The organism is Olsenella sp. SW781 (assembly GCF_012027725.1).
Lineage (GTDB): Bacteria > Actinomycetota > Coriobacteriia > Coriobacteriales > Atopobiaceae > Thermophilibacter.
Genome location: NZ_SJOU01000001.1, coordinates 170847 through 226899 on the forward strand (window position 1 = coordinate 170847; position 56053 = coordinate 226899).

Annotated in this window: 53 protein-coding genes and 4 tRNA genes (2 of these 57 only partly in view); 6 read left to right on the top strand and 51 right to left on the bottom strand. The window is 70.6% G+C overall.

Annotated features, from left to right (window positions below):
* From E0L17_RS00735 to E0L17_RS00745, 3 genes are all read right to left on the bottom strand, one after another.
* Positions 1-1969, bottom strand: partial view of an ABC-F family ATP-binding cassette domain-containing protein gene (locus tag E0L17_RS00735; protein ID WP_167929381.1) — the 5' portion only. It extends 20 nt beyond the left edge of the window; only the first 1969 of its 1989 coding nucleotides appear in the window; its start codon is at positions 1967-1969; the stop codon falls past the left edge of the window.
* A gap of 14 nt (positions 1970-1983) precedes the next feature.
* Positions 1984-2370 (bottom strand): VOC family protein, encoded by a 387-nt coding sequence (locus E0L17_RS00740; protein ID WP_167929382.1) that lies wholly within the window; start codon positions 2368-2370, stop codon positions 1984-1986.
* A 118-nt stretch (positions 2371-2488) separates the two neighbouring features.
* The gene (locus tag E0L17_RS00745) at positions 2489-3751 is read right to left on the bottom strand and encodes a glycoside hydrolase family 3 protein (RefSeq protein WP_167929383.1); all 1263 of its coding nucleotides are present in this window, start codon (positions 3749-3751) and stop codon (positions 2489-2491) included.
* Positions 3752-3925: 174 nt separating this feature from the next.
* Between E0L17_RS00745 and E0L17_RS00750 the strand changes: the two genes are divergently transcribed.
* The gene (locus E0L17_RS00750) at positions 3926-5749 is read left to right on the top strand and encodes an acyltransferase family protein (protein WP_167929384.1); all 1824 of its coding nucleotides are present in this window, start codon (positions 3926-3928) and stop codon (positions 5747-5749) included.
* A gap of 324 nt (positions 5750-6073) precedes the next feature.
* On the opposite strand, the gene E0L17_RS00755 is transcribed toward E0L17_RS00750, so the two are convergent.
* The 3 genes from E0L17_RS00755 to E0L17_RS00765 form a co-directional block, all read right to left on the bottom strand.
* Positions 6074-6149: transfer RNA gene (locus E0L17_RS00755), tRNA-Ala, on the bottom strand.
* A 2-nt stretch (positions 6150-6151) separates the two neighbouring features.
* Positions 6152-6226 (bottom strand) — tRNA-Val (locus E0L17_RS00760).
* A gap of 116 nt (positions 6227-6342) precedes the next feature.
* Positions 6343-7029 carry a biosynthetic peptidoglycan transglycosylase gene (locus tag E0L17_RS00765; protein ID WP_167929385.1) on the bottom strand — a complete coding sequence of 229 codons (687 nt, stop codon included), beginning with the start codon at positions 7027-7029 and terminating at the stop codon, positions 6343-6345.
* 206 nt (positions 7030-7235) lie between these two features.
* Here E0L17_RS00765 and E0L17_RS00770 point away from each other — a divergent pair.
* From E0L17_RS00770 to E0L17_RS00780, 3 genes are all read left to right on the top strand, one after another.
* Positions 7236-7311, top strand: a tRNA-Ala gene (locus tag E0L17_RS00770).
* A gap of 44 nt (positions 7312-7355) precedes the next feature.
* Positions 7356-7431, top strand: a tRNA-Ile gene (locus E0L17_RS00775).
* A 97-nt stretch (positions 7432-7528) separates the two neighbouring features.
* Positions 7529-8161: a class I SAM-dependent methyltransferase gene (locus E0L17_RS00780; protein WP_167929386.1), complete on the top strand. Its 633-nt coding sequence runs from the start codon at positions 7529-7531 to the stop codon at positions 8159-8161.
* Positions 8162-8343: 182 nt separating this feature from the next.
* Here E0L17_RS00780 and E0L17_RS00785 read toward each other — a convergent pair whose 3' ends face one another.
* The 29 genes from E0L17_RS00785 to rpsP form a co-directional block, all read right to left on the bottom strand.
* Positions 8344-9369: an alpha-hydroxy-acid oxidizing protein gene (locus tag E0L17_RS00785; RefSeq protein ID WP_167929387.1), complete on the bottom strand. Its 1026-nt coding sequence runs from the start codon at positions 9367-9369 to the stop codon at positions 8344-8346.
* A gap of 78 nt (positions 9370-9447) precedes the next feature.
* The gene (locus E0L17_RS00790; RefSeq protein ID WP_502706244.1) at positions 9448-11163 is read right to left on the bottom strand and encodes a proline--tRNA ligase; all 1716 of its coding nucleotides are present in this window, start codon (positions 11161-11163) and stop codon (positions 9448-9450) included.
* Positions 11164-11501: 338 nt separating this feature from the next.
* Complete coding sequence (gene ispG / locus E0L17_RS00795) at positions 11502-12578, bottom strand: flavodoxin-dependent (E)-4-hydroxy-3-methylbut-2-enyl-diphosphate synthase (RefSeq protein ID WP_167929388.1); 1077 nt, start codon at positions 12576-12578, stop codon at positions 11502-11504.
* A 10-nt stretch (positions 12579-12588) separates the two neighbouring features.
* Positions 12589-13965: a site-2 protease family protein gene (locus E0L17_RS00800; RefSeq protein ID WP_353652925.1), complete on the bottom strand. Its 1377-nt coding sequence runs from the start codon at positions 13963-13965 to the stop codon at positions 12589-12591.
* A gap of 5 nt (positions 13966-13970) precedes the next feature.
* On the bottom strand, positions 13971-15170 hold the full coding sequence (gene dxr, locus E0L17_RS00805; protein WP_167929390.1) for a 1-deoxy-D-xylulose-5-phosphate reductoisomerase: 1200 nt from the start codon (positions 15168-15170) through the stop codon (positions 13971-13973).
* Positions 15167-16111 (bottom strand): phosphatidate cytidylyltransferase, encoded by a 945-nt coding sequence (locus E0L17_RS00810; RefSeq protein ID WP_167929391.1) that lies wholly within the window; start codon positions 16109-16111, stop codon positions 15167-15169. Before E0L17_RS00810 ends, dxr begins: the two co-directional genes overlap by 4 nt.
* Positions 16108-16893, bottom strand: coding sequence for an undecaprenyl pyrophosphate synthase (gene uppS, locus E0L17_RS00815; protein WP_167929392.1), 786 nt, complete (start codon positions 16891-16893; stop codon positions 16108-16110). The genes E0L17_RS00810 and uppS overlap by 4 nt, the downstream gene beginning before the upstream one ends.
* On the bottom strand, positions 16894-17439 hold the full coding sequence (gene frr / locus E0L17_RS00820; RefSeq protein ID WP_075280188.1) for a ribosome recycling factor: 546 nt from the start codon (positions 17437-17439) through the stop codon (positions 16894-16896).
* Between the two features lie 2 nt (positions 17440-17441).
* Positions 17442-18164, bottom strand: coding sequence for a UMP kinase (gene pyrH, locus E0L17_RS00825; protein ID WP_167929393.1), 723 nt, complete (start codon positions 18162-18164; stop codon positions 17442-17444).
* A 171-nt stretch (positions 18165-18335) separates the two neighbouring features.
* Positions 18336-19211 carry a translation elongation factor Ts gene (gene tsf / locus E0L17_RS00830; RefSeq protein ID WP_167929394.1) on the bottom strand — a complete coding sequence of 292 codons (876 nt, stop codon included), beginning with the start codon at positions 19209-19211 and terminating at the stop codon, positions 18336-18338.
* A 30-nt stretch (positions 19212-19241) separates the two neighbouring features.
* On the bottom strand, positions 19242-20003 hold the full coding sequence (gene rpsB, locus E0L17_RS00835; protein WP_167929460.1) for a 30S ribosomal protein S2: 762 nt from the start codon (positions 20001-20003) through the stop codon (positions 19242-19244).
* A 221-nt stretch (positions 20004-20224) separates the two neighbouring features.
* Positions 20225-21130, bottom strand: coding sequence for a tyrosine recombinase (locus tag E0L17_RS00840; RefSeq protein ID WP_167929395.1), 906 nt, complete (start codon positions 21128-21130; stop codon positions 20225-20227).
* On the bottom strand, positions 21127-22458 hold the full coding sequence (trmFO, locus tag E0L17_RS00845; RefSeq protein ID WP_167929396.1) for a methylenetetrahydrofolate--tRNA-(uracil(54)-C(5))-methyltransferase (FADH(2)-oxidizing) TrmFO: 1332 nt from the start codon (positions 22456-22458) through the stop codon (positions 21127-21129). The genes E0L17_RS00840 and trmFO overlap by 4 nt, the downstream gene beginning before the upstream one ends.
* A gap of 17 nt (positions 22459-22475) precedes the next feature.
* A complete protein-coding gene (locus tag E0L17_RS00850; RefSeq protein WP_167929397.1) occupies positions 22476-23390 on the bottom strand; it encodes a DNA-processing protein DprA in 915 nt (304 codons plus the stop codon).
* A gap of 10 nt (positions 23391-23400) precedes the next feature.
* Positions 23401-24891 carry a YifB family Mg chelatase-like AAA ATPase gene (locus E0L17_RS00855; RefSeq protein WP_167929398.1) on the bottom strand — a complete coding sequence of 497 codons (1491 nt, stop codon included), beginning with the start codon at positions 24889-24891 and terminating at the stop codon, positions 23401-23403.
* Positions 24891-25418: a YraN family protein gene (locus tag E0L17_RS00860; RefSeq protein ID WP_286163185.1), complete on the bottom strand. Its 528-nt coding sequence runs from the start codon at positions 25416-25418 to the stop codon at positions 24891-24893. Before E0L17_RS00860 ends, E0L17_RS00855 begins: the two co-directional genes overlap by 1 nt.
* A gap of 156 nt (positions 25419-25574) precedes the next feature.
* Complete coding sequence (gene rnhB, locus E0L17_RS00865; protein ID WP_167929399.1) at positions 25575-26363, bottom strand: ribonuclease HII; 789 nt, start codon at positions 26361-26363, stop codon at positions 25575-25577.
* Between the two features lie 67 nt (positions 26364-26430).
* Positions 26431-26775 (bottom strand): 50S ribosomal protein L19, encoded by a 345-nt coding sequence (gene rplS, locus E0L17_RS00870; protein WP_075280197.1) that lies wholly within the window; start codon positions 26773-26775, stop codon positions 26431-26433.
* Between the two features lie 109 nt (positions 26776-26884).
* Positions 26885-27895 (bottom strand): DUF6273 domain-containing protein, encoded by a 1011-nt coding sequence (locus E0L17_RS00875; RefSeq protein WP_167929400.1) that lies wholly within the window; start codon positions 27893-27895, stop codon positions 26885-26887.
* Positions 27896-27940: 45 nt separating this feature from the next.
* Entirely contained in the window at positions 27941-28975 is a 1035-nt protein-coding gene (locus E0L17_RS00880) for a deoxyguanosinetriphosphate triphosphohydrolase (RefSeq protein ID WP_167929401.1), read from the bottom strand.
* A 210-nt stretch (positions 28976-29185) separates the two neighbouring features.
* Positions 29186-31945, bottom strand: coding sequence for a pyruvate, phosphate dikinase (gene ppdK, locus E0L17_RS00885; protein WP_167929402.1), 2760 nt, complete (start codon positions 31943-31945; stop codon positions 29186-29188).
* Positions 31946-32182: 237 nt separating this feature from the next.
* Positions 32183-32584 carry a kinase/pyrophosphorylase gene (locus E0L17_RS00890; protein ID WP_167929403.1) on the bottom strand — a complete coding sequence of 134 codons (402 nt, stop codon included), beginning with the start codon at positions 32582-32584 and terminating at the stop codon, positions 32183-32185.
* A 56-nt stretch (positions 32585-32640) separates the two neighbouring features.
* The gene (glyS, locus tag E0L17_RS00895; RefSeq protein WP_167929404.1) at positions 32641-34737 is read right to left on the bottom strand and encodes a glycine--tRNA ligase subunit beta; all 2097 of its coding nucleotides are present in this window, start codon (positions 34735-34737) and stop codon (positions 32641-32643) included.
* On the bottom strand, positions 34738-35649 hold the full coding sequence (locus tag E0L17_RS00900) for a glycine--tRNA ligase subunit alpha (protein ID WP_075280202.1): 912 nt from the start codon (positions 35647-35649) through the stop codon (positions 34738-34740).
* Between the two features lie 24 nt (positions 35650-35673).
* Positions 35674-36237 (bottom strand): signal peptidase I, encoded by a 564-nt coding sequence (gene lepB / locus E0L17_RS00905; RefSeq protein ID WP_167929405.1) that lies wholly within the window; start codon positions 36235-36237, stop codon positions 35674-35676.
* Positions 36224-36982 (bottom strand): tRNA (guanosine(37)-N1)-methyltransferase TrmD, encoded by a 759-nt coding sequence (gene trmD / locus E0L17_RS00910; RefSeq protein WP_167929406.1) that lies wholly within the window; start codon positions 36980-36982, stop codon positions 36224-36226. Before trmD ends, lepB begins: the two co-directional genes overlap by 14 nt.
* Positions 36979-37515, bottom strand: coding sequence for a ribosome maturation factor RimM (locus tag E0L17_RS00915; protein WP_167929407.1), 537 nt, complete (start codon positions 37513-37515; stop codon positions 36979-36981). Before E0L17_RS00915 ends, trmD begins: the two co-directional genes overlap by 4 nt.
* Positions 37516-37521: 6 nt before the next feature.
* Positions 37522-37812, bottom strand: a complete 291-nt coding sequence (locus tag E0L17_RS00920; RefSeq protein ID WP_167929408.1) for a KH domain-containing protein — start codon at positions 37810-37812, stop codon at positions 37522-37524.
* Positions 37813-37821: 9 nt separating this feature from the next.
* Positions 37822-38157 (bottom strand): 30S ribosomal protein S16, encoded by a 336-nt coding sequence (gene rpsP / locus E0L17_RS00925; protein ID WP_075280206.1) that lies wholly within the window; start codon positions 38155-38157, stop codon positions 37822-37824.
* Positions 38158-38382: 225 nt separating this feature from the next.
* Between rpsP and E0L17_RS00930 the strand changes: the two genes are divergently transcribed.
* Positions 38383-39060, top strand: a complete 678-nt coding sequence (locus E0L17_RS00930; protein ID WP_167929409.1) for a response regulator transcription factor — start codon at positions 38383-38385, stop codon at positions 39058-39060.
* Complete coding sequence (locus tag E0L17_RS00935; protein WP_167929410.1) at positions 39041-40306, top strand: sensor histidine kinase; 1266 nt, start codon at positions 39041-39043, stop codon at positions 40304-40306. Before E0L17_RS00930 ends, E0L17_RS00935 begins: the two co-directional genes overlap by 20 nt.
* 36 nt (positions 40307-40342) lie before the next feature.
* Here E0L17_RS00935 and dinB read toward each other — a convergent pair whose 3' ends face one another.
* The 16 genes from dinB to mreD form a co-directional block, all read right to left on the bottom strand.
* The gene (dinB, locus tag E0L17_RS00940) at positions 40343-41611 is read right to left on the bottom strand and encodes a DNA polymerase IV (RefSeq protein WP_167929411.1); all 1269 of its coding nucleotides are present in this window, start codon (positions 41609-41611) and stop codon (positions 40343-40345) included.
* Positions 41612-41650: 39 nt separating this feature from the next.
* A complete protein-coding gene (locus E0L17_RS00945) occupies positions 41651-42412 on the bottom strand; it encodes a transposase (protein WP_167929412.1) in 762 nt (253 codons plus the stop codon).
* A gap of 78 nt (positions 42413-42490) precedes the next feature.
* Complete coding sequence (gene rsfS, locus E0L17_RS00950; RefSeq protein WP_167929413.1) at positions 42491-42841, bottom strand: ribosome silencing factor; 351 nt, start codon at positions 42839-42841, stop codon at positions 42491-42493.
* A gap of 10 nt (positions 42842-42851) precedes the next feature.
* Positions 42852-43493: a bis(5'-nucleosyl)-tetraphosphatase (symmetrical) YqeK gene (yqeK, locus tag E0L17_RS00955; protein WP_167929414.1), complete on the bottom strand. Its 642-nt coding sequence runs from the start codon at positions 43491-43493 to the stop codon at positions 42852-42854.
* Complete coding sequence (gene nadD, locus E0L17_RS00960) at positions 43493-44200, bottom strand: nicotinate-nucleotide adenylyltransferase (RefSeq protein ID WP_167929415.1); 708 nt, start codon at positions 44198-44200, stop codon at positions 43493-43495. The genes yqeK and nadD overlap by 1 nt, the downstream gene beginning before the upstream one ends.
* Positions 44197-45456 carry a glutamate-5-semialdehyde dehydrogenase gene (locus E0L17_RS00965; protein WP_167929416.1) on the bottom strand — a complete coding sequence of 420 codons (1260 nt, stop codon included), beginning with the start codon at positions 45454-45456 and terminating at the stop codon, positions 44197-44199. The genes nadD and E0L17_RS00965 overlap by 4 nt, the downstream gene beginning before the upstream one ends.
* Positions 45457-45528: 72 nt before the next feature.
* Complete coding sequence (gene proB / locus E0L17_RS00970) at positions 45529-46641, bottom strand: glutamate 5-kinase (RefSeq protein ID WP_167929417.1); 1113 nt, start codon at positions 46639-46641, stop codon at positions 45529-45531.
* The gene (gene obgE, locus E0L17_RS00975) at positions 46642-48033 is read right to left on the bottom strand and encodes a GTPase ObgE (RefSeq protein WP_167929418.1); all 1392 of its coding nucleotides are present in this window, start codon (positions 48031-48033) and stop codon (positions 46642-46644) included.
* Positions 48034-48340: 307 nt separating this feature from the next.
* Positions 48341-48589 carry a 50S ribosomal protein L27 gene (gene rpmA / locus E0L17_RS00980; protein ID WP_075576640.1) on the bottom strand — a complete coding sequence of 83 codons (249 nt, stop codon included), beginning with the start codon at positions 48587-48589 and terminating at the stop codon, positions 48341-48343.
* Positions 48590-48620: 31 nt separating this feature from the next.
* Positions 48621-48929, bottom strand: coding sequence for a 50S ribosomal protein L21 (gene rplU, locus E0L17_RS00985; protein WP_167929419.1), 309 nt, complete (start codon positions 48927-48929; stop codon positions 48621-48623).
* Between the two features lie 184 nt (positions 48930-49113).
* A complete protein-coding gene (locus E0L17_RS00990; protein WP_167929420.1) occupies positions 49114-49851 on the bottom strand; it encodes a TIGR03936 family radical SAM-associated protein in 738 nt (245 codons plus the stop codon).
* Positions 49848-51722: a TIGR03960 family B12-binding radical SAM protein gene (locus tag E0L17_RS00995; protein WP_353652923.1), complete on the bottom strand. Its 1875-nt coding sequence runs from the start codon at positions 51720-51722 to the stop codon at positions 49848-49850. The genes E0L17_RS00990 and E0L17_RS00995 overlap by 4 nt, the downstream gene beginning before the upstream one ends.
* Entirely contained in the window at positions 51722-52660 is a 939-nt protein-coding gene (locus E0L17_RS01000; RefSeq protein ID WP_206108923.1) for a hypothetical protein, read from the bottom strand. The genes E0L17_RS00995 and E0L17_RS01000 overlap by 1 nt, the downstream gene beginning before the upstream one ends.
* Before the next feature lie 42 nt (positions 52661-52702).
* Complete coding sequence (locus E0L17_RS01005; RefSeq protein ID WP_167929422.1) at positions 52703-53917, bottom strand: FtsW/RodA/SpoVE family cell cycle protein; 1215 nt, start codon at positions 53915-53917, stop codon at positions 52703-52705.
* Positions 53918-53926: 9 nt separating this feature from the next.
* Positions 53927-55969, bottom strand: a complete 2043-nt coding sequence (mrdA, locus tag E0L17_RS01010; protein ID WP_167929423.1) for a penicillin-binding protein 2 — start codon at positions 55967-55969, stop codon at positions 53927-53929.
* A gap of 9 nt (positions 55970-55978) precedes the next feature.
* Positions 55979-56053: the 3' end of a rod shape-determining protein MreD gene (gene mreD, locus E0L17_RS01015; protein WP_167929424.1), read on the bottom strand. It continues 468 nt past the right edge of the window; only the last 75 of its 543 coding nucleotides appear in the window; its start codon lies beyond the right edge, outside the window; it ends in the stop codon at positions 55979-55981.

Below are 56053 nucleotides of genomic sequence, written 5' to 3' on the forward strand. Positions count from 1 at the left end.
CCTCCTCGAGCCTCTCGGTGAGCTCGAGCCACTCCTGCTCGAGGGCCGGAACCTTTTTCGAGAGCGCGGCGTACTCGGACATGCACTCGTCGAAGCGCTTGGCGTCGTTGTAGAGCTCCTGGTCCGCCATGAGGGTCTCGAGCTCCGCGAGGCGCGCCTGCGCGGGCTCGAGCGCCGCCTCCACCTGCCTGAGGCGGTCGCGCTCCTTCTTGAGCGCGCGGTTCCGGCGGTTGCGCTCCTCTGCCTCGGCGCGGCGCTGCTCGCGGGTCTTGACGTTGCGCCCGGTGGCGGGCGCGGCCTCGGCCGGCGCCTTGGCGGCGACGGCCGCCGGGGTCGCCTCCCCCGCCGCGCGGGCCTCGAGCTCGGCGCGCTTGAAGAGGAAGTAGTCGTAGTCGCCGTCGTACACGGTCACCCTGTGGTCGCGGACGTCGACGACCTTGTTGGCCACGGCGCGCACGAGGTGCTCGTCGTGGGAGATGAGCACGATCGTGCCCTTGAAGTCGACGAGAGCGCGCTCCAGCACGTCGACCGAGTCGATGTCGAGGTGGTTGGTGGGCTCGTCGAGGAGCAGCAGCGGGTCGGGCGCCACGAGCATCTTGGCGAGCGCCAGGCGCGCCCGCTCGCCGCCGGAGAGCACGCCCACGCGCTTCTCGACGTCGTCGCCGTGGAAAAGGAACGCCCCGAGCAGGCGGCGCTCCTCTGACGTGGTCCAGCCCGCGGCCACCGTGTCCATCTCGGCGAGGACGGTGTTGGCCTCGTTGAGCTGCTCGAGCTGGTGCTGGGCGTAGTAGGCCTTCGTCACGTTCTTGCCGAGCTCGACCGTGCCCGCATCGGGCGCGAGCAGGCCGTTTATGAGCTTCATGAGCGTGGACTTGCCGGCGCCGTTGGGGCCGGTGAGCGCCACGTGGTCGCCGCGGTAGAGCTTGAGGTCCACGCCCGAGTAGACGTGGTTCTCGCCGAAGGACTTGGAGACGCCCTCGAGGCTCACGACCTCGTCCCCGGTGCGCGGCGGCTCGGGGAACGAGAAGTGCACCTTCTTGGTGCCCTCGGGCAGGATGACGAGCTCGCTCTTGATCTGCTCGATCTTCTTCATGCGCTCCTGGGCCTGGGCGGCCTTCGTGGGCTTGTAGCGGAACTTGTCAACGAATACCTGCATGTGCGCGATCTCGCGCTCCTGGGCGGCACGCTTGGCCCTCATCTGCTCGAGATTGTCCTCGCGCTGCCTGAGGTAGCCGGAGTAGTTGGCGGCGTAGGTGGTGATGCGACGGTTCTCCACGGCGGCCACATGCGAGACGCAGGCGTCCATGAACGCCCGGTCGTGGGAGACGAGAAGGACCGCGCCGTCGTAGCCCGCGAGGAACTGCTCGAGCCAGCGGACGCTCTCGAGGTCGAGGTGGTTGGTCGGCTCGTCGAGCAGCAGCAGGTCGGGGTGGCGCAGCAGCAGCTTCGAGAGCGAGATGCGCATCTGCCAGCCGCCCGAGAAGTCGCGGGCGGGCTTGTCGAAGTCCTCGACGGGGAAGCCGAGGCCCGCGAGGATCTGCCGGGCGCGCGCCTCGAGCTCGTAGCCGCCGAGGCGCTCGAAGCGGTCCTGCGCCGCGCCGTAGCGCTCGAGCAGGCGGTCGAGCTCGTCTCCGGGGGCGGTCTCGGAGATCTTGCGCTCGAGCTCGCGCACGCGGCGCTCCATCTCCTTCACCTCGTGGGCGGAGTCCACCACCTCGGCAAGCGCGCTCTTCTCGCCCGCGAGGTGGGTCTCCTGCTCGAGGTAGCCCACCGTGACGTCGCGGGCGAAGCTCACGGTGCCCTCGTCGGGGCTCTCCTCCCCCATGATGATGCGAAGGAGGGTGGTCTTGCCCGAGCCGTTGGGCCCGACGAGCGCCCAGCGCTCCCCCCCGTTGAGCTGCAGCGTGGCCCCGGTGTAGAGGACCCTGCCGCCGAATGACTTGGTTATCTTGTCTGCGAGTGCGATCACGTGCGGTTCCTGTGCTAGTCGGCGATGGTGAGGTGGATCGCGAAGCCGGCGATCTCCTCCTTGAAGTAGATGAGGTAGGTGCGGCCGGAGCCGTCGGGGCAGAGCGTGCGCGAGGCCTCGTTGAACTCGACGCCGCGCGCCTCGTACCAGGCCTGGGCGGCGTCGATGTCGTCGACGTGCAGGCCGATGTGGCCCTTGCTTCCGCGCCCGCCGTTGTTCATGACCTCGACGAGGCTCCCGGCGAACGATGACACGGGGAAGGGCTCCTCGCCGCGCTCGATGCCGAGCAGGGCGCAGAGGGCGTCGGCGGTGGACGCCGCGTCCTCGGGCGTGGCGGCGTTGATGCCGACGTGGGCGAGCCTGAGCCCGAAGAGCTCGACCGGGTTCTCGGATGGGGCCATGTCACTCCCTTCGCGATGCAAACCCATCCATTATAGACGCGACGGGGTGTGGAGGTGCCGTCACCACGTCACGCGGTGACGGCACCTCCACACCCCAGGAGAAGTCGCCCTGGACGAGCTAGCCGACGAGCTCGAGCTTCGTCCTCACGATGCGCGTCACCGACTCGTCGATGCGCTCCTCGGAGAGCTCCCCTGACGCCACGGCGTCGATGATGCCCTGATAGGCCGCCTCGAGGTCCGCGGGCATGAGGACCATGTCGACGCCGGCGAGCAGCGCCTGGACGCCGATGCGGTCATAGCCGACCTCCTCGACGACGGCGCCCATGCTGAGCGAGTCGGTGATGACGATGCCTTCATAGCCGAGCTCGTCGCGCAGGATCCCCTGCACGATCGCGTGGTTGAGCGAGGCGGGGACGTAGTCGCCGGTGACGTTGGGGAGGATGATGTGCCCGACCATCACGAACGGGACGCCCGCGTCCATGGCGGCCTCGAAGGGGACGAGCTCGCTCGCCCTGAGCTCCTCCATCGTCGTGTTGGCCATGATGGTGCCGTCGTGCGAGTCCCCGACGGCGCCGCCGATGCCCGGGAAGTGCTTCGCGCTGCAGAGGATCCCCGTGGAGAGGAAGCCCTCCACCTGTGCCCTCACGCGCGGCGCGACGACCTCGGCGCTCTCCCCGAAGGAGCGGAGGTCGAGCGTTGAGCCCTCGACGTCGGCGATGTCCGCGTCGGGCGCGAAGTCGACGTTGAACCCGAGGTCGGTGAGGTAGGACCCGATGGTCACGGCGACCTCGCGGGCCTCGTCGTCAGAGGAGACCTCGCACATGTTCCCGATTCGCTCCACGCCGAAGGCGGGGTTCGAGCCGACGCGCAGGACCGTCCCTCCCTCCTCGTCGACGGCGAGGAAGCACGGCAGGCCCGTGATCTCCTCGTAGTAGGCCTGGGTGTTCGAGAGCATCTCGCGGGTCTGCTCGGGGTCGACGAGGTTCTGCGCGAAGTAGCAGATGCCCCCGACCGGGTACTCCTCGAGCGCGGCGCGCGTTGCCTCGCCGGCGGCCACCTGGGTCCCGACGTGCGTGAGGTCCTCGGGCCGCACGACGAAGAGCTGCGCGACCTTCTCCTCGAGCGTCATCCCCGAGACGGCCTCGGCGACGTGCTCCTCGAGCGTCGGCTCGGACGGCGTCTGGTCGGCCTCCGGCTCGGACGTCTCCCCCGACCCGGGGGCGGGTCGGTCGTTGACCTCCCCGACGACCACGTCGGGCGCCGTCTTCTCGTCAGACCCTCCCTGTATGAGCACGGGCCACGCGGCCCAGGCCGCGACGCCGACGACGGCGATGACAGCCAGCGCGACAAGCGCCGGCACGAACGATCTTCTCTTGCTCATATCATCCTCTCGTTGGGTGCGAGCCTCAGGATAGCGCAACCCAACCCTATCCCGGCGCCCCGGTGTGGGAGTCTTTGAGCATTCAACGTGAGGTGCAACGTCACGTGGGCGAGGGGCTATAGAATGGCCCTTGACACCTCGCCCGACCAACGACCGCACGGAGGGCCGTCGCACATGACTTCAGGCACCAGGAGGGTCGCCGCGCTCGACGGCCTTCGCATCCTCGCCATAGCCGCCATCATCGTCTACCACGCCAACCCCTCGTGGCTTCCGGGGGGCTACCTCGGCGTGAGCACGTTCTTCGTCCTCACGGGATACCTCACCACCCTCTCGATCGAGCGCGAGATCGCCCGCGAGGGCTCCTTCGACTACCCGAGGTTCCTGCTTCGGCGCGTCGGCCGCCTTCTGCCCTCCATGCTCGTCGTCGTGGGCGCTGCCGCCGTGCTCTGCACGCTCTTCTCGCCCGCGCTCGTCTCGAAGGTCGGCTCCGACGCCGTGCCCGCGCTCCTCTTCTTCGAGAACCTCTTCTACATCGTGCGCGAGGTTCCCTACTTCGCCGCGGCCGGCCTCCCCTCGCCGCTCACGCACCTCTGGTTCGTGGGCGTCACCATGCAGTTCTACCTCGTGTGGCCGCTCGTCCTGCTCCTGCTCTCGCGCGCCGTGCGCCACAGGAGGACCGCCTGCGCCATCGTGGCCGTCCTCGCGCTCGCCTCGTTCGTCGAGATGGCCGCCCTCTACGACCCGCTCGCGGACACGGCGCGGGTGTACTACGGGCCGGACACGCGCGCCGGGGAGCTGCTCGTGGGCGCCCTCGCGGCCCTTCTCACCCGCGGGCGCGGCTGGTCGCTGCGGCTCCCCTCCCGCGGCGGTCGCGCGCGCGAGCTGCCGGGCTGGTCGTACGACCTCGTGGGGGTGGGCTGCGTCGCGGCGATCGCCGCCATGATGGCCTCGCTGAACGGCTACTCCGACGTCGTCTACCGCGGCGGCATCGCGCTCGTCTCCGTCCTCTCCGCCGCGCTCGTGGGGATCCTCAGCCGGCCCTCGAGCCTGCTCGCCCGCCTGGTCGGGCTCCGCCCGCTCGCCGCCGCCGGGGCGCGGGGCTTTGCCCTCTACCTCTGGCACTACCCGCTCCTCCTCGTCATGAACCCCGCCACGCGCACGACCGAGCTCCCGTGGTGGGGGTGGGCGCTTGAGCTCGCCGTCATCGTCCTGGCCGCGGAGGCGTCGTATCGCGTGCTCGAGAAAGGCGTGGGGGCGCCCGCCGCCCTCGGGCAGTCGCGCATGGCGCTCGGCGTCGAGATGGTCGCCCTCGTCGCGGTCCTGGCGGTCACGCTCTTCCCCGCCCCGGCTGAGCAGCCGGCGGACCAGTCGGGCCAGCAGCAGGAGGGGCAGTCCCAGGCGGCCGCCTTCGACCCCGAGGCAGAGGGCTATGACGTCACGGGGACCTACCTCGCGGGCACCGCCTTCGCGTCGGCCCTCGACACGATCAACCGGATGAGCTTCGACGTCGACGTCGAGACGGGCGCCACGGACGCCGGCGTGCTCCTCATCGGCGACTCCGTTGCGCTCGGCACCGAGTCCGAGTTCGCCCGCGTCTTCCCCAACGGCTGGATGGACGCGGAGATCGGGCGTCAGCTGCCCGTGGGGCTGGAGGCGTACAACCGCTGCGTCTCGGAGGGCCACGGGGCCGACGTCGTCATCTTCGCGCTCGGGAACAACGGCGTGGCGCGGGAGGACCAGGTTCGCGCCCTCATCGACGCCGCCGGCCCCGACAGGCGCGTCTATCTCGTGACGACGCGCGTGCCCCTGCCCCTCCAGGACATCAACAACCAGCTCTTCTGGGACATCGCGGCACAGTATGACAATGTCGAGGTGATCGACTGGTACGGCGAGAGCGCCGGCCACGACGAGTACTTCTGGGACGACGGGACCCACCTGAGGCCCGAGGGCGCGACGGCCTACGTCATGATGCTGCGCCGCGCCGTCACCGGGCGCTGACGCCGCCTCTCAGCCGTCTGTGCCGCCCCCGTTCTGTGCCACCCCCGTTGGCAAATCCGGGGTCGTGGCAATCCCGCCGCGCTCGGCGTTGTCCAATCCGGGGTCGTGGCAGCGATCGTCCTGCCACGACCCCGGATTCCGCAACATGCCGAGAAGAACCCCCTGTTGGCGCCCCTCCCTTGCTGCCATAAGCCCCAAATCGCCAACGTCGGCGGCCCGGGAATTGCCACAACCCCCAGATGCGCGGCGCACGGCTGCGCGCTCCGGGCACGGCTCAGGACGCAAAATGGGCCGTCGGACATATCCGACGGCCCCGAACAATCGTGGTGGAGATAAGGGGGTTCGAACCCCTGACCTCGTGACTGCCAGTCACGCGCTCTCCCAACTGAGCTATATCCCCGCTGGTGGGCGATGCTGGATTCGAACCAGCGACCCCTTCCGTGTGAAGGAAGTGCTCTACCCCTGAGCCAATCGCCCGCGCTTTTGCGCAAGGGGTATATTACCAAAACTTCGGCGTCGTCACACGAGATTTTTTCGCAGGGCGGAAAGAATGTGAGAGAGTGAAGGAGACGCCAGCTCAGGACGCCTGCCCGTCAGGGACATTCGACATCGCCCCGCGCCAGGCCGTACTTCTCCATCTGGGCGAGGACGAGGTCGCGCCGCTCCCGGGCGCGCGCCGGGTCGGCCGAGAGGGCCTCGGGGTCGTTGGGCAGGCCGGCCATGAGGGCGCACTCGCAGACGCTCATCTCGCCGGGCTCCTTCCCGAGAAGGCCCCGGGTGGCGGGGCCGATCCCCGTGAGCCCTCGACCAAAGTAGGAGGTGTTCACGTAGAGCTCGAGGATCTCGGCCTTGCTGTAGCGCCCCTCGAGCTCGAATGCCATGAGCGTCTCGGCGACCTTCCTCGCGAAGTCCTTGTCCTGCGAGAAGAACAGGTTCTTGGCGAGCTGCTGGGTGATCGTCGAGCCGCCCTGCTCGAGCGAGAGCGTGGTGAGGTCGTGCCACGCCGCGCGGCAGACCGAGATGAGGTCGATTCCGGGATGGTCATAGAAGCGGTGGTCCTCGATGGCGACGACCGCCCTGAGATAGCACTCGGGAAGCTCGTCCGCGCTCACGTAGCCGTCCGAGCGGCGCACCTCGTCGACGACCCGCTCGACGGGGCCCTCCTCGAGCGCGGACCGATACATCCCGTAGCCCCTGACGGCCACGACGGCGGCCGCGAGGAGCGCTATGGCGAGAAGGACCGCCAGCAGGCGGCCCAGGAGGCGCAGGAACGCCCTCATGGCCCTCCCCCTTCCCTTCTGCCCCAATTGTGCCGCACCGCAGCCCGGGGCACCATCGCCCTTGCCTGCGAAAGGGTGATGTTTTCGAAAGGTTGACCGCCTCGCGGGGACGTGGCCATCCCGCACGCCGGGCGCCCTCCCCTGCCGGAGAAAAATTCTCGCTTGACCGACGCGGCGAGTCTGGTATAGTTTCTTTCGCACCAAGCGGGGATATAGCTCAGTTGGGAGAGCGCGTGACTGGCAGTCACGAGGTCAGGGGTTCGAACCCCCTTATCTCCACCATGTGAATGACGGCGGTGGCTTCGGTCGCCGCCTTTTTCATAGAAGGGCTCATGGCGCAACGGTTAGCGCAGGGGACTCATAATCCCTGGGTTGCAGGTTCGAATCCTGCTGGGCCCACCATGACCTCATCAGCGACGGCCGCATCGGGCCGTCGCTTTTCTTCGGCCCTATACTAAGCCCAAAGAGCTCATTCACCGACAGACGAAGGGGTGCTCCCATGCTCGACGAGAAGGACTTTGACGACTGGGCTCCCACCTACGACGAGTCGGTCGAGCGCGCGGACGCCGCGGGCGCCTACCCCTTCGCGGGATACGAGCGCGTCATGGACGCCATCTTCGAGCGAGTGACGGCGCGCCCCGGCGCCCGCGTGCTCGACCTCGGCTTTGGAACGGCCACGCTGACCGCGCGGCTGCATGAGGCGGGCTGCGAGGTCTATGGGCAGGACTTCTCCTCCCGCATGGTCGAGATCGCCCGGGCGAAAATGCCCGGCGCGCACCTCTATCAGGGCGACTTGGCGAGCGGCCTCGTCCCGGAGCTCGCCGGCGCGAGCTACGACGCCATAGTTGCCACCTACTCGCTGCACCATCTCGATGACGCGCGCAAGGCCGCGCTGATCCGGGGGCTTCTCCCCCTTCTTGCCCCAGGAGGGCGCCTCTACCTTGGCGACGTCGCGTTTGAGACGCGGGCGGAGCTGGATGCCTGCAGGTCCCAGGCCGGCCCCACCTGGGACTCTGACGAGGTCTACGTCGTCTACGACGAGCTGCGCGCGACGTTTCCCGCGCTCACGTTCGAGCGGATGTCGCCCTGCGCAGGGCTGCTCACGCTCCCCGCGCCCGACCGAGTGGCCTAGGCGTCGCGGGCCGGCACTCATGAGTGCCGGCAGGAGCAGGGCCGACGAGCCAGAGGTGCGGGGTTCTTCTCGCCCTTTGCCGAGAAGTGTCGGCTACCGCCGTAGCCCCGGCCGGCACTCATGAGTGCCGGCCCGAGGAGTTCGCGGCCGGCGCGAGCAAAACTCGGGACAAGAGGGACGGGCTACTCCCAGAGCATGTCGCGCGTGATGTCGCCCACCGTGGCAGCGCCGCACATCTCCATGGCGTCCACGAGCCCGGAGCGGAGCTCGCGGAGGTACGCGCGAACGCCGTCCTCTCCCCCGCCGAAGGCGGCAACGACGAAGGGCCTGCACACGAGGCAGGCGCGTGCGCCGAGGGCGAGCGCGCGGAAGACGTCGAGCCCGCTGCGGACGCCGCCGTCGACGAGCACCTCGACGCGATCTCCCACCGCGTCGACTACCCTGGGGAGGACCGCGGCGGTGGCCGGGGTCCCGTCGAGCACGCGCCCCCCGTGGTTGGAGACCACGATGGCGTCGACGCCCGCGTCCGCGGCCCTCAGGGCCGCCGCCGGCGTCATGACGCCCTTGAGCACGAAGGGCACGCCCGCCTCGTGGCATCTCGCGGCGACCTCCGCGATCTGCGCGGCCGACTTCGCGCCGGCGGGAGGCACCTGGCCGCGCAGGAACGGAAGCCCCGCGGCGTCGATGTCCATCGCGACCGCCGCGGGGCGCGACGCGAGGGCCTCGTCGAGCTTCTCGGCGAGCGTGGCCTCGTCCCAGGGCTTGACCGTGGGGACGCCCGCCCCGCCAAGCTCGCCCACGAGGTCGCAGGCCTCCCGCATGATCGTGGCGTCCAGGCCGTCGCCCGTCCAGGCGAGCGTCCCCTCCCCCGCCGCGGCGGTGAGGACGCAGCGGTTGTACGAGACCGTGTCGTACCGGTCGCCGTAGTGGCGCTGGACGTCGCCGACGGGACCCACCATCACCGGCAGCGAGAGCTCGCGCCCCAGCACCGTCGCGCGCGCGTCGGCCGAGAAGGGCCCGTGTAGGGTGTCCATGTTGACGCACAGGCCCTGCCAGGCGCGCCAGTTCTTCTCGGCGACGCGGCCCGTGCCCTTGTCGCCGGGCCCGGGCATCACACCGGCGCACGCGCGGCCGTCGCAGACGGGGCACGCCCTGCAGAAGGGTCCGATGTTTCCGCGCGCCGAGGCGGCGAGCTCTGCGTAGCTCATGGGGCTCCTCTCGATAGAAGGGTGCCCCGGCAGGATGGGCCGGGGCACGCGTGCAAAAGTGCCTGTCCCCTTTGCACGCTAGGCGCGGGCGGGGACGACGCGCTCGGCGAGCCAGGAGACGAGCTCTCCCATCGGCACGTCGAAGCGCTCGCCGGTCTCGCGGACCTTGACCTCGGCCATACCGTTCGCAACGCCGCGCTTGCCCAGGATCACCTGGTACGGGATGCCGATGAGGTCGGCGTCGGCGAACTTGACGCCGGGACGCTCCTTGCGGTCGTCGAGAAGGACCTCGAGGTCGGCGGCGCAGAGCTCGTCCACGACCTTCTCGGCAACCGGCGTGACCACGTCGTCGTTCACGGCGAGCGGAACGACCTCCACCTCGTAGGGCGCCACGCAGACGGGCCACGAGATGCCGTGCTCGTCGTTGTGCTGCTCCACGACGGCGGCCAGCGTGCGGGAGACGCCTATGCCGTAGCAGCCCATGAGGAAGGGGCGCTCGACGCCGTCCTCGTCGGCGAAGGTGGCGCCCATGGACTCGGAGTACTTGGTGCCGAGCTGGAAGACCTGGGAGATCTCGATGCCGCGGGCGCTCTTGAGCGCGGCGCCGCAGTGCGGGCAGGGGTCGCCCTCCTTCACGCTCACGAGGTCGGCCCACTCGTCGACCTCAAAGTCGCGGCCGGGCCTGGCGCCCGTGAAGTGGTAGTCAACCTCGTTGGCGCCGCAGGCCCAGCTCTGGCTCTCGCGCAGGGACTCGTCACAGACCAGACGGATCCCCTCGGGTAGGCCCACGGGCCCGATGAAGCCCTTGTGCAGGCCCGCCAGCTCGAGCTCCTCGTCGCTCATGAGGTGATAGGCGCCGAAGAGCTTGCCCGCCTTGATCTCGTTGAGCTCGTGGTCGCCCGGGACGATGGCCACGACGTTCGTGCCGTCCTCGGCCACGAGCGCGAGCGACTTGCGGGTGCCGTTCTCCGGGAAGCCGAAGAACCTCGCCACGGCCTCGATGGTGCCGAGGCCGGGGGTGTGGACCTTCTCGAGCGTGCCGTCCCCGGGGCCCTCGGTCACGGGCACCTTGGTGGCGGCGGCCTCGACGTCAGCGGCGAAGCCGCAGTCGCAGTAGACGAGCTCGGCCTCGCCGGAGTCGGCGAGCGCCATGAACTCCACGGAGGTGTCGCCGCCGATCTGGCCGGAGTCGGCCACGACGGGGAGGGCATAGATGCCGCAGCGCTCGGCGATGCGCGCGTAGGCGGCCTTCTCCTGCTCGTAGCACTCCTGCAGCGACTCCTGCGTGGCGGAGAAGCTGTAGGCGTCCTTCATGATGAACTCGCGGCCGCGCATGAGGCCGAAGCGCGGGCGCATCTCGTCGCGGAACTTGTCCTGGATCTGGTAGAGCGTGCAGGGCAGCTGCTTATAGGAGCGCAGCTCGTTCTTCACGAGGTCCGTGAAGGTCTCCTCGTGCGTGGGGCCCAGGGCAAACTCGCGGCCGTGACGGTCGGCGATGCGCATGAGCTCGGGGCCGTAGGCGTCCCAGCGGCCGGACTCGTGCCAGAGCTCGGCGGGCGTGAGGATCGGCACCATCATCTCCTGGGCGCCGATGCCCTCCATCTCGTCGCGGATGACGGCCTCGATCTTGCGGATCGAGCGCCAGGCGAGCGGCAGGTAGCTGTAGAGGCCGGCGGCGGTCTTGCGGATCATGCCGGCGCGCAGCAGCAGCCGATGGCTCGCGAGCTCGGCCTCGGCCGGGTCCTCCTTGAGCGTGGGGGCGTAGAGCGCCGACATCTTCTGATAACGCTTCACGTGCGGTTCCCTTCTGTGGGTCGTTGCAACGCCCCTGATTCTACGACATACGGGCGAGAAGAACGGGCGGGGTCGTAACTCAACCTCCGCCTCCTTGGCGGGGCTGACCTCCGGCGCTCAGACAGCTTCGGCGCAAAGGGCGCGCCTGCAGAACTCGCGGCGGAGGTCAGCCCAGCCGGGGAGGCGGACAGCTCGTCACAACGTATCGGTAGCAGATTGTAGTTGAGCAGGCACCGCGCCGGCCCGGGCAACCTCCGCCGCGAGTTCTTGCCGAGCGCTCTTCTCGGCAAGCTGTCTGAGCGCCGGAGGTTGCCCGGGCCGGCGCGGAGCCGGACGCTCTACGTGAAGCGATGCTCGATCTCGGCGAAGAGCTCGTCGACGGCGTCGGCCTCGTCGACGGTGCGGATCTTCTCGCCGGACGCGAAGAGCACGGCCCTGCCGCGCCCGCCGGCAAGGCCGATGTCGGCGCCCCTGGCCTCGCCGGGCCCGTTCACCACGCAGCCCATGACGGCGACGGTGATGGGGGCGCGCACGCCCGCGAGGCGCCGCTCCACCTCGGCGGCCACGCCCATGAGGTCCCACTGGCAGCGGCCGCACGTGGGGCAGCTCACGAGCTCGGGGCGCAGGCGGCGCAGCCCCACGGCCGAGAGCAGGTCCCAGGCCACGTCGACCTCCTCGACGGGGTCGGCGGTGAGCGAGAGGCGCATCGTGTCGCCGATGCCCTCCATGAGCAGCGCGCCGATCGCGGCGGCGTTCTTGACGGTCCCCTGGCGGGCGGTGCCCGCCTCGGTGACGCCGATGTGGAGCGGAACGTCCGGCAGCTCGCGCGAGAGGGCGCGGTTGACCTCGACGGTCGTCGGCACGCCGTGCGCCTTGGCGGACAGGACGATGTCAGAGAAGCCGCGTGCGCGGAAGTGCTCGACGAACGAGGTCGCCGACCCCACGAGCTTCTCGACGTGCGTGAGGTCCTCGCGCTCGGCGAAGGCCGGGTCGAGCGAGCCGGCGTTCACGCCGATGCGGATGGGGATGCCGCCCGCGCCCGCCTCGTCGATGACGGCGTCGACGCGCGCCCAGCTGCCGATGTTGCCGGGATTCACGCGCAGGGCCGCCGCCCCGCGACGGCACGCCTCGATGGCGAGCGCGTGGTCGAAGTGGATGTCGGCGACGACGGGAAGAGGCGAGGCGGCACAGATCTCGGAGAGGCCGTCGAGCGCCGACGACGAGGGCACCGCCACGCGTATGATCTCGCAGCCGGCCTCGGCGAGCCGCGCGATCTGCGCGAGCGTGGCGGCCGCGTCGGCCGTGTCGGTCGTGCACATGGACTGCACGGACACGGGCGCGCCGCCTCCCACCTGCACGTCCCCCACCATGACGGGGCGCGTGAGCTCGCGCGCCGGACGGTTCTTCTCGCTCATAGTGCCGCACCTACCCAATCACAAAGCGGACGATGTCGTTTCTCAGCACGACGACGAAGACGAAGACGATGAACGCGAGCCCGAGGTAGCTGAGGGCGCTCTGGGCGCGCAGGGAGAGCGGCCGGCGGATGACGAGCTGGATGACCTCGATGAGGATCTTGCCGCCGTCGAAGGGCGGGATGGGCAGGAGGTTCATGAAGCCGAGCGACATGGAGACCGCCGCGGCGACGAGCGCGAGCTCGTAGGCGCCCGACGAGGCCGCCTCGGAGGTCATGACGGCGATGCCCACGACCGAGGAGGACTGGTCAAGCACCTCCATCGTGTGCTGGGGCTGGATGAGCTGCGCGACGTAGCTCGCGACCTGGCCCGTGTAGGCGAGCGTGGCCTGGGCGGCCTCGGGCAGGCTCGGGTGATAGGTCGCCACGCTCGACGTTACACCCAGAAGCTCGCAGGCCTGGCCGTCGGGGAGGTCGACGAGGGCCGTCGCCTCGGCGCCGTCGCGGACGTAGGTGAGCTCGAAGTCCTCGCCCGCGTCGAGATAGGGGCGCATGGCGGAGGAGAGCTCCTCCCAGGTGCCGACGGGCATGCCGGCCACGGCGATGACCTCGTCGCCGGCCTCGAGGCCGGCCTCCTCCGCGTAGGAGCCCGCCTCGACCGCGCCGATGACGCTCGCGTCCGAGTAGTAGTCGACGCCGCGCGCCATGAGCGCGCAGGTCACGATCACGAAGGCGAGAAGGACGTTCACGAGCGGCCCGGCGACGAGCATCGCGCAGCGCCTGAGGAAGCCGACGCCCTGGTAGGTGTGAGAGCGCTCGAGGGCGAGGAGGTCGTCGGGGGCGAGGCCGGTCGGGTGGGGGCTGCCCGCCTCGGTGGAGCCGGGGAGCGTGAAGTCGTGCCCGCGGTCGTACTCGGTGAGGTGGTTCGCGTCGCGCGCGAGCGTCTCGAAGGCGGCGGGATAGTCGCGCTGGCCCGGCGTCTCGCCGAGCTCGGGGTCATAGTAGGGGCGGATCGAGGCCCAGTCGGCGAGGGTGGCCAGAAGCTCGTAGGCCCTGCCCTCGTCGACGTCGAGCTCGCGGGCAACGTCGGCGGCGCGCACGCGGCCCCGCTCCATGACGATCTGGAGCGCGGGGGCGAGCAGGTCGTCGTCCGCCCCCTCCATGCCGCAGATGCGCGTGTAGCCGCCGAGAAGGACCGGCGTGACGCCGAACTCGGTGCCCACCGAGCGGCTCTTGCGCGAGAGCCTCCAGCGGCACGGCAGGCCGAGGAAGAACTCCGTCGCCCTCACGCGCAGCGCGCGGGCGACGAGGTAGTGGCCGCCCTCGTGGACGAAGACGAGAAGCGACAGGACGAGCACGCCCCAGAACACGGCTGAGGCGACGGAAAGCACGGCACTCAAAGGGCGACCTCCGAGAGAACGGCGAGGGCCAGCGCGCGGGCGCGCGCGTCGACCTCCTCGAGCTGACCTAGCGACTCTACCCGCTCGCGGTCGGTCGCGTCCATGACGGCGGAGACCGTCCTCTCGATGTCGAGGAACGAGCACAAACCTTGGCGGAACCTTTCGTTGGCCACCTCGTTGGCCGCGTTCATGGCGCACGGGAGGGTCCCCCCGGCGCGGCCCGCCGCGCGGGCGAGGGCGAGGCAGCCGAACGCGGCCTCGTCGGCCTCGCCGAACGTGAGCGGGTCGGCGGAGCACCAGTCGATGCGCTCGACGGAGGCCTCCCAGCGCTCGGGGTAGCTGAGCGCGTACTGGATCGGCGCGCGCATGTCGGAGCCGCCGAGCTGCGCCTTCACGACGCCGTCGACGAACTCCACCATGGAGTGGATCTTGCTCTCGCGGTGGACGAGCACGCGGATCGCGTCGATGGGCTGCTGGAAGAGGTGATGCGCCTCGATGACCTCGAGCCCCTTGTTCATGAGGGTCGCCGAGTCGATCGTGATCTTCTCGCCCATCGTCCAGGTGGGGTGCGCAAGGGCGTCGGCAGCGGAGACGGAGGCGAGCCCCTCGCGCGACCGCCCGTAGAACGGCCCGCCCGAGCAGGTGAGCCAGATGCGGGAGACGTCCTCCGGGCGCTCCCCCACCAGGCACTGGAATATGGCGCTGTGCTCGGAGTCGACGGGAAGCAGGCGCCCCGGCCGGGCGAGCGGCATCATGAGGTCGCCGCCGCAGACGATGGACTCCTTGTTGGCGTAGGCGAGCGCCTTGCCCTCCCTGAGGGCGGCGAAGCCCGCGTGGATGCCGGAGAAGCCGACGAGCGCGTTCACGACCATGTCCACGTCGGGCAGCGTCGCGAGCTCGGTCACCGCGCCCGCGCCGAAGGCGGCCTCGCAGCCGGCCGGGAGCTCGGCGAGGGCGGGGTCCGAGGAGCGCTCGGGGTCCGCGACGGCGATGCGCGCGCAGCCGAACTCGCGCGCGGCGGCCACGGCGGCGGCCACCGACGTGTTGACGGAGACGGCCACGACGCGCAGCCTGTCGGCGTGGCGGCGGCAGACGTCGAGCGTCTGGGTGCCGATGGAGCCGGAGCAGCCGAGGACCGCGACCCTCAGGGGCCGCGGTCGCGCCGCGCGCGGCGCGGTGTCCTCGAAGATGGTCACAGGATGCCTCCAAAGAGCAGAAGGAAGAACGCCGCCATGCTGCCGAAGAGCATGGAGTCGGACCGGTCGAGCAGGCCGCCGTGCCCGGGCAGGACGTTGCCGGAGTCCTTGACCCCGACGCCGCGCTTCAGGCGCGACTCGAAGAGGTCCCCGATGACGCCCGCGACGCCCACGACGAGCCCGCACAGGACGGCCATGGAGATGCTCATGTCGCCGACGACGAAGACGGCGAGCACCACCCAGACGATGACGGAGCCGACGATGCCGCCGAAGAAGCCCTCGACGCTCTTGCTCGGCGAGATGCGCGGCGCGAGCTTGTGGCGGCCGAGCGCGGACCCGACGAAGTAGGCGAAGGCGTCGTTGGCCCAGATGGAGAGCATGACGGCGAGGGTGACGAGCGCGCCCGTCAGGCCGGGGTCGAACTTGCGGATCAGGACCACGCTCGAGAACGCGAGCGACGTGTAGAGGGGGCCGAAGGCGGTCACGGCGACGTCGGCGACGCTCGCCCGCGGCGTGAACACGTACCAGCACGCGCAGGCCATCAGCATGACGAAGATGACGAGCGCGCAGGCGAGAAGGCCCGAGACGAGGGCCGCGGGCGGGAACAGGACGGCAGCCGCGAGGCCGATGACCTCGTTGGGCATCCTGCCCCCCATGCGGCAGATGCGGAAGAACTCCGAGCAGCACAGCCACGCCTGCGCGACGACGAGCGCCGTGGTGGTGACCGGCCCGCAGAACAGGCACGCGAGGGTGACGACGGCGTAGATCGCCCCCGAGGTCGAGCGCGTGAGGAGGCGCTCTGCCGAGCTGCGCGCCTTCTGCCCCGTGAGGTCGCCGGCGGCGCGGCGCTCCTCCTTGGAGGCGCGCCGGCCCTCGAGAAACGCTATCTGTCGGTCGAGCCCTGACGCGCGCTCGTCGTCGGTGCGGCGGCTCTCGCTCATGACGTCACGACCCCGCCGAAGCGCCGCGAGCGCGACTGGTACGAGACGACGGCCCGCAGGAAGTCCCAGCGGGAGAAGTCCGGCCAGAAGGTCGGCGTGACGTAGAACTCTGTGTAGGCGAGCTGCCAGAGCAGGTAGTTGGAGAGCCTGAGCTCGCCTGAGGTCCTGATGAGGAGGTCGGGGTCGGGGAGCCCCGCCGTGTAGAGACGGCTCGCCAGCGCGTCCTCGTCGACGTCGCTCGGGTCGAGGGAGCCGGCGGCGACCTCCTGCGCGATCTGGCGCGCCGCGCGCGCGATCTCCGCGCGGGAGCCGTAGTTGACCGCGAGGGCGAAGGTCATGCCGGTGTGGTCGGCCGTCTCGTCGAGGCCGCGCTGGAACACCTGCCGGGTCTTCTCCGGAAGCGCGTCGAGGTCGCCGAGGAACCTGAGGCGCACGTTCTCCTGGTGGAAGAGCGGGAGCTCGTTCACGAGCGTCGTGGCGAAGAGGTGCATGAGGAGGTCGACCTCGCGCTGGGGCCGCCTCCAGTTCTCCGTGGAGAAGGCGTAGACGGAGAGCGCGTCCAGACCGAGCCTCACGCTCGTGGTCACCGCCTCGCGCAGGGCGTCGACGCCCGCCACGTGGCCGCGCGAGCGATCGAGCCCGCGGGCCTGCGCCCAGCGGCCGTTGCCGTCCATGATGATCGAGACGTGGCTCGGGACGCGATCGAGGTCGACGTCCGCAAGGCAGATGTCGGCGGGGGCGGCGGCGTAGTACTCCCTCAGCTTGGCTTCGTCGCGCTGCATCTAGATTTCCATGACCTCGGCGGTCTTGGCCTTCAGCAGCTCGTCGACCTTGGCGACGTAGGAGTCCGTGAGCTTCTGGACGGCCTTCTTCTCGCGGGACTGCTGGTCCTCGGGAAGCTCCTCGTCGCGCTCGATCTTGCCGTTGACGTCCCTGCGGACGTTGCGGATGGCGACGCGGCTCTCCTCGGCGAGCTGGCTGCACTCCTTGGCGAGCTCGCGACGGCGCTCCTCGGTCGGGCGCGGGAAGGGCAGGCGGATGCAGACGCCGTCGTTGGACGGCGTGATGCCGAGGTCGGAGCCCTCGATGGCCTTCTCGATGGAGCGAAGCGCGCTCTTGTCCCACGGCTCGACGACGAGCATGGAGGCCTCGGGGACCTTCACGGCCGCGAGCTGGGTGATCGGGGTGGGCTGGCCGTAGTAGTCGACCATGATGGGCGCGAGGATCTGGGCGTTCGCGCGCCCCGTGCGGACGCGGGCGAAGTTGGCCTTGAGGGTGTCGAGGCACTTGCCCATGTTCTTCTCGGCGCGGTCGGTGTACTGACTCATGACTAGTCCTCCTCGACGACGGTCGTTCCAACGCTCTCCCCGCTCACGGCGCTCATGAAGACGCCCGGGGACTTGATGTCGAACACCATGATGGGCATGTGGTTGTCGTGGCACAGCGCGGTGGCCGTGGCATCCATGACCTTGAGGTCGCGGTTGAGGACCTCGCGATACGTGACGGTGTCATAGCGGCGCGCGTCCGGGTTGGTGCGCGGGTCGGCGTCGTAGATGCCGTCCACGTTGGTGGCCTTCATGAGGACCTCGGCGCCCACCTCGCAGGCGCGCAGCGCGGCGGCGGTGTCGGTCGTGAAGTAGGGGTTGCCGGTCCCCGCGGCGTAGATGGTGATGCGCCCCTTCTCGAGGTGGCGGATCGCGCGGCGCCTGATGTAGGGCTCGGCGATCTGGCGCATCTCGATGGCGCTCATGACGCGGCAGTCCATGCCGTTGCGCTCGAAGCAGTCCTGGAGGGCGAGGGAGTTGATGACGGTGGCGAGCATGCCCATGTTGTCGCCCTGGGCGCGGTCCATGCCCGCGGCGGCGCCGGTGAGCCCGCGGAAGATGTTGCCGCCGCCCACGACGATGGCGACCTGCACGCCGGCCTCCCAGACGGGCTTGATCTCCTCGGCGAGGCGCTGCGGGACCGCGGCGTCGATGCCGAAGGACTGCTCCCCCATCAGGGCCTCGCCGGATAGCTTGAGCAGGACGCGGTGATACTTGATGTCTGACAAGCCAACCTCCACTCAGTCGTGCCGCGCGGGGGCGCGACGCCTTGTTCGAGACGAGATTCTACCAGAGACGCGCGGGGCGGTTCCGGATGCTCGGCGGACCGCCCCCGTATGCACACGAACGGGGCCGGCGAGAAGAACTCGCCGGCCCCGTCTGGCGTGAGAGGAAGCTCGCTACTCGGCGTCGCCGAAGGTGTAGCGGATGAAGCTCATGACCTCGACCTCGTCACCGAGGGACTTGCCGACGTTCTTGGCGAGCTGGCCGATGGTGACGGAGCCGTCCTTGACGAACTCCTGCTCGGTGAGGACGCTCTCCTTGAAGTACTTCTCGAGACGGCCCTGGGCCATCTTCTCCTGGATGGCCTCCGGCTTGCCGGACTCGGCGGCCTGGGCCTTGTAGATGGAGAGCTCGTGCTCGATCACGTCGGCGGGCACGTCGTCGCGGCGGGCGGCGACGGGCGCGGCGGCGGCGACCTGCATGGCGACGTCGTGCGCGAAGGTCTTGAACTCGTCGGCCTCGGCGGTCTCGGGCTTGCCGAGCTTGAAGGTCACGATGTCGGCGAGCTTGCCGCCGAGGTGGACGTAGCTGCCGAGGGCGCCGTCAGCGGCGGTGACGCGCTGGAAGCGGGCGATCTTCATGTTCTCGCCGATGACGTGGATCATCTCGGTGAGCTCGGCCTCGACGGTGGACTCGCCCATCGCGCACGCCTTGAGGGCCTCGACGTCGGCCGGGTCGTTCTCGGCGACGACCTTGGCGAGGTCGAGGGCGAAGCCGCAGAACTTGGGGTTGGTGCCCACGAAGTCGGTCTCGCAGGTGAGCTCGAGGATGGCGCCGAGCTTCTGGTCCTCGGAGACGTAGGTGGCGATGGTGCCCTCGTTGGTGTCGCGGCCGGCGCGCTTGACGGCCTTGGCGATACCCATGGTGCGGAGGATGTCAACGGCCTTGTCGATGTCGCCATCGGCCTCGACGAGGGCCTTCTTGCACTCCATCATCGGGGAGTCGGTCATCTCGCGGAGCTGCTTGACGAGGGCGGCGGTAACCTGTGCCATGGTGTTTCTCCTCTTCGTTCGTGAAGGTCGTTACTCAGCGGCGGGAGCCTCGGCGGCAGGGGCCTCCTCGGCTGCCGGGGCGGCCATCTCCTCGGCCGTGATCTGCTCCTTGCCGGAGCCGGCGAGGACGGCGTCGGCGGCGAGCTCGCACATGAGGGAGACGGAGCGGATGGCGTCGTCGTTGGCGGGGATGCCGTAGTCGACGACGTCGGGGTCGGAGTTGGTGTCGAGCAGGCTCACGACGGGGATGTGGAGGCGGTTGGCCTCGCGGATCGCGATCTCCTCGCGCTTGGAGTCGACGACGAAGATGGCCTGCGGGAGGGCGAGCATGGTGCGGGCGCCGCCGAGGTTGGCCTGGAGCTTGCCGAGCTCCTTGGTCAGCACGGCCTGCTCCTTCTTGGGCAGGAGGCTCATGCGGCCGTCCTCGACCATGGCCTCGAGCTCCTCCATGCGCTGGATGCGGGAGCGGATGGTCACGAAGTTGGTGAGCATGCCGCCGAGCCAGCGCTGGTTGATGTAGGGCATGCCACAGCGCTCGGCCTGGGCGGCGATGGGCTCCTGGGCCTGCTTCTTGGTGCCCACGAAGAGCACGGTGCCGCCCTTGGAGGCGGTCTCCTTGAGGAAGGTGTAGGCCTTGTCGGCGCCGAGCATGGTCTGCTTGAGGTCGAGGATGTAGATGCCGTTGCGCTCGCCGAAGATGTAGGACTTCATCTTGGGGTTCCAGCGGCGGGTCTGGTGACCGTAGTGGCAGCCGGCGTCGAGCAGGGTCTGGATAGTGATCTTAGCCATGATAACCTCCTGTGGTTGGTCCTCCGCGCGATGTCATCCCCGAGTCGCCACCCGGGACCTGGCTTGAGCCCCGGGCACCACGGCGGGCGGGTAGTCGCGCGTGCGTGATGGTACCGCGCCTGGCGCGGCATGTCGTGCGGACGCACAACGGACAGAAAGTATAGCGGGACGTCACGCCTTTGTCGAGCGCGACAGATGAAAATGCGCAGGCTCTTCCTGCCTCGCTACGAGCGCGGATGCGCGGCGCGGGCCGCCTCCCGGAGGCGCTCCACGGACAGGTGCGTGTAGACCTGCGTCGTGGAGAGGCTCTCGTGGCCCAGGAGCTCCTGGACGCTCCTGAGGTCAGCGCCCCCCGAGAGGAGCTCGGTGGCAAAGGTGTGGCGCATCGCGTGCGGCGAGAGCGCGGGGTCGAGCCCGGCGAGCGCCACGTGGCGGCCGAAGCAGTCGCGCATGGCCCCCGCCGACAGGGGGTTCCCCCGGGTGGAGAGGAAGAGGGCGTCGGTCGGCCGGCGCGAGCGGGCGGCGAGCTCCGGGCGGCCCTCCCCCACCCAGCGCTCCACCCAGCGCACCGCCTCGTCGTAGAGCGGCACGATCCGCTCCTTCGAGCCCTTGCCGAACAGGCGCGCCTGGCGTCCCGCGAGGTCGACGTCCGCCACGGAGAGCCCGGCGGCCTCCGACACGCGGCAGCCGGTCGCATAGAGCGTCTCGAGGAGCGCGCGGTCGCGCAGGCCCTCGGTCGTGTCGACGTCGCAGGTCGCGAGAAGGGCGCGGACGTCCGCGTCGGACATCGTGCGGGGAAGGGGCCGGCCGGCCTTGGGGCTCGCGAGCGCCGCCGCTGCCGACGCGTCGCAGACTCCCTCGCGCGCGAGCCAGCGATAGAAGCCGCGCAGCGCCGAGAGCCGCCGGTTGATCGTCCGCGGCGAGTAGCGGGCGCGGGAGAGCTCGGCGAGGTACCCCCTCAGCTCGCGGTGCGTCACGCGCAGCGGGTCGACCCCCGCGCGGCGCGCCCACGACGCGAAGGAGGCGAGGTCGCACCCGTATGAGCGCACCGTGTTCGGGGAGAGGTTGCGGAAGCGGCCGAGGTGGTCGCAGAACCGCGCGACGAGCCCCTCGAGGTCGGGCTCGCTCACGCTCCCCCGCCCCCGAAGAGGTCGTGGCGCGACCGCACGTAGGCCGCGAGGTCGGATCGCGCCCGCTCGGCGAGCGCCGCGCGGCGCTCGGCCTTCCTGCGCGGCGCGTCCGCAAGCGGCGGGAAGAGGCCGAAGTTCACGTGCATGGGCTGGTAGTCGACTGTGGAGGGGCTCGTCGCGTACGCGACGAGCGACCCGAGGGCGGAGGTGGCGGGAAGGGACGCCGGCGCCGCGCCCGAGAGCCCCGCGTACGTGTTGAGCGCCGCGAGAAGGCCCGAGGCGATGGCCTCGACGTACCCCTCGGTCCCGGTTATCTGCCCCGCGAGCCGACACCGCGTGCCCGGGATCGCGAAGGTGGCGTCGAGCGCGCGGGGCGCGTCGACGAAGGAGTTTCGATGCATGACCCCATAGCGCAGGAACTCGGCCGATCCGAGGCCGGGGATCATCCGGAACACGCGCCGCTGCTCGGGCCACGTGAGGTTGGTCTGGAAGCCGACGAGGTTGTAGGCGGCGCGCGCCTCGTTCTCCGCCCTGAGCTGGACCGCCGCCCAGGGCCGCCTGCCCGTGCGCGGGTCGGTGAGGCCCACCGGCTTGAGCGCGCCGAAGCGCAGCGAGTCGTGCCCGGTCCGGGCGACCTCCTCGACGGGCTGGCAGGCGCAGAAGAGGTCGGCCTGCTCGAAGTCGCGCGCGATGACGCGCCCGGCGGAGAGCAGGGCCTCCATGAAGGCGTCGTACTCGTCGCGGTCGAGCGGGCAGTTGAGGTAGTCGCCCCCGCCCGACTCGCCATAGCGGGACTGCGAGAAGACGACGTCGCGGTCGATGGAGTCGGCGTCGACGATGGGCGCCGCCGCATCGAAGAAGCTCATGCGCTCGCCTCCGACCGCCTTCGCGACGGCGTCGAAGAGCGCGTCGGAGCACAGGGGGCCCGCCGCGACGACGGACGGCCCCTCCGGGATGGACGTCACCTCCTCGCGGACGACCTCGACGAGCGGATGGCCCGCCACGAGCCGCGTCACCTCCGACGAGAAGGCCTCGCGGTCGACGGCGAGCGCCCCTCCTGCCGCCACCGAGCACGAGCGGGCGACGCGCAGCAGCTCGCAGCCCATCTGGTCGAGCTCCCACTTGAGAAGCCCCGCGGCGGTCTCCGGCTTGGTCGACTTGAGCGAGTTGGAGCACACGAGCTCGGCGAGGCTCGAGGTGCGGTGCGCCGGGGAGGGCCGGGAGGGACGCTGCTCGCAGAGCCTGACGCGCACGCCTCGGCGCGCGAGCTGCAGCGCGCACTCGCTCCCGGCGAGTCCCCCTCCGACGACCGTCACGATCTCCGACATGCCCGGCTCCCCTCAGTTCACGAGAAACGTTTCGAGATACCATTCTGCCCCATCAGGTAGGCGCGCGTGGGCGAGTATCTCCCGTCGGGCAGCCGCTCCACGATTCCTCTCGCCTCGAGGTCCGTCAGCGTCCTCAGCAGCGTCAGGACGTCCTCGCCGAGGCGCGCCGCGAGCTCGTCCGGCCTCGAGGGGGAGGCGAGCAGGGCGGCCGCGACCGGCCCGCCCGGGCGCTCGGGCGCCGGGCCCGCCATGGGGGCGGAGCCGAAGTCGAGCGAGAGGGCGATCTCGAGCGACCGCTCGTCGGGGATAATCCTCGCCCCCTCGGCTGCCAGGCGGTTGGTCCCCGACGAGGCGGGAGAGAAGATCGAGCCGGGTATGGCATAGACCGCCCTGCCGAGCTCGACTGCGGCCTCGGCGGTCGACATCGTGCCCGACCGGAGCCCCGCCTCCGTCACGACGAGCACGTGGGAGAGCGCGGCGATGACGGCGTTTCTCTTCGGGAACGCCCATCTCCTCGGACCCGCGCCCCAGCGCTCGAGCGAGACCACCGCCCCGCCCGACGAGAGCGTCGCCTCGAAGACGTCCCGGGACGAGCTTGGGTAGACGACGTCCGCCCCGCAGCCCGACACGATGACGGAGCGGCCTCCTGCCGCGACGGCCGCGAGGCCCGCGGCGCGGTCGCACCCCATGGCCCCTCCCGAGACGACGGTGACCCCGTTTCGAGCCGCGACGCGGGCCGCCATCTCCGCCACCGCGAGCCCGTAGGGCGTCGCGCGGCGGGCGCCGATGACGGCGAGGCAGGGCCCGGCGAGCGCGCCGGGGTCGCCGAGGCCGCGCAGCTCCTCGGGCGGTCGCTCGAGCTCGAGGAGCGAGCGCGGATACGCCTCGTCGCCCAGGGCGACCTCCCAGCACGTCTGAGCGCACCCCTCCATGGCAGCCCCCTCACTCCACGGACCGCGAGCGGAAGCCCACGGCCTCGACGATGTCGTCCGACGTCACGCGGTCGTGCCCCGCGAGGTCCGCGATCGTCCGCGCGACGCGGGCGACGCGGGCGATCGCGCGCCCGCCGAGCCTGAGCCGGTCGGCGAGGCCCTCGAAGGTCCTCTGCGCCCCCAGGTCGAGGAGCGCCGCCGCGACCGGCCCCGCCCGCCCGTCGTCCGCGCGGGCGCGCCGCGCGGCCCGCTCCCGGGCCTGCCCCACGAGAGAGGCCATCTCCTCCGAGCTCTGTCCGCGCTGCTCGCGTATCACCTTCCTCCCCGAGGGGCGCGCGACGTCCACGACCACGTCGATGCGGTCCATGAGGGGGCCGCCGATCCTGCCCTGGTAGGCCGCGACCCGCGCCGGCGTGCACGTGCACTCGGCGTCCGGGTCGCCAAGGTGCCCGCAGGGGCATGGGTTCGCCGCCGCGACGAGCTGGAAGTCGCAGGGGAAGGCGTACACCCCGTCGACGCGCACGATCCGCACCTCGCCGTCCTCGAGCGGCTGGCGCATCGCCTGGAGGGCCCCGCGGCCGAACTCCGGGAGCTCGTCCAGGAAGAGCACCCCCTTGTCCGCGAGGGACACCTCGCCGGGGCGCACCGGCCGGCCGCCCCCGACGAGCCCGCCGACGGAGATGGAGTGATGTGGCGCCCTGAACGGCCGCTCCCCGCGCGCGATCCTGTCTATGGGCTCCCCCGCGACCGAGTGGATGAGCAGCGCCTCGTCCGCCTCCTGCTCGTCGAGGGGCGGGAGGATCGTGGGGAGCCTCCTGGCGAGCATGGTCTTCCCGGCGCCCGGCGGGCCCACCATGAGGACGCCGTGGCGCCCCGCGGCCGCGATGGTCATCGCCCGCTTCGCGAGGTCCTGGTCGACGACGTCGGCGTAGTCGAGGTCCGGCCGCAGAGGGGCGGGGGCCGGGACGGCGCCCGAGGCGCCCACGGGCGGCAGCGCGGAGATGCCGCCCTTGAGCTGCCCCAGGGAGACGAGCCCGTGCGTCTCCCCGGACCAGCCCGGGGAGATCTCGGCTAACGCCGAGGTGACGAGCGACAGACCCCTTTCCTGCGCGAGCCGGGCGTACGCGACGCCGCCGCGCACCGGGCACACCGACCCGTCGAGACCGAGCTCCCCCACCATGAGGCACCCGACGGCGACGCGCCGGGGGAGCTGCCCCGTCGCGACGAGGATGGCCGTCGCGATGGGGAGGTCGAAGCCGGTCCCCGTCTTTCTCATCTCGCTCGGCGCGAGGTTGACGGTGACGCGCGCCCGGGGGAGCTCGAACCCGCACGAGCGGAGCGCGCAGCGGACCCGCGAGCGCGCCTCGAGCACCGCAGAGTCGGGCATGCCGACGATGTCGATGCCTGGTATGCCGCCCGACGTGCTCACCTCGACCGTGACGCCCAGCGCCTCGACGCCCCTGAGCTCGGCGGCATCGATGCCGGAAGACCCCCGCGCCATCAGTCGTCGACCTCGTACGCGCCCGAGAGGTGGCGCAGGCGAGCCGCGCCCTCGCCCACGACGTTCAGGGCGATGACGTCAAAGCGGACAGCGTCGGCCTCGGGGTGGTTGACGATGTAGGCGAGGGCGAGCATCTTGTAGCGTCGCCGCTTCCTGGAGTCGACGGCGAGCTCGGGCATCCCCTCCCCGCGCTCTCCGAGGGCGAGTCGGGTCTTGACCTCGACGAGCACGATCGTGTCGTCCTCGTCGTCCTCTCGGGCGACGATGTCGACCTCCCCGAACTCGCAGCGCCAGTTGCGGTCGAGGATGTACCACCCCTTGCGCTCGAGGTAGGCCGCGGCCATCTCCTCGCCCTTCATCCCAAGCTCGCGCGGCGTGAGGTCGCGCACCGTCCTCGGGCGCTCCTGGGCGCGCGCCTCGACCTCGCCGGCCGGTGCCTCAGGCGCCGCGGCGGGGTCCTGCTCGGGGTCGTACTCGAACGTGCGCTCCTGCTCCTCGTGCATGCTCTTCCTCCCATCGTCGGACATGGTCAGAAGAGCTTGCCAGAGGGCGCTTTCGCGTCGCGCTCACCGAGGTCCCCGGTCTCTGCCGCGAGCCTGACGGGTCAGACTCGGTCCCGGGGACCCTCCCCGCTCGGGACGCCCCCGTGCCGCCGGGACGAACGGTGGTTCAAAATGCGGGAATCAGAAGAGGCGCGGCGTCTCGAGAAAGTTTCCACAGAAGGAGACGCGGTGTATCGGCGTGAGGCCGCGCGCACGAATGGCGGCGACGTGCTCCGCCGAGCCGTAGCCCTTCGACTCGGCGAGGTGATAGCCCGGGTAGTCGTCCTCGTAGGAGACCATGAGGGCGTCCCTGGTAACCTTGGCGACGATCGAGGCCGCCGATATGCACGCGACGCGCGCGTCCCCCTTGACGACGCAGGTCTCCCTCGGGTGCACGTGCACCGGGTTGCCGTCGATGAGGACGCGGTCCGGCTCGACCCCGGCGTCGGCGATCGCAGAGGCCATGGCCTGCCTGAGCGAGACGGCCATGCCGACCGCGTCGATGGCCTCCGGCTCCACGTGGGCGATCCCGATGGCGAGCGCGACGTCGGCTATGCGGGCGGCAAGCGCCTCGCGCCGTGCCGGGGCGAGCTGCTTGGAGTCGTTGATGCCCCAGACGACAGGGTCGTCGGGAAGGGCGACGGCGGCGACGGTGAGCGGCCCCGCGAGCGCGCCGCGGCCCACCTCGTCGACGCCGAGGACGATGCCCTCTCCCCCGAGCTCGCGCATCAGGCGATAGGACGCCTCGACGCGCTCGCGCTCCGCCCCCTCGCGCTCGAGGCGCCTCCGCGCGACCTCGATCGCGTGCCTGACCTGGCGACGAGGGTCCTCGGCGTAGCGCTCGACGAGCCTGGACGCCTCGTCCGCGGGCGCGCTCGCGAGGGCGGCCGCGACCTCGCGAGCGGTTGCCGGTCGTGCAGTCGGGGGCATGATGCTCCAATCTCATGGAAAAAGCCGCCCCCGTGGGGGCGGCTCGAAGGTGGAACCTGAGGGTGAGCTAGTCGCGCTTCTCGCGAATGCGGGCGGCCTTGCCCACGCGGTCGCGCAGGTAGTAGAGCTTCGCGCGGCGGACGTCTCCGTGACGGACGACCTCGAGCTTGGCGATCTTGGGGCTGTGCAGCGGGAAGGTGCGCTCGACGCCCACAGAGAAGCTGATCTTGCGGACGGTGAAGGTCTCGCGCGCGCCGGCGCCGCTCATGCGGATGACGTCGCCCTCGAAGACCTGCTCGCGGGTGCGGTCGCCCTCGACGATGCGGTAGTGGACCTTGACGTGGTCGCCAACCTTGACCGCGGGGATGTCCTCGCGAATCTGCTGACGCTCGATGGCGCGAATGTAATCCATGATCTGTCCTTGTCTCTCTAGAGGTGCCGCCACGCTTGAACGGCACATAGGCTTACACACAGCGCCTTAGTATACGGCAGCTGGCGTCGCTAGACAAGAAGAACACAACTCAGAGGCAGAGCCCCACGACGACCCCGACCCGCTCGCCCGGGCCGCTCGTCATGCTGGGGTAGCCGGAGGACATGACCTGGTAGACCATGCGCTGCTCCCAGCCCTCGAGCGCATAGGGGTACGAGGTCCGATACCACCAGTTGCACGCCGTCCCGCCATACGCCATGACGAGCGCCGCCGAGGTGCTCGAGCCGTCGACCCCCGCGTCGGAGAAGTACTCGTACTGCTCGCCCTGCGCGGATAGGGCAGCATCGTAGGGCCCGAAGTCGACGTACTCCGAGCTGGCGCTCGGGGTGGTCCCGTACTCCCGCGCGAACCAGTCCACCTCGCCGCACACCTCCGAGACGGAGGGGGCCCAGAGCGCGTCGGCGGTCGTCGTGAGCGAGCCCACGGCATCCGAGTCGCCATAGCGCACGGCGACGTTGTCGGTGACCTTCAGCACGGGAACGACGCACGAGACGAGCTCGTCGGGCAGGAGGCTCGCCCCCTCCCCCGCGAGCCAGGACCTGAGGTCGGACGTCTCCCAGCCCCCCGCGTTCTTGTCGTCGGAGAACGGTCGCAGGGCGATGGGCGAGGTCATGAGGGTGAGGCCGGCAACGCCGCCCCCGTCCGCGCGCTCGTCGGCGCGAATCCCCACGACGCGCAGCTCGACGACGCTGCCGTCTCCGAGGGTCAGCGTCCGCGCGGCACCGACCTCGATCCCGTGCTGGGAGGCGATGGCCCTCCCCTCCTCGTCGGAGGGCGCGGCGGCTATGAGGCCGGCGATGTCGGAGAGCTCCTGCCAGGAGTACTCGTCGAAGGAGTCCGCGACGACGCGCTCGGACGTGCGCTCGGGCTCGGGGGAACCGGGGCCGCCGCCGTTCGCGACGAGCATGAGCAGCGTCGCCGCAAGGGCGACGAACGCGATCGAGAGAACGAGGGCGAGCGCCGTGAGGCACCCGCTGCCGCGACGGGACATCTCCTCCCCCTTCTTCTGCGAGCGAGCGCGGCGAGAGGTCCTTCTCGCCATCCGTCGCATGTCAGTGTAGGGGAAGCGCGCCCCGTAGCGGAGGGCTCAGCGCCTTCTCCATGACCTCGGTATCTTGAGGCCCTCGTAGACGCGGATGGCATATCGGTCGGTCATGCCGGAGACGAAGTCGGCCACCTGCACGTCAAGCGGGTCGTCGTGGAGACGGTACTCGGCGGGAACCTCGTCAGGGTGCCCGACGAAGTACCCGAAGAGGTCGACGAGCATCGCGTATGCCTTGGGCTCCTCCCACTTTGCGTCTCCGCGCGAGTAGAGCCGCTCGAAGAGAAACGAGCGCAGGGACATCATCGCCCCCCACACCCCCTCGGACATCAGGATGTCGCCGCTTCTGGAGCTCATGGACACCACGTCGTGGACCATCGTCTCGATTCGCTCCGACGAGCTCGAGCCGAGCCTCTCGCATGACTCCGAAGGAAGGTCCGACTCCCTGAGCATCCCCGCCCGCTCGGCGTCGTCGATGTCATGGCAGACATAGGCGATGCGATCGGCGAGCGCGACGACGCGGCCCTCGAGCGTGCCCGCCCGGAGCGAGCCCGTGTGGCAGCGGATGCCATCGACCACCTCGCGGGAGAGGTTGAGCCCGCGGCCGTTGCGCTCGAGAACGTCCACGATGCGCGCGCCCTGCTCGTTGTGCGCGAAGAGCCGACCCGCGCCCTCGGGCTGCCCGCGGTGCCGCGCGAGGGCGCGGCTGAGCGCGCGCTCGCCCACATGGCCGAAGGGGGTGTGCCCGAGGTCGTGCCCGAGGGCGATGGCCTCGGTCAGGTCCTCGTTCAGGCCGAGCGGCCGCGCGATTGAGCGAGCCACCTGGGAGACCTCGAGGGTGTGGATGAGGCGGGTGCGGTAGTGGTCTCCCTCGGGGGCGAGAAACACCTGCGTCTTGTGCGCAAGCCGCCTGAAGCTCTTCGAGTGCAGGATGCGGTCGCGGTCGCACTGGAAGCACGTCCTGAGGGCATCGGGCTCCTCGGGAACGCGCCGCCCCCGGGAGTCGCTCGCGAACGTGGCGTCCGGGGAGAGCCGCTCGTGCTCGGCGATCTCGAGCTCGGCGCGCGTCAGGACCCTCATCCTATCTCCTCTGTCATTTGGGGACGTGTTATTTCTCTCAGAAAAAATGGGACAGGTCAAGCACGCAAGCGACGAAGTCACCCGCACGCAATACCGCGCATGCACGGGAAGGCCTGTCCCAAAAACTCTGAGAGAAATAACACGTCCCCAAATGACGGGAGGGGGCACGTGGCCCCCTCCCGCTTGAGAGACGCAGATGACGCTCAGGCGCTACTTGGCGACCTTCTCGGCGCCACCGTTGGCCTCGATCTTGGCCTGGGCGGCCGCGAGGCGCGCGATGGGCACGCGGTACGGCGAGCAGGACACGTAGTCGAGACCGAGGTCGTAGTACATGTGGATGGACTCGGGATCGCCGCCGGTCTCGCCGCAGACGCCGCAGACGATGTCCGGGTTGCCGGCGTGGCCGCCCTCGACGCCCATCTTGACGAGCTTGGCAACGCCCTTGTCGAGCGTGGCGAACGGGTTCGTCTTGCAGATCTTCTTGTCGAGGTAGAGCGGCATGAAGGCAGCCTCAACGTCGTCACGGGAGAAGCCGAGGCCCATCTGCGTGAGGTCGTTGGTGCCGAAGGAGAAGAAGTCGGCGTGCTTGGCGATGTCCTCGGAGGTGATGGCAGCGCGCGGAATCTCGATCATGGTGCCGACCGGGATGTCGAGCTCGACGCCGTACTCCTCGGCGACGGCCTTGATGTTCTCCTCGACGACCTCGCGGACGAGGGCGAGCTCCTCCTCGAAGGCCACGAGCGGGATCATGATCTCCGGCTTGGGGCTGAGGCCCTGCTTCTGGAGTTCGGCGGTGGCGGAGGCGATGGCCTTCACCTGCATGACGTTGAGCTCGGGGTAGACCAGGCCGAGGCGGCAGCCGCGAAGGCCGAGCATCGGGTTGGCCTCCTGGAAGGAGTCGAGCTTGGCGAGAAGCGCCTTCTTCTCGGAGACGTCCTTGCCGGCGGCCTCCTCCTTGGCGATCTCGACGTCGAGGTCGCGCGGGTCCTCGAGGAACTCGTGCAGGGGCGGGTCGAGCAGGCGCACGATGACGGGCATGCCGTCCATGGCCTTGAACATCTCGAGGAAGTCGCCCTTCTGGGCGGCGCCGAGCTTCTCGACGGCGTCGGCCTTGACGGCCTCGTCGTCGGCGAGGATGAAGTTCTGGATGAGCTGCTTGCGCTCGCCGAGGAACATGTGCTCGGTGCGGCACAGGCCGATGCCGGAGGCGCCGTTGTCCTTGGAGAGCTGCGCGTCGGCCGGGTTGTCGGCGTTGGCGCGGACGCCGATCACGCGGCCGCGGTCGGCGTTGAGACGGACCTCGTCGGCCCAGTCGAGGATGGTCTGGAGGTCGCCGCCGAGCTCCGGACGGACGAGGGCGACCTCGCCGAGGATGACGTCGCCGGTGGTGCCGTCGATGGAGATGACGTCGCCCTCGTGGAGGGTGATGTCGGTGCCGGCGACGGTGCAGACCTTGTTGACCGCGTCGATCTGGAGGGCGTCGACGCCGCAGACGCACGGGGCGCCCATGCCGCGGGCGATGACGGCCGCGTGGGAGGTCTTGCCGCCGTGGGAGGTCAGGATGCCCTCGGCAGCGACCATGCCGTGGAGATCGTCCGGGGTGGTCTCCCAGCGCACGAGGATGCAGGGCTTGCCGGCCTCGGCGTAGGCCTCGGCGTCAGCGGAGGAGAACACGACGGCGCCGACGGCGGCACCCGGGGAGGCGTTGAGGCCCTTGGCGATGACCTTGTAGTCTGCCTTGGGGTCGAACTGCGGGTGGAGGAGCTGGTCGAGCTGCTCGGGGGCAACGCGCATGACCGCCTCCTCCTTGGAGATGCGGCCCTCCTCGTACATCTGGATGGCGACCTTGAGTGCGGAGAGGGCGGTGCGCTTGCCCACGCGGGTCTGGAGCATCCACAGCTTGCCCTGCTCGATGGTGAACTCGAGGTCCATCATGTCGGCGTAGTGGTCCTCGAGGATCTCGAAGACGTGGAAGAGCTCCTTGCCAGCCTCCTCGAGGCCCGGGACCTTGGGCAGGTCGGCGATCGGCTCGGTGTTGCGGATGCCGGCCACGACGTCCTCGCCCTGGGCGTTGACCAGGAAGTCGCCGTAGCGCTCGTTGGTGCCGTCAGCGGGGTTGCGGGTGAACGCGACGCCGGTGGCGGAGGTGTTGCCCTTGTTGCCGAACGCCATCACCTGAACGTTGACGGCGGTGCCGAGCTCGTCGGGGATCTTGTTCTGCTTGCGGTAGAGGATGGCGCGGTCGGTGTTCCAGGAGCCGAAGACGGCCTGCTCGGCGAGACGGAGCTGCACCAGCGGGTCGTGCGGGAACTCGATCTTGCCGTCCACGAGGACCTCGGGGTACTTCTCGGCGTCGACGTTCTCGGCGAAGATCTGCTTGAACGTGGCGACGAGGTCCTTGAGGTCGTCGGCGTCGAGCTCGGTGTCGAGCTTGACGCCCTTCTCGGCCTTCTTGGCGGCGATGGCGTCCTCGAAGAGCTGGCCGGAGACGCCCATGACGACGTCCGAGAACATCTGGACGAAGCGGCGGTAGGAGTCGTAGGCGAAGCGGGGGTTCTCGGTCTGCTTGATGAGGCCCTGGACGGAGTCATCGTTGAGGCCGAGGTTGAGGACGGTGTCCATCATGCCCGGCATGGAGAAGGGGGCGCCGGAACGGACGGAGACGAGCAGCGGGTCGTCGGAGTCGCCGAGCTTCTTGCCCATGCGCTCCTCGAGGTCCTTGCGGTACTCGTCGATCTCGTCGAGGACGCCCTCAGGCCACACGTTGCCGGCGCTGGAGTAGGCGACGCAGGTCTGGCAGGTGATCGTGAATCCGGGAGGGACGGGCAGGCCGATGTTGGCCATCTCGGCGAGGTTGGCGCCCTTGCCGCCGGTGATCCACTTGGCCTCGGCAACGGACTCTCCCGCGACCTCGGTCACGTTGTTGCCGTTGGCGTCGAAGCCGAAGCGGTATACATGCTTTTCTGCCATGTTTTCCCCTTGCTTTCCTAGGGTTCCTGACGCGTCCCGCCAAGGACGCGCCCTTACAGCTCGGTCGCGCACCGCCATCGCGCGGCCATAGGTCATGGTAACAATCGCGGGACCCCTCGCAACCGATTTTCTGCATCTGGTCCCGCTGAGTAGGTAAGCGGCGCGACGGCGAGAAAAACGGGGCCGCGCCCTGCGGCGCGGCCCCAAAGGTAGTAACATGGAATGCGATTTGGCCGTTTAGTTGGCCGAGCTCTCATCCTTGTAGATTGCGCCGATCTCGCGCGTGGGCTCCTCGCCCGTCAGCGTGGAGATGACCGTGACGGCCGGACCGAGCAGGTCGATGGAGGGGATGCCGCGGCGGTCGAGCTCGCGGCGGATCTCGCGGCGCAGCGTGCCGTTGGCGAACGTGTGGAACACGGCGCACGGGCGGCTCTCGTCGTAGTTCTCGTCGAGGAACGCGCGGACGGTGTCGACGTCCTTGACGTTGGAGAGGCGCTCGATGTCGACGGACCCGTCGCCGAACTGTGCGGCGGCGGCCATGACGACGGTGTTGGCCGTCTCGCCACGAGCGTCGGAAAGAACGAAGATGAGGGGGACGACCTGACCGAAGATGTCGTCATCCAGATCGAGCTTAGTCACCACGAGTCCTCCTGTACCTATCAGGCTTCACGGGGCATACCCCGTCCCACCGTAGCCTACTTCTTCCGAGAGAGCGCGCCGATGTCGGCAATCCCCACGAAGACTTCAACGAAGCGATTGAGGAGGCGCAGGCGGTTCTCCCTTACCTCAGTATCCTCGTCCATGACAAGGACGTCGTCGAAGAATCGGTCGATGGGCGTCTTGAGTTCGGCAAGGGCGTCGATCGCCGCGCGGAAGTCCTTCTCGGCGAGCGCGGACGCGACCCTGCCCTCGCCCTCGTCGCAGGCAGCGAGCAGGGCGCGCTCGGCGTCGCCGAGAAGCGAGGCGTCGACGTCGGAGCCGAGGCTCGCGTCGGCGAGGTGGGCGGCGCGGGCGTACGCCGTGGCGAGGTCGTCGAAGACCTCGGGGCTCTGCGAGCGTGCGTCCTCGAGGGCGCGGGCGCGGGCCATGAACTCGACGGGGTCGATGACGCCCACCGCGGAGACGGCCTCAATCGTGTCGGGGCGCAGGCCCTCGTCGCGCGCGATGGCGACGAGGCGCGCCTGGAAGAACCTCACGACGGCGGCGGCCACCGCCTCGAGGTCGAACTCGAGGCCCTGGGCCTGGTAGGCGCCGAGCGCAAGGCCGATGAGCCGACGAAGGTCGCAGCCCGGGAGCGCGCGGAGCATGGCGATGACGCCGATGGTCGCTCGGCGGACCGCATAGGGGTCGGAGGACCCGGTGGGCGGCTCGTCGATCGCGAAGATGCCGCAGATGGTGTCGAGCTTGTCGGCGATGGCGACGCAGCGGCCGCAGGTGCCGGACGGGAGCTCGTCGCCGGCGAAGCGCGGGCGGTAGTGCTCGCGGATGGCGTCGCAGACCTCGGGGGCCTCGCCGGCTGCGGCGGCGTAGTAGCCTCCCATGACGCCCTGCTGGTTGGTGAACTCGACGACGGCCTGGGAGACGAGGTCGGCCTTGGCGAGGTGCGCGGCGCGCGCGGCGGCCGCGACCCCCGCCTCGTCCTCCCCCGCCTGCGTGGCGACGGCGGCGGCGAGCCCCTCCATGCGCTCGACCTTCTGGCGCATCGTGCCGAGCCGCTCCTGGAAGGTCACCGAGCCGAGGCGCTCAACGAACTCCTCCATCGGGCGCTTGAGGTCCTCGTCATAGAAGAACTTGGCGTCGTCGAGGCGGGCGCGCACGACCTTCTCGTTGCCGGCGACGACGGTCTTGGAGACCGCGGGGTCGGCGTTCGAGACCACGACGAACTCGCGCGTGAGCTCTCCCGAGGCGTCGTAGATCGGGAAGTAGCGCTGGTTGGAGAGCATGGACTCGCAGATGATCTCATGCGGGACCTCGAGGAATGCCTCGTCGAAGGTGCCCACGAGGACCGTGGGCCACTCGCAGAGGTTCACGACCTCGTCGAAGATGCGCTTGGGGGTGTCCACGCGAGCGCCCCCGCGCTCGGCCTCGATGCGCGCGATGCCCTCGCGGATGGCCTCGGCCCGGCGCTCGGCCGAGAGCACGAAGGCCCGCTCGAGCGTGGCCTCGTAGTCGGCGGGAGACGCGACGACGTGCTCGCCCGGCGCCAGCACGCGGTGGCCGCGCGTGACGTTGGACGAGGTGACGTCGGCATAGGACACGGGGACGACGTCGGTGCCGAGAAGCGCGCAGATCCAGCGGATGGGGCGCACGAACGTGGCGTGCTCGGAGCCCCAGCGCTGGCTGCGGTAGTTGGGCCACTGCAGGCCGCCGATGACCTCGGCGGAGAGCCGGGAGAGGATGGGGGCGGCGGGCTCGGAGGGGACGCTCCTCTCGGCGAAGACGTACTCGTTGCCATCGGCGTCGACGCGGCGGACGAGGTCGGCGGCCTCGGCGCCGCACTTGCGGGCGAAGCCGAGGGCGGCCTTGGTGGGCGCGCCGGAGTCGTCGAACGCGATGGCGGCCTTGGGCCCGCGCTTCACCTCGTGGATCTCCTCGGTCGCGACGGCGACGTCCGCGACGAGGGCGGCGAGGCGGCGCGGCGTGGAGATCACGCGCACCTCCCCGTGGGAGAGCCCGGCGGCGTCAAGCCCCTTGGCGACGAGCCCGCCGAGCTGGCCGGCGGCGTTCATGAGCGGCGCGGACGGCATCTCCTCGGTGCCGATCTCAAGCAGGAAGTCTCGGGTCTCGGCCATCTAGGCCACCTCCCCCTTCTGTGCGTCTCCGTCGGTCTTTCCCGCCACCTCCGCGAGGTAGCTCTCGCAGCAGAGCTTCGCGATCGTGCGGACGCGCAGGATGTAGTTGGCGCGCTCCGTCGCCGAGATGGCGCCGCGGGCGTCGAGCAGGTTGAAGGCGTGGGAGCACTTCATCACGCAGTCGTACGCCGGCAGCGGGAGGCGGCGCTCGAGGCACGAGTGGCACTCGGCCTCGTAGTCGTCGAACTTCTGCCGCATCATCTCGACGTTGGCCACCTCGAAGTTGTAGGTGGAGAACTCGTACTCGTTCTCGTGGAACACGTCGCCGTAGGTCATGGGCGTGCCGTCGGGCAGATACGACCAGACGACGTCGTAGACGGAGTCCACGCCCTGGATGTACATGGCGATGCGCTCGAGGCCGTAGGTGATCTCCACGGGCACGGGGTCGCACTCGATGCCGCCCACCTGCTGGAAGTAGGTGTACTGGGTGACCTCCATGCCGTCCATCCAGACCTCCCAGCCGAGGCCCCAGGCGCCCAGCGTCGGGCTCTCCCAGTCGTCCTCGACGAAGCGGACGTCGTGCTCGGCCGGGTCGAGCCCGATGGCCTTGAGGGAGCCGAGGTAGAGGTCCTGCGAGTCGACGGGGCAGGGCTTCAGGATCACCTGGAACTGGTAGTAGTGCTGCATGCGGTTGGGGTTCTCGCCGTAGCGCCCGTCCGCCGGGCGGCGGCACGGCTGCGGGTAGCAGGTCCGCCAGGGCTTGGGCCCGAGCGAGCGGAGCGTCGTGGCGGTGTGGAAGGTGCCCGCGCCCACCTCCGAGTCGTAGGGCTGCATGACGGTGCAGCCCTGGGCGGCCCAGTAGCGCTCGAGCGCGAGGATCATGTCTTGGAACGTCAGCGCGGAGTCTCTCATATCAGTCCTTCCCTAGGTCAGGGGCTAGAGCGCCCCGATGCGAGAGAGCGGCCAGTAGATGAACAGTGCCCTCGATGTTACGTCATCGACGCTCACGGGGCCGAAGTAGCGCGAGTCCTTGGAGTTGGTTCGGTTGTCCCCCATGACCCAGACGCAGCCGTCGGGGACGACGTAGGGGTACTCGATGCCCGCGGAGCCCTCGAGGTCCGAGAGCGAGTAGGTCGGCCTCCCGCCGACGTAGGGCTCGTCGAGCGCCTCCCCGTCGACGTAGACGGCGCCGTCGACGAGGTCGATGGTCTGGCCGCCCACCGCGACGACGCGCTTGATGAGGGTCTCCCCGTCGAGCGGGCTCTCGAAGGTGACGATGTCGCCCTGGGCGGGCGCCTCGAAGCGCAGGCTCACCTTCTCGCCGAGCAGCATGTCGCCCTCGAGGATCGTGTCGCGCATCGACCCGGAGGGGACGTAGTAGGGCATCCCGACGAAGGTCCTGAGCAGGAACGCCACGCCGACCGCAAAGGCGACGCTCCCGATGATCCAGCCGTGGCGGGCGAGGAATCCCTCGCGCCCCGGGGCCTCATGACTCGCCATGAGCGCCGTCCCCCCTCGTCTCGCGCGCGACCCGCTCGGCGAAGTCGCGCTCCTCCGTCGTGAGCTCGGCCGCCCCCAGCAGGTCGGGCCGCCAGCGGGCGGTGCGCTCGATCGCGCTGCGCCTCCGCCAGGCGTCGACCCGGGCGTGGTCGCCCGAGAGGAGCACCTCGGGCACCTCCATGCCGCGATAGCTCGCGGGGCGGGTGTACTGGGCGTACTCGAGCAGGCCGGCAGAGGAGAACGACTCGTCCTCCGCGCTCCTCTCGTCGCCCAGGGCGCCCGGCAGCAGGCGGACCGTCGCGTCGATGACCACGAGCGCCGCCAGCTCGCCGCCCGTGAGGACGTAGTCGCCGAGCGATATGACCTCGTCGGCGAGCGAGTAGGCGCGCTCGTCCATGCCCTCGTACCGTCCGCAGACGAGCAGCACGCGCTCGCGCCGCGAGAGCTCCTCGGCGCGCGCCTCGTCGAAGCGGGCGCCGCAGGGCGAGAAGAACACGACGTGGGGCGCGGGGCCGTGCGACGAGAGGTCGTCGATCGCCTCGAAGATGGGGGCGGGCTTCATGAGCATCCCCTGCCCCCCGCCGAACGGCGCGTCGTCCACCGTGCGGTGGCGGTCGTGCGTCCAGTCGCGCAGGTCGTGCGCGCGGAACTCGAAGACGCCCGCGCGCTGGGCGCGGCCCATGATGGACGCGTCGAGATAGGGGGCGAAGACGTCGGGGAAGACGGAGAGGGTCTCGAATATCACAGCGACCCCCCCTCCCCCGGCCAGCCGAGCCCGCGCGGGACGCGGATGGGGATGGGCCCCTCGTCGGGCACCGTCGAGACGACCTCGTCGACCACCGGGACGAGGACCTCGCCGCCGCCGTCGACGTCGAGGACCCACACGTCGTTCGCGGGGCCGCTCATGACCTCGCGTATCCGCGCGCGGCGGCCGTCCCCCTCGCCCACGACCTCCCGGCCCACGAGGCGCTCCGGGTCGTGCAGGGCGAGGTCCTCCGGCAGGTCGCGCTCGCGGGCGAGCAGGAACCGGCCGACGAGGCGCTCGGCCGACGAGACGTCGCCGACGCCCGAGAGCGCGACGAGTCTCCCCGCGCGCCCCTCGCCCGAGGCCGAGACGACGGTGCGCCAGCGCGGCCCCTTGAGCTCGGGCGGCAGCACGGCGACCTCGAGCCCCTCGCGCACAAGTGAGGGAAGGCCGTGGACGGGCTCCGTCACGACCTCCCCTCTTCTCCCGCGCGCCTTGGCGACGCGGGCTATGGTCCTGTAGCGCTCGCGCATGCGCCCCTAGCCTACGACCTCGACCTCGACCATCGTGCCCACGCGCTGCCCGAGGGCGCGCGCGAGAGTGCGGATGGCCTTGATGGTGCGGCCCTTGCGGCCGATGACGCGTCCGGCGTCGTCCTCGGAGCACGTGACCTCGATGAGGGACGAGCCCTCGCTGTCCGTCACGTCGAGCGACACGGCCTCCTGGTCGTCGACGAGCCCGCACACGATGTACTCGACGAGGTCGGCGACCCGGTCGGACGGGAGCTCGCGCCCCTGCGCCCCGTCGAGCGCGCTGTCCGTGGCCTCCATGGGGCGCGCCTACTCGGCGTCGGCCTCGGCGGCAGCCTCGGCGGCGGCAGCGGCCTTGGCGGCGGCCTTCTTGGAGAGCTTCGCCTTCTTCTCGACGACGGGCTCGCCGGTGCGGGCGATGTCGATCAGGTGGGCGACGGCGTTGGTCGGCTGGGCGCCCTTGGCGACCCACTCGTCGACCTTCTCGAGGTTGATGTCGATGACCTTCGGGGTGGTCAGCGGGTTGTAGCGGCCGACCTCCTCGATGTAGCGGCCGTCGCGCGGCATGCGGCCGTCGGCGACGACGACGCGGTAGTACGGGCGCTTCTTGGCACCGTGGCGGGCCAGGCGAATCTTAACTGCCAATGAAAACTCCTCCGATACGTGCGGTGCGCGTGGTTGGTAGGTAGGCCGCACCGCATAGCCACATAGCAGTTAGACATCATACCGCTCCTCAATGTGGTCGCAAGGTGCAGTTTTTGTGAACGGCTGGCGTCGAGTCCGTGCGCGCCCGGGCGAGTTCAGGAGAAATTAAGGCTCGGTGGGTAGGATAGCAGCGACAAGTGCAGCCGAGGCCGACAGGGGGCACCTATGAACATACTGGTCGTCGAGGACGAGAGAAACCTCGCGGACGCCATCGTCCGCATCCTGGAGGGGGCCTCCTACAACGCCGAGGCGGTCTACGACGGCACCTCCGGGCTCAGGTCGGCCCTCTCGGGGGCCTACGACGCCGTGGTGCTCGACGTGATGCTGCCCGGCATGAGCGGCTACGACGTGGTGCACGAGATGCGGCGCGAGGGCTCCGCGACGCCCGTGCTGCTCCTCACCGCCCGCTCCTCGACCGCCGACAAGGTCGAGGGCCTCGACTCCGGCGCGGACGACTACATGACGAAGCCCTTCGAGGCGGCCGAGCTCCTCGCCCGCCTGCGGGCCCTCACGCGCCGCCGCGGCGACGTCATGCTCGACGAGCTGACCTTCGGCGACATCCGCCTCGACCTCGAGACGCACGACCTCTCCTGCGGCGAGTCCTCCGTCCACCTCTCCGGCAAGGAGTTCGAGGTCATGAGCGTCCTCATGAGCTCCTCGGCGCGCGTCGTCTCCAAGCAGGACCTCCTCCTCAAGGTCTGGGGGGCCGACGCCGAGGCGTCCGAGAACTCCGTCGAGGCCTACGTCTCGTTCCTGCGCAAGAAGCTCGCCCACGTGGGGTCCGCCGTCCAGATCACGACCCTCAGGATGCTCGGCTACCGCCTTGAGACGTTCGAGCGATAGCGCCCGGCGAGAGCCGATGCTCGCGCGGCTGCGCCGCAACTTCATCGCCGTCGCGATGTCGATCGCCGGCGCCGTCCTTCTCGCCTCGCTCGGCTCCTCGTTCTTCTCGTCCTACACCACGCAGCAGGCCCTGACCGACGACCTGCTCACGCGCGCGCTCTCCGCAGAGAGCTGGGCCGCCGCCAGAATCGGCGACGGCGACGGGCGTGGCGCGGACGTCATGCTCGCCGTCGCGGTCGACGTGGGGTTCGACGGCACGGTCAGCCTGAGCAGCGCCACCCCCCTCACGATCTCCGACCCCGCGCTCGAGGAGCTTCTCGCCGAGGCGCTCTCGAGCGAGTCGGCGTCCGGGAGGAACTCCTCCTATCACGTTGCCTGGATGCGGGCCTCGACGCCCAGCGGCTGGCGCGTGGCCCTCGCCGACACCTACTCGAGGGACGCCGCCCTGCGCGCGCAGGCGACGATGGACGCGGCCATCTTCCTCGTGGCCATGGCCGCGCTCCTGCTCGTCGTGAGGCGCCTCGCCCGCTGGATCCTGCGCCCCGTCGAGGAGGCGTGGGACCAGCAGAGGCGCTTCGTCTCCGACGCCTCGCACGAGCTCAAGACCCCGCTCGCCGTGATACTCGCCAACGCGCAGATCCTCGAGACGGCCGAGGGCGTGCCCGAGGACGCCCGGCGCTGGGCGAGAAGCACGGCGGAGGAGGCCAAGCACATGAAGGGCCTGGTCGAGGACCTGCTCACCCTCGCGCGCGCCGACGAGCAGCGGGCCTCCGGGGAGCGCGCCGCCGCCGAGCGCGTGGACCTCAGCGCGCTCGTCGACGGCTGCGCGCTCGAGTTCGACGCCGTCGCCTTCGAGCGGGGCTGCTCGATCGAGAGCTCCCTCGAGCCCGGCCTCTCCGTCGTCGGGGACCCCTCGCAGCTCGGGAGGCTCGTGCGGACGCTGCTCGACAACGCGACGAAGTACGCCGCGCGCGGCACCGAGGTGCGCGTCGCGCTCGCCCGGGAGGGTCGGCGCTGCCGCCTTGCGGTCACCAACCTCGGCGACGTCATCGCGCCAGAGGACCTCGAGCACCTCTTCGAGCGGTTCTACCGCACCGACCGCGCGCGCGAGCGCCAGCCGCAGGGGGGCTTCGGGCTCGGCCTCGCGATCGCACGCAGCATCGCCGAGGCGCATGGCGGCACGATCGGGGCCGCCTCGAGCCCCGAGGAGGGGACGACCTTCACCGTCCTTCTCCCCCTCGCCTGACGAGGGCGACCTGGCCGGGGCGATGGGTCGCCGCCGTCAGAAGTCCGACTTGTTCAGCGGGGCCGTGTCAGAGGTCCTCTGCCTGAAGCGCAGGTCGCGCCCGTAGCCCACCGCCGCGTCCCCGAAGCGGTCGCGGACGGCGTCCGTCACGCGGCCGAGCGCCGAGAGGTCTCGCGTCACGCCCGCGTCGCTTCCGGCGGAATCGCCGAAGAGCGCGAGCTGCTCCGCGCCCGGCCCGTCGAACCCCGACACGCCCACCCCCACGAGCCGCGCCGGCATCCCCGGCGCCCACACCTCGTCGAGCAGCGCCGCGGCCGCCCTCCCGAAGACGCGCTCGTCGTCGGTCGGCGCGGGGAGCGCGCGCTGGGCGGTGTGCCCGTGCCCGACGTCGTACTTCAGCTTGAGCGTCACCGTGCGCCCCTTGAGGCCCTTGCGGCGCAGGCGGCGCCCCACGACGGCGGCGACGTGCAGTATCGCGGCCTCGATCTCGTCGCGCTCCGTCAGGTCGGACGAGAAGGTGCGCTCGTTGGAGACCGACTTGACGTCGTCGGGCGCGGCGGCCTCGGCGACGCGGCTCCGCTCGCGCCCGGCGGCCCGCACCGCCATCCTGGGGCCGAGGACGCCGAACTCCCGCTCGAGCGCGCGCACGTCGGCGCGTGAGAGCTCGCCGAGCGTGCGGATGCCCATGCGCCTCAGGCGCTCCTCGGTCGCGGGGCCGACGCCGCTCATGGCGCCCACCGGCAGCGGGGCGAGAAACGCCCGCTCGGTGCCGGGCGGGACCACGGTGAGGCCGCGGGGCTTCTCGCGCTCGGAGGCGATCTTGGCGACGGTCTTGTTGGCCCCGAGCCCGATGGAGCAGGTGACGCCGAGCTCGGCCACCCTCCTCTGGACGCGGCAGCAGATGGCGACGGGGCTCTCGCGCGAGAAGCGCCCCGGGGTGACGTCGAAGAACGCCTCGTCGATGGAGACCTGCTCGACGAGGGGCGTCTCCTCTCCGAGGATTCCCATCACCCGGGCGCTCATCTCGCGGTAGCGGTCGAATCGCCCCTGCGTCCATATTGCGTCGGGGCACAGGCGACGCGCGGTGGCCGAGGGCATGGCCGAGCGCACGCCGAAGCGCCGCGCCTCGTATGACGCCGTGGAGACCACCCCGCGGCGATCCGCCGAGCCGCCCACGATGACGGGCCTCCCCCGCCACTCGGGATGGTCGAGCTGCTCGACGGACGCGAAGAAGGCGTCGAGGTCGAGCAGGCCCACGGCCGGGCCCTCCCACTCCAGGGACACGATGTTCGAAGCTCCGTCCATGGGACGATTATACGTTGCCTAAAGGGGGACAGGCCCCATTTAGGCATCCCTGCGACGATGGGTCGCATGCGAGATCGTGCTTCTCCCTATGCCCGTGAGGCGCTCGACCTGCCGGATGGTGAGGCCCGCGTCGCGCATCAGCTGAAGGAGCCGGTCTCTCTCGGCGCGGCCCATCGCCTTCAGGGCGGAGGGCTCGACGTCCCCGAGGGTCTCGCGCGCCACGGCGAGCGCCTCGTCGTCTGACACGCGTGCCCCCAGCCGCTCAACGTAGCCGAGGTAGTCGGCGCCCGCGCTGAAGTCGACGAACCCCTCTGGCCCGCCGAGCATGTCGAGGACGGTCCCCGTGCGTGCCAGAATCGTGGCGCCGCCGGCATACTCGGCGTAGCTGCTCCACGGATACTCCTCCGCGCGGCATATGCCGGCGCGCGCCGGGTTGTCGTGGATGTAGCGCACGACCTGAAGGAGCTGGCGGTCCGAGGTGACGGGGACGCTCTTGAACCTCCCGTCGAAGACGTGGCCGACATGCCCGGTGAGCCGGTTGAAGTGCGCGGCATAGCGTCCGGCGAGCCGATGCATGGCATGGCTGAGCTCGTCTGCCGAATCCTCGAGGAGCAGGTGGACGTGGTTGCTCATGAGGCACCACGCGAGCACGTTGATCCCGGCGTCGCCCAGGCATTCCCGCGCGAGCAGGAGGAAGAGCCTCCTGTCGCCGTCGCACTCGAATATGATCTGACGTCCGCTGCCGCGCAGGACGACATGGTAGAAGCCCTGCTCGGCACGAACCCTGGGGCTTCGTGCCATGATTGCCTCCTCACCGCGTGGCAAGAAGGCTAGCACGATGCGGACGAGATAGCTTGCCTAAAAGGGGCCTGTCCCCTTTTAGGCAAGGTCGAGGCGAGGGGCGTCGCCCCAGAGGGTCTCGAGGCGGTAGAAGTCGCGCGACTCGGGGCGGAAGACGTGGACGACGACCGAGCCGTAGTCGACGAGCACCCAGGAGAGCGCCTCCCTCCCCTCGCAGGAGAGGGGCGAGACGCCGCAGTTCTTGGAGACGCGCTCCCGGACCTCGTCGACGATGGCGTCGACCTGGCGGGCGTTCGCCCCGGTGCAGATGACGAAGTAGTCGCAGACGTCGGTGAGCGAGGTGAGGTCGAGGCAGACGAGGTCCTCCGCCTTCTTGTCGTCTGCCGCGCGGGCGGCGACGCGGGCGATCTCGAGCGGGGTGAGGGGCATGTTCTTCTCCTTACGGGCGACCCTCGGCGCGGCGCGCGGCGAGGGCGTTGTAGACTTCGATGGTGCCGGGATAGAGGTAGCGTCCTCCCTCGAGGACGTAGACGATGCCGCCGACGAAGGACTCCCAGAAGAGGTCGTCAAGCGACGCCACGCCCACGAGCGAGCGGCTCCGCTCTATGCCGGGCGTGTCGGGCCGGAGCGGCTCGATCCCGTCCGCGACGAAGAGCACCTCGTCGAGCGGGGACATGTCAGGCGCGGCGGAGGTGTGGACGGAGATGGCGTGCCACACCTCGGAGGGCAGCTCGGGGTAGCGCGTCGGCAGCGTCCGGGAGGCGATCACGCCATGGAGCAGCGGAAGGACGAGCTCGAGGTCGACCCCGAAGTCGAGGCCGAGCCCGCGCGCGGCCTCGAGCTGCTCAGAGGCGGAGGACGCCTTGGCCCAGTCGTGGAGCAGCCCCGCGGCGCGCGCGAGGAAGGGGTCCACCCCGTAGGCCACCGCGAGCCGCTCGGCGGTCCGGGCGACCGAGAGCGAGTGCGCGAGGCGTCGCTGCTTCCTCGCGAGGTGCCCGGAGACGTCGGACTCGATCCTCGCGAGGAGCGCGCGCTCCTCGGGCGCGTACGCGACGGCCCCGGCGCGACTCCTGCCGCCCACTAGGAGACCACCTCCCCGGTCTGGCCGTACCTTCCCCTGCTGGCGCCATAGAGGCCGTGCTTGTGGAGGTATCCCGTGACCTGGTCCGGCGTGAGGTAGCGCAGGCTCTGCCCGGCACGCACGCGCTCGCGGAGGTAGCTCGACGAGATGGCGAGCGCGGGGACGGAGAGGTACGTCACGTCGAAGTCGAGCCCCGAGGCGGCGATGACGTCCCAGGCGCGGTCGAGGTCATAGCCCGGGCGCGTCGCGCCCACGAGGTGCGCGAGCCGGGCTATGTCCGCGGCGTCGCGCCAGGTGACGATCTCGGTGATGGCGTCGGCGCCCGTGATGAAGTAGAACTCGACATTGGGCGGGTAGAGCTCGCGGAGCAGCCGGAGCGTGTCGGCCGTGTAGGTGACGCCGTCGCGGTCTATCTCGAAGCGCGAGGCGACGAAGTGGGGGTTGTCGGCCGTCGCGAGCAGCGTCATGGCGAAGCGCTCCTCGCCCGAGGTGACGTCCTGGTCGAGCTTGAAGGCCGGGCGACCGGCCGGCATGAACACCACGAGGTCGAGCCCGAGGTCGTCGAAGGCCTGCTCCGCCGCGACGAGGTGGCCGTGGTGGATGGGGTCGAAGGTCCCGCCCATGATGCCGAGGCGGTAGGTGCGCCCCTCGTCCGCACCGAGGACGGGCAGGTCGGCGGCGCGCAGCGCGGAGACGTCGACGCTCATCGCACCTGCCCGTCCCCGCGGGCGAGGTACTTCGTCGTGGTGAGCGCCGCGGCGCCCATGGGCCCGCGCGCGTGAAGCTTCTGGGTCGAGATGCCGATCTCGCCGCCGAGCCCGAAGACCCCTCCGTCGGTGAAGCGGGTCGAGGCGTTGGCGTAGACGGCCGCGGCGTCGACCCCGGCGAGAAACGCCTCGCAGGCGCCGTAGGACTCGCTCACGATGGCCTCGGAGTGCCCGGTCCCGTAGCGGTTGACGTGCTCGATGGCCTCCTCGACGCCCTCGACGCAGCAGACGGACATCTTGAGGTCCAGGTACTCGGTCCCCCAGTCCACCTCGGTGGCGACCCCCATCTCGACGCCGCACGACGCGGCGACGGAGCGGGCCGCATCGTCGCCCACGAGCTCGACCCCCCGCTCGGAGAGGGCGAGAAGGACGGGCGGCAGGAGCCGCGCCGCGGCGCACGAGTCGACGAGGAGGGACTCCGCGGCGTTGCAGACCCCGGGGCGGGAGCACTTGGCGTTCGTGACGATCCGCACGGCCTTCTCGGCGTCGGCCTCGCGATGGAGGTAGATGTGGCAGTTGCCGGTGCCCGTCTCGATGACGGGGACGGTCGCGCGCTCCACGCAGCGGCGGATCAGCGCGGCGCCGCCCCGCGGTATGAGGGCGTCGACGAGGTCGTTGGCGCGAATGAGCTCGTCGGTCTCCGTGTGGGCGGCGTCGTCGGAGACGTACTGCAGGGCGTCTGCGGGCAGCCCCGCCTCAGCGAGCGCCTCACGGCATGCGGCGGCGATCGCCTCGCAGGACTCGCGGGCCGCGGAGCCGCCCTTCAGGACGCAGGCGTTCCCGGAGCGCACGCAGAGCGCGAACGCGTCCGCCGTGACGTTGGGACGCGCCTCGTAGACGATGGCGACAACGCCGAGCGGGACGCTGACCTGCTCGATGCGGACCCCGCACTCGAGGGTGCGCCCGCCGACGACGCGGCCGAGCGGGTCGTCCTGGCGCGCGATGTCCTCGAGGGCCGAGGCGATGGAGCGAAGGCGCCCGTCGTCGAGCAGCAGGCGGTCCTGGAGGGGCGCCGGCATGCCGGCCTCCCTCCCCCGCGCGAGGTCCCGCGCGTTCGCCGCGCAGATGTCGGCGGAGCGCTCGAGGATGAGCCGCGCGGCGGCGCGTATGGCGCTCGATCTGTCGGCCGCGCTCGAGCGACCGAGCCGTATGGACGCCTCGCGCGCGAGCGAGGCCTTGGTGCGAGCCTCTGACATGGGCCGCTCCTTTCGCAGGGTCTGACCCCGATTATATAGCGTCCGCCTCGCCGCGGCCCCGCGGGCAGGGGGCTAGAAGACGAGGAGGTCGTCGCGGTGGACGGCCGGCTGGGCGCGGTCCTCGCCGAGGAACCGCGCGATGACGTCCAGCTTGATGCCGCGGACGCGGCCCATGTCCTCCGACGAGTAGCGCGCCACGCCGCGCCCGATGACGTCGCCCTCGGGCGAGCGGACGTTCACGACGTCCCCCGCGGCGTAGCCGCCCGTCGTCGAGACGACGCCGACGGGCAGGATCGAGGCGCCGTTCTCGAGGACGGCGCGCGCGGCGCCCTCGTCGAGGGTGATCGTGCCGCGCGGGACCTCCGCGAGACCGATCCAGAGCTTCCTGCCGCCCTCGTGGGGGGAGCCTGCGGGCGCCTCGAAGCGCGTGCCGACGGCCTCGCCGGAGACGACCTGCTCGAGCACCCGCTCGCGCCGACCGCGGCAGACGACCATGGGGATGCCCGCGGCGAGCATCGCGCGGGCGGCGCGGAGCTTGGAGGCCATCCCGCCCGTCCCGAACGAGGTCCCGGCGCCCCCCGCGACGGACATGAGCTCGTGGGTAATCTCACTCACGCGGCCGATCAGCTCGGCCCCCGGGTCCTCCTGGGGGCTGGCGGTGTAGAGGCCCTCGACGTCCGAGCAGATGACGTAGAGGTCGGCCCCCACGAGCGCGGCGACCAGCGCGCCGAGCATGTCATTGTCGCCGAAGGCGAACTCGGCGGTCGAGACGGTGTCGTTCTCGTTGACGACGGGGACCGCGCCGAGCTCGAGCAGGCGGGCGAGCGTGCTCCTTGCGTTGAGGAAGCCGTCCCGGTCCATGACGTCCCGCCGGGTGAGCAGGACCTGACCGCAGGGGATGCCCCGCTCGGCGAGGACGTCGGCGTATGCCTGCGTGAGGTTCGCCTGCCCCGCGGCGGCGCACGCCTGCAGCGTGGCGATGTCGTCCGGGCGCTCGGCGAAGCCGAGGACGTCACGGCCTGCGGCCGCGGCGCCCGAGGACACGACGACGACCCGCGTCCCCCGCGCGACGAGGGCGGCGACCTGGTCGCAGAGCGAGCGGATGAAGGCGCGGTCGAGCGCCCCGCCCCCGTCGACGAGGGTGGAGGACCCGACCTTGACGACCAGCAGCCTCGGGACGCCCATCTAGGCCTCGCCCTCCCCCGCCAGGACCTCGTCGTCCCCGTCCGCGACCTCGTCGAAGTCGGGGGCCTCGTCGGCGCCCTCGAAGGTGAAGGCGAGCTCGAGGATGCGGACCTCGTCGCCGCTGACGGCGCCCGCCTTCGCGAGCGCGTCGTCGAGCCCGCACCGGGAGAAGCGGTGCTGGAGGTAGGCGACGGCCTCGTCGTTGTCCCAGTCGGTCTGGACGACCATGCGCTCCACCTGCGAGCCGGTGACGCGCCAGGCGTGGCGCTCCTCGCGGGAGACGCGGATCTGGCGGTCGCGGCGCTGCCGCTCGAGCTCCCAGCGCTCGCTGAGGTCGGGGGCGGGCCCGGACTCCGCCGCGGCGGCGCGCAGGCGCGCGACGTCGGCCGCGCAGGCGCTCACGAGGGCGTCGAGCCCGACGCCCGTGGCGGCAGAGACCGAGAAGAACGCCCGCCCGTCGGCCTCAGCGGCGGCGCGCAGGCGCTCAACCTGGTCATCGACGCCCGGAAGGTCGCACTTGTTGGCCACGACGATCTGCGGGCGCTCGGCGAGCTCGGCGGCATAGGCCGAGAGCTCGGCGTTGATGGCGTGGTAGTCCTCGACCGCGTCGCGGCCCTCGTAGCCGCCCGTCACGTCGACGACGTGGAGGATGAGCGCGGTGCGCTCGATGTGCCGCAGGAACTGGTGGCCGAGGCCCCTGCCCTCGCTCGCGCCCTCGATGAGCCCGGGCACGTCGGCGACGACGAAGGACTGGCCGCTGGCGGCGCGGGCGACGCCCAGGTTGGGGACCAGCGTCGTGAACGGGTAGTCGGCGATCTTGGGGCGCGCGGCGCTGATGCGCGCGATGATGGAGCTCTTGCCCACCGACGGCATGCCCACGAGCGCGACGTCGGCCATGAGCTTCATCTCTAGCTCGATCCAGTGCTCGCGCGCGGGCTCGCCCTTCTCGGCGAAGGCCGGGGCGCGGCGGACGGAGGTGACGAAGTGGATGTTGCCTCGCCCCCCGGCGCCGCCGGGCGCGACGACCACGCGCTCCCCGGGGCGCGTGAGGTCGGCGATGTCGTAGGCGGGCGTCTGGGTCTCGGGGTCGAGCTCGCGGACGACCGTCCCGACCGGCACGCGCAGCACGAGGTCCGCCCCGTCGCGCCCGTGCCGGCGGGCGCCCTGGCCGTGCGTCCCGCGCTCGGCGCGGAAGTGGTGCTTGTAGCGGAAGTCGATGAGCGAGGAGAGCTGGGGGTCGGCCTCGACGATGACGTCGCCGCCGCGCCCTCCGTCCCCGCCGTCGGGGCCTCCCTTGGGCACATAGGCCTCGCGCCGGAACGACATGCAGCCCGCGCCGCCGTCGCCGCCCTTGACGTTGATGTGGGAAAGATCGGTAAACGTGTTCTCCACGCGCTTCTCCTTTGGTCGGAACCCCATGGTACGGCAACCGCCCGGCAGCGTCCAACCTGCGGGCACGCACCCCAGCGGGGCGAGCCCCGCGTCCCTCGGGCATCCGCGCACCCCAGCTCCCCGCTCGTCGGGCCCGGGGTGCCGCAGCTCGGCGAGGGCCGCCGCGGCCCGCCGCGAGTTTTGCAGCCGCGCGCCCCGCGCGTGGCGAAGCTGTCCGAGCGCCGGGGCCCGTCGCCTCGCCGGACGCGGCCCGGGATACGAAAAGGGCCCCGACGAGCGGGGCCCTGGGGTGCGATGTGACCGAGACTTACGCCTCGCGGACGTGCACGCGGTGCTTGACGCCCTTGGTGAACTCGACGGTGCCGGCGGTGAGGGCGAACAGGGTGTCGTCCTTGCCGATGCCGACGTTGTCACCGGGGTGGATGTGAGTGCCGCGCTGACGGACGAGAATCTCGCCGGCCTTCACGAACTGGCCGCCGTAGCGCTTGGTGCCCAGACGCTGGGCGTTGGAATCGCGGCCGTTGCGGGACGAGCCGAGACCTTTCTTGTGAGCCATGGTGTGACCTGCCTTCTACTCAGATACGAAACTACGCGGGAATCTCGACGACCTGGAGCTTCGTCAGGTTCTGACGGTGGCCCTTGGTGCGGTGATAGCGCTTGCGCTTCTTGAGCTTGAAGACGAGGACCTTCTCGCCCTTGAACTGGTCGACGACCTCGGCGGTGACCTTCTTGCCCTGGAGGGAGGCGGGGTCGACGATGGTCGTGGTGCCGTCGTTCAGGAGAAGGACGTCAAGCTCGACCTTGTCGCCAGGCTGCGCGTCGAGCTTCTCGACGTCGATGACGTCGCCCTTGGCAACCTTATACTGCTTGCCACCAGTTGCTACGATTGCGTACATGTGCGAAACCCTTCATTGCTGGCGTGAATGCAACAGTTGCTTATATTACTAGCAGCGCCCTCGCGCGTCAACGAGGAGTTGCCGTGACCTGCGGGTCCGTAAGGGAAAAGACGGCGCCCGAGCTCATGCGGGGACGATGCGGCCTTGCTCAGGATAGCGGCGCGCGCGGCTCGCTCGCAAAAAACTAGAGAGGCTCCACAAGACGCCCATCTTCCTCATGGCGCTGCGCGACCCTGCGGACGCGCACGGCGTCGGGCATGCCGCGCCCGACCTCGGCGAGCGCCGCGTCGATGAGGGCGCGCGGGCGGAGCGAGGCGCGCTCGCCCGAGCGCGTCTCCACGCGGAGCCGCACCGAGCCGCAGGGGCCGTCCTCGGCCGAGAGGCCCACGAGCGTCGAGCCCAGATCGACGGTCTTCTCGCGCTCCCCGCGCAGGTAGGTGAGGGTCCCACGCGCCCGCAGGGACTCCACGGCGCGCTCGATCAGGCCGGCGTCGGCGGGCGACGCCACGAGCTCGACCTCCCAGCTCGAGCGGTCCAGCCACGCCTCGAGGGCGGGGGCGGAGCCGGGCGCGTAGGCGGCGCGCGTCGGGGCGAGCGCCGGCGGCGTGGCGGCGCGCAGGAGGCCCAGCGCCTCCTCGGCGTCGACGCGCTCGGTGAGCCGGACGTCGTAGTACTCGCACGCCGAGCTCGCCCCGACGGGCAGGGCGCCCGAGAACTGGAGCCGCATGCGCCGGGCGAACCCGTTGCCGATCGAGAACGGCAGCCCGGCGCGCCTGACGCAGCGCTCCACGGTGGCGATCACCTCGAGGTGGCCGAGGTAGGCGAGTCGCTCGTCCTTTCCGTACTCCACGCGCAGGCGCGCGAGCTCGGCCTTGGTCGGAAGGTCCTGCGGGCGCCCCGGGAAGGGCTGCTGCCTCGTCATGAGCGCACCCCCTGAATGACGTTGCCGACGCCGAGCGCGGGGCACACCCCGCAGCCGGTGCAGCTCTCCCGCGTGCAGTCGGGCGTGGTGACCCCCTCCACGGCGCGCAGCCACTCACGCTGCAGGTAGCCCTTGGCGACGCCGGGCGACGTGTGGTCCCAGGGCAGCGCCGCGGAGAGCGGGAACTCCTCGCACGCCACCTCGGCGAGGCCGAGGCCGCACTCGCTCGCGGCGCGCTCCCAGAGGTCGAACCTGAACTCGCTCGTCCACGCGTCGAAGGCGCAGCCGAGCTCCCAGGCGCGCCGGACGAGCGCGAAGCCGGCGCGCCCCATCTTGGAGAGCGCGCCCTCGACGAGCGACACGTCGGCGTCGTGGTACGAGACGCGAATGGCTCGGTCGCGGACCTCGTGCAGCAGGAGCTGCTGGCGGCGGCGGACCTCGTCGGGGTCGAGCTGGCCCACCCACTGGAAGGCGGTGTAGGCCTTGGGCACGAGCACGGCCACGGATATCGAGACCGACACGCCGCTCTTGGGGCCTCGCCCCACGACCTCGCGTCCGATCTCGAGCACGCGCTCGGCCATCCGCGCGATCCCAACGACGTCCTCGTCCGTCTCGGTCGGCAGCCCGATCATGAAGTAGAGCTTCATGCGCCGCCACCCCTGGGCGAAGGCGTTGCGCGCGGCGCACTCGAGGTCATCCTCGGTCACGTTCTTGTTGATGACGTCTCTCAGGCGCTGGCTCCCGGCCTCGGGGGCGAAGGTGAGCCCCCCGCGCTTCCCTCCCGCCACGGCCGCCGCCATGTCGACCCCGAACGAGTCGAGTCGCTGCGAGGGGATGGAGACGCGGATGCCCCTCCCCGCGAGCCCCTCGTTCATGCCGCCCAGGATCTCCTCGCACTGGGAGTGGTCGGTCGTGGAGAGCGACGTGAGCGAGATCTCGTTGTGGCCGCTGGCGAGAAGCCCCTCCACGCCGCACGAGACGACCTGCTCCGCCGGGCGCTCGCGCACGGGGCGATACGTCATGCCGGCCTGGCAGAATCGGCAGCCGCGCGCGCAGCCGCGCAGCACCTCGAGCGAGAGCCGGTCCTGGACGATGCCCATGTAGGGGACGATCCTCTGGGCGACGGCGGGAGTCCCCGCGAAGTCCTGGAGGCAGCGCTTGAGGACGACCTCGGGGACGTCCTCCCCCGCCCTCGGCACCGCGCGGCCCCAGCGCGTGGTCGTCTCGTCCACCGCCACGTCGTAGAGCGACGGTACGTAGGTGCCGGGGACGCGCGCCAGGCGGCGCAGGACCTCGGCGCGGGGGACGCCCTGCGCCCGGGCGTCTCGAATGCACGCGCACGCCTCGACGATTGACTCCTCCCCGTCGCCGAGCAGGACGGCGTCGAGCGCGGGGGCGAGGGGCTCGCAGTTCCAGGCGGACGGGCCGCCCGCCAGGATGATGGGGTCGTCCTCGTCGCGCTCGGCGGACGTGAGCGCGATGCCGGCGAGGTCGAGCGTCTCGAGGACGTTGGTGGCGATGAGCTCGTGCGCGAGCGTGAACCCGATGGCGTCGAACGAGGCGAGCGGCGCGGAGCCCTCGAGGGAGAGCAGCGGAACGCCGCGCTCGCGCATGAGCGCCGCCATGTCCCTCCAGGGGAGGTAGCAGCGCTCGCAGCTCATGTCCGGCTGAGCGTTCACGGCGTTGTAGAGGATGGCCACGCCGAGGTTGGGCTGCCCCACCTCGTAGACGTCGGCATAGACCATGCAGAGGTGGAAGGGCCCCTCCTGCTCCTCGCACGCGCCCCACTCGTGGTCAAGGTAGCGGGAGGGATGCTCGACCTGCGAGAGGAGCGGCTCGACGAGGTGGAAGAGGTTCTCGCGCCGCGCCATCATGCCGCTCCCCCGCCGATCGTGACGTAGTCGTCCGCGCGAGGGGTCGCGGGGAGGGCCTGCGAGGCCGAGGCCGGGGCCGCGGGGGCCGCGCCCTCGGCGGGGCGACTCGCGCGACCGTCGTCCTCGAGCTCGAGCCGCAGCCTGATGGCGCGCGCCGTGGCGACGGTCCCCCCGTAGCCGACGCAGGCCTTGAGGATGGCGCCCAGCCCCGGGACGAGCCCCACGAGGGCGCGGGCGAGCGAGCGGTACGCGACGCCGCCGCCCATGACGCCGGCGAGCTCGGCCAGCCGCTCGAGGTCGACGTCTCGCCCGTACGCGGCGGCGATGTCGAGCGCGAGGGAGCACTGGCTCGCGCACATGATGGGAAAGTCGGAGCCCGGGATGAGGCTCACCGCGCCCACCGCCGCGTTCTCGAGCGCCCTGCGCGCCACGAGCGCGTCGGTCACCGCACGGCGGCAGAAGGGGAAGTTGGCCGCGAGCGCGAGCGGCTTGTCCGCGGATCGGGCAAGCCAGGCGGCGAGGCCGTCGAGGAGCGCGGCCTCGCTCGAGCCGGCGATGATGCCCACGAGCGGGGCGGTCTGCTCGCCGAGCCCGAGCGGCGGAACGTCGAGCGCCCCCTCGGCGACCATGGCGACGGGCACCCCGGCCCCGGCGTAGGCGCGCGCGAGCGCCGCGCAGGGGCCCTCACCCACGAGGACGAGCGCGACGTCGGCCGGCTCCGAGCCCTCGGGCGCGGCGGCGAGGCCGCGCACGTCGACGATGCCTCCGGGCCGCTCCGCGACGAGCGCGCCCCGCACGGCGGCGACGACCGCGCGCGGGCAGGTCGCGTCCACGTGGACGCGCACGACCACCCGCTCGTCACGCTGGGCGAACGAGCTCCTCCCCGAGGAGAGCACCTCGAGCGCCCTGCCCAGGGTGACCCTTCGCGTTGCCATGCCTTCCTCCCCTCCTTCCGGGGCGGCGCCCCGGGAACTGCCTCATGCCACCTTCTGGCGGTGCCTCCACACCGACTGCACGACCCCGACCGCCGCCATCTGCACGATCATGGACGACGACCCGTAGCTGATGAACGGGAGCGGGATTCCCGTGATCGGCATGATCCCGATGCACATGCCCACGTTCTCGAGGACCTGGAAGGTCCAGAGCGCCGCGCACCCCACGAGCACGAGCTTGGAGAACGGCGACTCCACACGCATGGCCAGCAGAATCGTGGCGAAGATCATCCAGGCGAAGAGGCCGAGAAGGACGACCGACCCCACGAATCCGAACTGCTCGGCGAAGGTCGCGAAGATGAAGTCCGTGTGCGCCTCCGGGAGAAAGCCCGACAGCGCCTGCGAGGCGTTGCCCACGCCCTTGCCGAGAAGCCCTCCCGAGCCGATGGCGATCTTGGCCTGGAGGAGGTTGTAGCCGTCCTCCGACGCCGTACCCTCGGGGTCCATGAAGACCGTGAGGCGCTTGAGCTGGTACTCCTTGAGGATGTGCGGAATCCCCTCAATGGAGGAGGTTATCACCACGAAGGCCGCCGCGGCCACGATGAGCGCGATCGTGGCGAGGACCCAGCTGCGCGGCGCGCCGCTGCAGATGATGATCGTCGCCCCGGCGAAGAAGATCATGAGGCCGGTGCCGAGGTCGGTCACCATGATGAGCAGGAGCGGTACGAGAAGCGTCCCGCACATCTTGGCGTAGTCGCGGAAGGAGTCTATCTTCCCGTTGTACTGCGCGCACGTCGCGGCCATGAGGAAGATGACGACGAGCTTGGCGGGCTCGGAGGGCTGGAACCTCAGGGGGCCGATCCGCACCCAGCCGACCATGCCTCCGCCCTCGACGCCGAGCCCCGGCACCTTGGGCAGCACCATGAGGACGCACGCGAGGACGAAGAGCACGGTCGTCATGTTCGCGAGGTTCCGGTAGTCGTAGCGCCAGACCACGAACGCGGCCGCCGCGCCGAGCGCGATGCCGGCGAGATGGCTCGTGAAGTTGGCGTCCGGCAGCGCGAGCGAGCACGACCACATGGTGACCACGCTGATGATGAGGATGAGCAGGGTCGGGATGAGCTGCGAGAGGTAGAGCTTCTCGAGCGGGCCGCCGCGCTTCCCCACGCGCGCGCCGCCGGACCCCCCTCGCCCCGCGCGCTGCGCGATCGAGGAGAGGCCCCCGCCCGCGGTGCCCGGTCCGGTGAATTCGCGTGCCATGCTCCCCTCCTAGTCCGTGCCGCCGACTTCGGCGGTCGAGGTGTCGGGCTGCCCGTAGATCGTGCCGAAGATGTCGCGGACGACGAGCATGGCGCTCGACGAGCCCCAGTCCGCGCCGTCGATGTTGGCGAAGACGACGTACTTGGGGTCGTCGGCCGGGGCGTAGGCGCCGAACCAGCCGACGTTGCGGTTGGCGGAGGTCTGCTCGGCGGTGCCGGTCTTGCTGCAGACGCGCACGTCGAGGTTCGTCCAGTGGGCCGCCTGCGTCGGGCTCTCCTCGTAGGTGACCCCGAGCATGCCCTGCTTCACGAGGTCGCGATAGGCGTCCTCCTCGTGGACGTCGTTGATCTGCTCGCAGCGGTAGCGCGAGATGAACCCGTCGCCGATGCGGGCGCGCACGCCGCGCATGACGTGCGGACGCCAGATGGGGCCGCCGTTGGCGAGCCCGCAGTAGACGCAGGCCATCTGGAGGCAGGTGACGAGCATGTCGCCCTGGCCGATGGCGAGGTTGCAGTTCTCGCCTCCCTGCCAGGTGCTGTCGTCGTCGGAGTAGCCGAGGGACTTGAAGTAGTCCCACTTCCATGCCGCGTCCGGGACGCGGCCGGCCGCCTCGCCGGATATGTCGATGCCCGTCGTCGACCCGAGCCCGTACTCCCGGAAGGTCTCCTGCATGCCCTCGGGGTTGTCGGAGTTCCAGAAGCCCTTGCCGATCTCGTAGAAGACGACGTCGCACGAGTAGGTTATGCCGTCGACGAGCCCCACGCCGCCGTGTCCGCTCTCGCTCCAGCACTTCATGCCGTTGGGGTCGCTCTGGTCCCCCGACCACGTCCACCACCCGGTGCAGTAGTAGCCGGAGTCGGGGGACGCGATCCCGTGGTCGAGCGCCGCGAAGGTGGTGAGCGGCTTGATGACCGAGCCGGGAGGGTACTGGCCGGCGATCGCGCGGTTGAGCATGGGGTTGTGCGCGCCCTCGTCCTGGAGCGCGTCCCAGTCGGCGGTGGAGATGCCGCCCACGAACACGCTCGGCGAGAAGGTCGGGTTGCTCGCCATGGCGAGGATCTCGCCGTTGGTGCAGTCCATGACGACGGCGGACCCGCCGACCGAGTCGATTCCGGTGTCGCGCATCTCGCCCACGATGCGCTCGAGGGACTCCTCGGCCGTGCGCTGGACGTCGACGTCGAGCGTGAGCACGAGGTCGGAGCCGCTCTGCGGCTCGATGCTGGTGGACAGGCCCAGGACGTCGCCATAGGCGTCGATGTAGACGACCTGCTCGCCGCGCACGCCCTGGAGCACGCTCTCGTAGGCGAGCTCGACGCCGGTCTGCCCCACGACGTCGCCCGAGCGATACGTGATTCCGTCGCCGTCGGACTCCTCGCTCGCCTTGAGCTGCTCGGAGGTCACGGTGCCGGTGTAGCCGACGACGTGGGCGGCGAGCGAGCCGAGCGGGTAGGAGCGCTGGGTGCGCTGCTCGACCTTGACTCCCGGGAAGACGTCCGGGTGCTCGCCTATGTAGGCGACGACGCGCCGGGAGACGTCGACGGAGACGGTGCGGAGGTTCTGATAGCCCTCGGAGCTGTCCTGAAGGCGGCGGCGGACGGCCTGGGCGGGCATGCCGATGAGGTTGGCGAGCAGCTGCACCTCGACCTCGTCGTCGAGGACGTCCGCGCTCGCCGCCACGGTGAGGCTCGCGCGGTTGCCCACGATCTCGCGCCCGTTGCGGTCCAGGATGCGACCGCGCGGGGCCTGCGTGTAGACGGTGCTCGTGCGGTTTGACTCGGCCTGCTCCGAGTACTCCTCGCTCGAGACGAGCTGCATGGACCAGAGGCGCGCGAGCAGCGTGGCGAAGACGGCCCCGGCCGCCACGGCGAAGCCGGTGAGCCTGCCGGAGAGGGTCTTCTCGGCCGAGGAGTCGGAGCCCCCCGACGCGCGCGGGGACGCGCCGCCGATGTCGAACGTGAAGGCGGCCTCCGAGCGGCCGTACACCACGAAGACGACGATCAGCGCGACGGCGAGGACCGCGCACACGATGACGATCACGAGGGAGAGGTCCATGGCAGCCCCCTACACGCCCCGCCTGGAGAAGTGCCCGCCGCCGAGGCTCGGCCCCGAGGGGACGTGGACGCGGGAGAAGTAGTA

Bases quoted from the DNA above. Each gene is read 5' to 3' on its own strand.
- E0L17_RS00750 (WP_167929384.1), top strand. From the start codon at position 3,926: ATGACTTCAGGCACCAGGAGGGTCGCCGCGCTCGACGGCCTTCGCATC.
- E0L17_RS00850 (WP_167929397.1), bottom strand. From the start codon at position 23,390: ATGGAGGGGTGCGCTCAGACGTGCTGGGAGGTCGCCCTGGGCGACGAG.
- lepB (WP_167929405.1), bottom strand. From the start codon at position 36,237: ATGGCGAGTCATGAGGCCCCGGGGCGCGAGGGATTCCTCGCCCGCCAC.
- E0L17_RS00930 (WP_167929409.1), top strand. From the start codon at position 38,383: ATGAACATACTGGTCGTCGAGGACGAGAGAAACCTCGCGGACGCCATC.
- E0L17_RS00875 (WP_167929400.1), bottom strand. From the start codon at position 27,895: ATGGCGAGAAGGACCTCTCGCCGCGCTCGCTCGCAGAAGAAGGGGGAG.
- rnhB (WP_167929399.1), bottom strand. From the start codon at position 26,363: ATGCCCCCGACTGCACGACCGGCAACCGCTCGCGAGGTCGCGGCCGCC.
- mrdA (WP_167929423.1), bottom strand. From the start codon at position 55,969: ATGGACCTCTCCCTCGTGATCGTCATCGTGTGCGCGGTCCTCGCCGTC.
- rpmA (WP_075576640.1), bottom strand. From the start codon at position 48,589: ATGGCTCACAAGAAAGGTCTCGGCTCGTCCCGCAACGGCCGCGATTCC.
- dinB (WP_167929411.1), bottom strand. From the start codon at position 41,611: ATGGACGGAGCTTCGAACATCGTGTCCCTGGAGTGGGAGGGCCCGGCC.
- E0L17_RS00990 (WP_167929420.1), bottom strand. From the start codon at position 49,851: ATGACGAGGCAGCAGCCCTTCCCGGGGCGCCCGCAGGACCTTCCGACC.
- glyS (WP_167929404.1), bottom strand. From the start codon at position 34,737: ATGGCCGAGACCCGAGACTTCCTGCTTGAGATCGGCACCGAGGAGATG.
- E0L17_RS00745 (WP_167929383.1), bottom strand. From the start codon at position 3,751: ATGAGCAAGAGAAGATCGTTCGTGCCGGCGCTTGTCGCGCTGGCTGTC.
- E0L17_RS00780 (WP_167929386.1), top strand. From the start codon at position 7,529: ATGCTCGACGAGAAGGACTTTGACGACTGGGCTCCCACCTACGACGAG.
- E0L17_RS01005 (WP_167929422.1), bottom strand. From the start codon at position 53,917: ATGGCACGCGAATTCACCGGACCGGGCACCGCGGGCGGGGGCCTCTCC.
- ispG (WP_167929388.1), bottom strand. From the start codon at position 12,578: ATGAGCGAGAAGAACCGTCCGGCGCGCGAGCTCACGCGCCCCGTCATG.
- rplS (WP_075280197.1), bottom strand. From the start codon at position 26,775: ATGGATTACATTCGCGCCATCGAGCGTCAGCAGATTCGCGAGGACATC.
- nadD (WP_167929415.1), bottom strand. From the start codon at position 44,200: ATGAGCGTCGACGTCTCCGCGCTGCGCGCCGCCGACCTGCCCGTCCTC.
- tsf (WP_167929394.1), bottom strand. From the start codon at position 19,211: ATGGCACAGGTTACCGCCGCCCTCGTCAAGCAGCTCCGCGAGATGACC.
- E0L17_RS00995 (WP_353652923.1), bottom strand. From the start codon at position 51,722: ATGGCGCGGCGCGAGAACCTCTTCCACCTCGTCGAGCCGCTCCTCTCG.
- E0L17_RS00740 (WP_167929382.1), bottom strand. From the start codon at position 2,370: ATGGCCCCATCCGAGAACCCGGTCGAGCTCTTCGGGCTCAGGCTCGCC.
- E0L17_RS00855 (WP_167929398.1), bottom strand. From the start codon at position 24,891: ATGGCGCGGGGGTCTTCCGGCATCGATGCCGCCGAGCTCAGGGGCGTC.
- E0L17_RS00765 (WP_167929385.1), bottom strand. From the start codon at position 7,029: ATGAGGGCGTTCCTGCGCCTCCTGGGCCGCCTGCTGGCGGTCCTTCTC.
- E0L17_RS00945 (WP_167929412.1), bottom strand. From the start codon at position 42,412: ATGGCACGAAGCCCCAGGGTTCGTGCCGAGCAGGGCTTCTACCATGTC.
- E0L17_RS00965 (WP_167929416.1), bottom strand. From the start codon at position 45,456: ATGTCAGAGGCTCGCACCAAGGCCTCGCTCGCGCGCGAGGCGTCCATA.
- rplU (WP_167929419.1), bottom strand. From the start codon at position 48,929: ATGTACGCAATCGTAGCAACTGGTGGCAAGCAGTATAAGGTTGCCAAG.
- rsfS (WP_167929413.1), bottom strand. From the start codon at position 42,841: ATGCCCCTCACCCCGCTCGAGATCGCCCGCGTCGCCGCCCGCGCGGCA.
- proB (WP_167929417.1), bottom strand. From the start codon at position 46,641: ATGGGCGTCCCGAGGCTGCTGGTCGTCAAGGTCGGGTCCTCCACCCTC.
- E0L17_RS00785 (WP_167929387.1), bottom strand. From the start codon at position 9,369: ATGAGCTACGCAGAGCTCGCCGCCTCGGCGCGCGGAAACATCGGACCC.
- E0L17_RS00915 (WP_167929407.1), bottom strand. From the start codon at position 37,515: ATGCGCGAGCGCTACAGGACCATAGCCCGCGTCGCCAAGGCGCGCGGG.
- ppdK (WP_167929402.1), bottom strand. From the start codon at position 31,945: ATGGCAGAAAAGCATGTATACCGCTTCGGCTTCGACGCCAACGGCAAC.
- E0L17_RS00920 (WP_167929408.1), bottom strand. From the start codon at position 37,812: ATGGAGGCCACGGACAGCGCGCTCGACGGGGCGCAGGGGCGCGAGCTC.
- E0L17_RS00900 (WP_075280202.1), bottom strand. From the start codon at position 35,649: ATGAGAGACTCCGCGCTGACGTTCCAAGACATGATCCTCGCGCTCGAG.
- trmFO (WP_167929396.1), bottom strand. From the start codon at position 22,458: ATGTCGGAGATCGTGACGGTCGTCGGAGGGGGACTCGCCGGGAGCGAG.
- E0L17_RS01000 (WP_206108923.1), bottom strand. From the start codon at position 52,660: ATGGCAACGCGAAGGGTCACCCTGGGCAGGGCGCTCGAGGTGCTCTCC.
- E0L17_RS00810 (WP_167929391.1), bottom strand. From the start codon at position 16,111: ATGAGCGAGAGCCGCCGCACCGACGACGAGCGCGCGTCAGGGCTCGAC.
- frr (WP_075280188.1), bottom strand. From the start codon at position 17,439: ATGAGTCAGTACACCGACCGCGCCGAGAAGAACATGGGCAAGTGCCTC.
- E0L17_RS00880 (WP_167929401.1), bottom strand. From the start codon at position 28,975: ATGAGGGTCCTGACGCGCGCCGAGCTCGAGATCGCCGAGCACGAGCGG.
- uppS (WP_167929392.1), bottom strand. From the start codon at position 16,893: ATGCAGCGCGACGAAGCCAAGCTGAGGGAGTACTACGCCGCCGCCCCC.
- E0L17_RS00860 (WP_286163185.1), bottom strand. From the start codon at position 25,418: ATGTCCGACGATGGGAGGAAGAGCATGCACGAGGAGCAGGAGCGCACG.